The organism is Actinomadura napierensis, from assembly GCF_039529375.1.
Lineage (GTDB): Bacteria > Actinomycetota > Actinomycetes > Streptosporangiales > Streptosporangiaceae > Spirillospora > Spirillospora napierensis.
Genome location: NZ_BAAAMR010000085.1, coordinates 1 through 40,798, shown reverse-complemented (window position 1 = coordinate 40,798; position 40,798 = coordinate 1). Strand labels below are relative to the sequence as shown.

Annotated in this window: 42 protein-coding genes; 30 read left to right on the top strand and 12 right to left on the bottom strand. The window is 73.5% G+C overall.

The window, feature by feature from the left end:
- Positions 1-134 precede the first annotated feature (134 nt).
- Both ABD296_RS35710 and ABD296_RS35705 read right to left on the bottom strand, forming a co-directional pair.
- Positions 135-2,513 carry a serine/threonine-protein kinase gene (locus ABD296_RS35710; RefSeq protein ID WP_344277785.1) on the bottom strand — a complete coding sequence of 793 codons (2,379 nt, stop codon included), beginning with the start codon at positions 2,511-2,513 and terminating at the stop codon, positions 135-137.
- An 11-nt stretch (positions 2,514-2,524) separates the two neighbouring features.
- Complete coding sequence (locus tag ABD296_RS35705; RefSeq protein ID WP_344277783.1) at positions 2,525-3,013, bottom strand: DUF4282 domain-containing protein; 489 nt, start codon at positions 3,011-3,013, stop codon at positions 2,525-2,527.
- A gap of 539 nt (positions 3,014-3,552) precedes the next feature.
- Between ABD296_RS35705 and ABD296_RS35700 the strand changes: the two genes are divergently transcribed.
- From ABD296_RS35700 to ABD296_RS35610, 19 genes are all read left to right on the top strand, one after another.
- A complete protein-coding gene (locus tag ABD296_RS35700; RefSeq protein WP_344277780.1) occupies positions 3,553-4,506 on the top strand; it encodes a zinc ribbon domain-containing protein in 954 nt (317 codons plus the stop codon).
- A 58-nt stretch (positions 4,507-4,564) separates the two neighbouring features.
- On the top strand, positions 4,565-5,281 hold the full coding sequence (gene cpaB / locus ABD296_RS35695) for a Flp pilus assembly protein CpaB (RefSeq protein WP_344277777.1): 717 nt from the start codon (positions 4,565-4,567) through the stop codon (positions 5,279-5,281).
- Positions 5,278-6,843, top strand: coding sequence for an AAA family ATPase (locus ABD296_RS35690; protein ID WP_344277774.1), 1,566 nt, complete (start codon positions 5,278-5,280; stop codon positions 6,841-6,843). Before cpaB ends, ABD296_RS35690 begins: the two co-directional genes overlap by 4 nt.
- Before the next feature lie 4 nt (positions 6,844-6,847).
- Positions 6,848-7,216: a TadE/TadG family type IV pilus assembly protein gene (locus tag ABD296_RS35685; protein WP_344277771.1), complete on the top strand. Its 369-nt coding sequence runs from the start codon at positions 6,848-6,850 to the stop codon at positions 7,214-7,216.
- Positions 7,217-7,297: 81 nt separating this feature from the next.
- Positions 7,298-8,617 (top strand): CpaF family protein, encoded by a 1,320-nt coding sequence (locus tag ABD296_RS35680; protein ID WP_344277768.1) that lies wholly within the window; start codon positions 7,298-7,300, stop codon positions 8,615-8,617.
- The gene (locus tag ABD296_RS35675) at positions 8,614-9,537 is read left to right on the top strand and encodes a type II secretion system F family protein (protein ID WP_344277765.1); all 924 of its coding nucleotides are present in this window, start codon (positions 8,614-8,616) and stop codon (positions 9,535-9,537) included. Before ABD296_RS35680 ends, ABD296_RS35675 begins: the two co-directional genes overlap by 4 nt.
- Before the next feature lie 9 nt (positions 9,538-9,546).
- Complete coding sequence (locus tag ABD296_RS35670; protein WP_344277762.1) at positions 9,547-10,446, top strand: type II secretion system F family protein; 900 nt, start codon at positions 9,547-9,549, stop codon at positions 10,444-10,446.
- 115 nt (positions 10,447-10,561) lie between these two features.
- A complete protein-coding gene (locus ABD296_RS35665; RefSeq protein WP_344277788.1) occupies positions 10,562-11,704 on the top strand; it encodes a sensor histidine kinase in 1,143 nt (380 codons plus the stop codon).
- Complete coding sequence (locus ABD296_RS35660) at positions 11,705-12,370, top strand: response regulator transcription factor (RefSeq protein WP_344277759.1); 666 nt, start codon at positions 11,705-11,707, stop codon at positions 12,368-12,370.
- A gap of 187 nt (positions 12,371-12,557) precedes the next feature.
- Positions 12,558-12,782: a hypothetical protein gene (locus ABD296_RS35655; RefSeq protein ID WP_344277755.1), complete on the top strand. Its 225-nt coding sequence runs from the start codon at positions 12,558-12,560 to the stop codon at positions 12,780-12,782.
- Positions 12,783-12,833: 51 nt separating this feature from the next.
- A complete protein-coding gene (locus ABD296_RS35650) occupies positions 12,834-13,109 on the top strand; it encodes a hypothetical protein (RefSeq protein ID WP_344277752.1) in 276 nt (91 codons plus the stop codon).
- A 13-nt stretch (positions 13,110-13,122) separates the two neighbouring features.
- Positions 13,123-13,764, top strand: coding sequence for a prepilin peptidase (locus ABD296_RS35645; RefSeq protein WP_344277749.1), 642 nt, complete (start codon positions 13,123-13,125; stop codon positions 13,762-13,764).
- Complete coding sequence (locus ABD296_RS35640; protein ID WP_344277746.1) at positions 13,761-14,918, top strand: C40 family peptidase; 1,158 nt, start codon at positions 13,761-13,763, stop codon at positions 14,916-14,918. Before ABD296_RS35645 ends, ABD296_RS35640 begins: the two co-directional genes overlap by 4 nt.
- Positions 14,919-14,982: 64 nt before the next feature.
- A complete protein-coding gene (locus ABD296_RS35635) occupies positions 14,983-16,530 on the top strand; it encodes a hypothetical protein (RefSeq protein WP_344277744.1) in 1,548 nt (515 codons plus the stop codon).
- Positions 16,509-17,069, top strand: coding sequence for a hypothetical protein (locus ABD296_RS35630; RefSeq protein ID WP_344277741.1), 561 nt, complete (start codon positions 16,509-16,511; stop codon positions 17,067-17,069). Before ABD296_RS35635 ends, ABD296_RS35630 begins: the two co-directional genes overlap by 22 nt.
- Complete coding sequence (locus ABD296_RS35625; RefSeq protein WP_344277738.1) at positions 17,066-17,521, top strand: DUF3592 domain-containing protein; 456 nt, start codon at positions 17,066-17,068, stop codon at positions 17,519-17,521. The genes ABD296_RS35630 and ABD296_RS35625 overlap by 4 nt, the downstream gene beginning before the upstream one ends.
- A 9-nt stretch (positions 17,522-17,530) precedes the next feature.
- Entirely contained in the window at positions 17,531-17,947 is a 417-nt protein-coding gene (locus ABD296_RS35620; RefSeq protein WP_344277736.1) for a hypothetical protein, read from the top strand.
- 617 nt (positions 17,948-18,564) lie between these two features.
- Positions 18,565-20,196: a substrate-binding domain-containing protein gene (locus ABD296_RS35615; RefSeq protein ID WP_344277733.1), complete on the top strand. Its 1,632-nt coding sequence runs from the start codon at positions 18,565-18,567 to the stop codon at positions 20,194-20,196.
- Positions 20,197-20,322: 126 nt separating this feature from the next.
- Complete coding sequence (locus ABD296_RS35610; RefSeq protein ID WP_344277730.1) at positions 20,323-20,943, top strand: A24 family peptidase; 621 nt, start codon at positions 20,323-20,325, stop codon at positions 20,941-20,943.
- A 15-nt stretch (positions 20,944-20,958) separates the two neighbouring features.
- On the opposite strand, the gene ABD296_RS35605 is transcribed toward ABD296_RS35610, so the two are convergent.
- Positions 20,959-22,431 (bottom strand): LCP family protein, encoded by a 1,473-nt coding sequence (locus ABD296_RS35605; RefSeq protein WP_344277727.1) that lies wholly within the window; start codon positions 22,429-22,431, stop codon positions 20,959-20,961.
- Positions 22,432-22,611: 180 nt separating this feature from the next.
- On the opposite strand from ABD296_RS35605, the gene ABD296_RS35600 reads away from it, so the two are divergent.
- Positions 22,612-23,466, top strand: a complete 855-nt coding sequence (locus ABD296_RS35600; RefSeq protein WP_344277724.1) for a serine/threonine-protein kinase — start codon at positions 22,612-22,614, stop codon at positions 23,464-23,466.
- A 68-nt stretch (positions 23,467-23,534) separates the two neighbouring features.
- On the opposite strand, the gene ABD296_RS35595 is transcribed toward ABD296_RS35600, so the two are convergent.
- Positions 23,535-24,107 carry an OmpA family protein gene (locus ABD296_RS35595; protein ID WP_344277720.1) on the bottom strand — a complete coding sequence of 191 codons (573 nt, stop codon included), beginning with the start codon at positions 24,105-24,107 and terminating at the stop codon, positions 23,535-23,537.
- Complete coding sequence (locus ABD296_RS35590) at positions 24,104-24,676, bottom strand: hypothetical protein (RefSeq protein ID WP_344277717.1); 573 nt, start codon at positions 24,674-24,676, stop codon at positions 24,104-24,106. The genes ABD296_RS35595 and ABD296_RS35590 overlap by 4 nt, the downstream gene beginning before the upstream one ends.
- 127 nt (positions 24,677-24,803) lie before the next feature.
- Between ABD296_RS35590 and ABD296_RS35585 the strand changes: the two genes are divergently transcribed.
- From ABD296_RS35585 to secY, 8 genes are all read left to right on the top strand, one after another.
- Positions 24,804-25,427, top strand: coding sequence for a helix-turn-helix domain-containing protein (locus tag ABD296_RS35585; protein WP_344277714.1), 624 nt, complete (start codon positions 24,804-24,806; stop codon positions 25,425-25,427).
- Between the two features lie 340 nt (positions 25,428-25,767).
- Positions 25,768-26,598 carry a hypothetical protein gene (locus ABD296_RS35580; protein WP_344277711.1) on the top strand — a complete coding sequence of 277 codons (831 nt, stop codon included), beginning with the start codon at positions 25,768-25,770 and terminating at the stop codon, positions 26,596-26,598.
- A 12-nt stretch (positions 26,599-26,610) separates the two neighbouring features.
- Positions 26,611-28,563, top strand: coding sequence for a fumarate reductase/succinate dehydrogenase flavoprotein subunit (locus ABD296_RS35575; protein ID WP_344277708.1), 1,953 nt, complete (start codon positions 26,611-26,613; stop codon positions 28,561-28,563).
- Complete coding sequence (locus tag ABD296_RS35570; protein ID WP_344277705.1) at positions 28,560-29,330, top strand: succinate dehydrogenase/fumarate reductase iron-sulfur subunit; 771 nt, start codon at positions 28,560-28,562, stop codon at positions 29,328-29,330. The genes ABD296_RS35575 and ABD296_RS35570 overlap by 4 nt, the downstream gene beginning before the upstream one ends.
- A 292-nt stretch (positions 29,331-29,622) precedes the next feature.
- A complete protein-coding gene (locus ABD296_RS35565; protein WP_344277703.1) occupies positions 29,623-30,327 on the top strand; it encodes a Crp/Fnr family transcriptional regulator in 705 nt (234 codons plus the stop codon).
- A gap of 51 nt (positions 30,328-30,378) precedes the next feature.
- Entirely contained in the window at positions 30,379-31,365 is a 987-nt protein-coding gene (locus tag ABD296_RS35560) for a LysR family transcriptional regulator (RefSeq protein ID WP_344277700.1), read from the top strand.
- 143 nt (positions 31,366-31,508) lie between these two features.
- A complete protein-coding gene (locus ABD296_RS35555; protein ID WP_344277698.1) occupies positions 31,509-31,931 on the top strand; it encodes a hypothetical protein in 423 nt (140 codons plus the stop codon).
- 143 nt (positions 31,932-32,074) lie between these two features.
- Positions 32,075-33,361: a preprotein translocase subunit SecY gene (secY, locus tag ABD296_RS35550; protein WP_344277695.1), complete on the top strand. Its 1,287-nt coding sequence runs from the start codon at positions 32,075-32,077 to the stop codon at positions 33,359-33,361.
- A gap of 55 nt (positions 33,362-33,416) precedes the next feature.
- Here the strand turns inward: secY and trxA are convergent, their stop codons facing one another.
- Together trxA and ABD296_RS35540 are read right to left on the bottom strand one after the other, a co-directional pair.
- On the bottom strand, positions 33,417-33,731 hold the full coding sequence (gene trxA / locus ABD296_RS35545; RefSeq protein ID WP_344277692.1) for a thioredoxin: 315 nt from the start codon (positions 33,729-33,731) through the stop codon (positions 33,417-33,419).
- Complete coding sequence (locus ABD296_RS35540; protein ID WP_344277689.1) at positions 33,613-34,107, bottom strand: MerR family transcriptional regulator; 495 nt, start codon at positions 34,105-34,107, stop codon at positions 33,613-33,615. Before ABD296_RS35540 ends, trxA begins: the two co-directional genes overlap by 119 nt.
- A gap of 43 nt (positions 34,108-34,150) precedes the next feature.
- On the opposite strand from ABD296_RS35540, the gene ABD296_RS35535 reads away from it, so the two are divergent.
- Entirely contained in the window at positions 34,151-34,753 is a 603-nt protein-coding gene (locus tag ABD296_RS35535; RefSeq protein WP_344277686.1) for a zinc-binding dehydrogenase, read from the top strand.
- On the opposite strand, the gene ABD296_RS35530 is transcribed toward ABD296_RS35535, so the two are convergent.
- Positions 34,704-36,476, bottom strand: coding sequence for a cytochrome c oxidase assembly protein (locus tag ABD296_RS35530; RefSeq protein ID WP_344277684.1), 1,773 nt, complete (start codon positions 36,474-36,476; stop codon positions 34,704-34,706). The genes ABD296_RS35535 and ABD296_RS35530 overlap by 50 nt on opposite strands.
- Positions 36,477-36,612: 136 nt before the next feature.
- On the opposite strand from ABD296_RS35530, the gene ABD296_RS35525 reads away from it, so the two are divergent.
- Positions 36,613-38,043, top strand: a complete 1,431-nt coding sequence (locus ABD296_RS35525) for an SPFH domain-containing protein (protein ID WP_344277681.1) — start codon at positions 36,613-36,615, stop codon at positions 38,041-38,043.
- On the opposite strand, the gene ABD296_RS35520 is transcribed toward ABD296_RS35525, so the two are convergent.
- From ABD296_RS35520 to ABD296_RS35505, 4 genes are read right to left on the bottom strand one after another with little or no spacing between them, the layout of a single operon-like run.
- Positions 37,997-39,214 (bottom strand): cytochrome P450, encoded by a 1,218-nt coding sequence (locus ABD296_RS35520; protein WP_344277678.1) that lies wholly within the window; start codon positions 39,212-39,214, stop codon positions 37,997-37,999. The genes ABD296_RS35525 and ABD296_RS35520 overlap by 47 nt on opposite strands.
- On the bottom strand, positions 39,211-39,834 hold the full coding sequence (locus tag ABD296_RS35515; protein ID WP_344277675.1) for a GTP-binding protein: 624 nt from the start codon (positions 39,832-39,834) through the stop codon (positions 39,211-39,213). Before ABD296_RS35515 ends, ABD296_RS35520 begins: the two co-directional genes overlap by 4 nt.
- Before the next feature lie 25 nt (positions 39,835-39,859).
- On the bottom strand, positions 39,860-40,213 hold the full coding sequence (locus ABD296_RS35510) for a DUF742 domain-containing protein (RefSeq protein WP_344277673.1): 354 nt from the start codon (positions 40,211-40,213) through the stop codon (positions 39,860-39,862).
- The gene (locus tag ABD296_RS35505; RefSeq protein ID WP_344277670.1) at positions 40,210-40,644 is read right to left on the bottom strand and encodes a roadblock/LC7 domain-containing protein; all 435 of its coding nucleotides are present in this window, start codon (positions 40,642-40,644) and stop codon (positions 40,210-40,212) included. Before ABD296_RS35505 ends, ABD296_RS35510 begins: the two co-directional genes overlap by 4 nt.
- Positions 40,645-40,798 lie beyond the last annotated feature (154 nt).

Sequence of the window (40,798 nt, the reverse complement as noted above, 5' to 3'; positions counted from 1 at the left end):
GCGCCCGGCGGCGAGCGCGGCCAGCGCCTGCGCGCCGCGCCCGGCCGCCTCGCCGCCGCGCCCGAGGACCCGGCTCATGCCCAGGGTCAGCACGACCGCCGCGTCCAGCACGATGTCGGCCTCGACGCCGCTGCTCATGTGGGGGTCCCTCCCGGGTGGATCTTGCGGTCCCGCTGCCAGCGCTGCAGCCGGACGCCGGCCGCCACCGCGTGCGCGACCGCCCCGGCGACCATCACCAGCACCCACAGCACGCTCGCGATCGACGTCAGCGCCGCCGCCAGCAGGAGCAGGAGCAGCAGCGGCACCGTCGCGGCGAGGAGCAGGAACCCGCAGCCGCGCCGGTCATTGCGCCGCGCGGCGCCCGACATCGTCCGCGACGCCTTGGACAGCCCCCGGCCGCCCGCGCCCAGCACCTTCGATATCAGCGACCACGGCCCGTAGGAGAGGTAGTCGCCGCCCTGCGCGCGCGCCAGAATCACCTCGGCGCCGCATTGCACGCCCCATGCGATGAACGACAGCACGGCCAGCGCGGCGAAGGGGACGCCGCCCGACGAGGCGTGGAGGCCGACCGACGTCGTCCCGTTCTCCTTGCCCCCGCCGCCGAACAGGCTGCCGACGACCCAACTGACCGCCAGCCAGACCGCCAGGATCGGCAGCGTCCACACGACCGCCCGCGCCATCGCCGCGTTGCGTCCCGCGAGGCGTTGCCGCTCGCGCTCGGCCCACTGCGTCCGCAGGGCCTCGGAGCGCTGCGCCGCCGCGTGCCGGTCGCGCGCCCGCGCCTCCGCCTCCACGACGGCCTCCGGCAGGGCGCGGGTGACGGCGAGCAGCCGCAGCGGATCGTCGCCGGCCCCGTCCGCCATCCACGTGAACCACGGCACCGGCTCCGGGACGGCCCGCCGGGCCCGCGCCGCCCCCTCGGCGAGCGACCGGTGCGTCTCCGCCGGACGCGCCGCGAGCGCGAGCAGCGCCAGCAGGACGGCCGGCGGGTTCTCGGCCTCCGCGTCCGGCAGCCGCGCCGCCAGTCCGGCGGGCGTCGCGTCCTGCCCGCGCAGCCAGCGCGCCAGGTCGTTCCACGCCGCCACGTGCGCGCGCCACTGGGCGTCGGCCCCGGCCAGGCCCTCGCCGCCCGCGAACCCGGCGAGCACGCGCAGCAGCCCGTGCTCCCACAGGTCCCGCCCGATCCGGCAGGCCACCGGGTGATCGGGATGCCTGGGATCGGCGGCGAGCGCGGCGAGCGCGGGCAGGTCCTCGGCGGACGTCCTCCGGCCGAGATAGTGCGGGGGCAGCGCCGGATCCAGCCACAGGACGAGATGCAGCAGCTTCACGTCCGCCGGCAGGGCCGTCGCGAGGTGGCCGTCGACGAGGTCGATGCGGCTGTCGTCGGGCACGTCCGCGAGCCAGTCCCGCAGGCTCCGCCACGCCTCACCGGACTCCCCGCGCCCGAAGAAGTACTGCGCGGCGTGGTCCCAGTTCTCCACCAGCGCGCGCGCCAGCGCGTCGCGCCTGGTGTAGCGGTCACCGCGGAACGGAAGGCCGGTGCCGGTCTGCGGCGCCTCCTCCGCGACCTGCGGGGACCCGCCGTCCAGCCACGCGGAGACCTGCTCGCCGATCCACCTGCGCCGCGGGTCGCGGGTCAGCAGGCCCTGGCACAGCAGCCGCAACCGCGCGTCCGGCACGTCGTCCGCGCTCACCGGACGCGTCGCCAGGTGATCGACCACCACGGTCTCGCTCAGCCCCTGGAACGGCGCCCGGCCCGTCGCGCACTCCCGGACGATCATCCCGAGCGACCACCAGTCGCGGGCCGGCGACACCTGCCCCGACAGCGACTCCGGCGCCGCGTAGGCCAGCGTCCGCGACGACGAGGCGAACACCACGCTCGCGTCGAGCACCCTGCTCAGCCCGAAGTCCGCGATCGCCAGCCGCAGCGGCCCCCGGTCCAGGACCAGCACGTTCTCCGGCTTCAGGTCTCGGTGCACGATGCCGGCCCGGTGCAGCGCTGCCAGCCCGTCCGCCAGCTGCGCCGCGACCTCCGTCACGGTCTCCTCCGGCAGCGGGCCGTCCATCAGCGCGCGGAGGTTCCCGTCGGGGGCGTACGCCGCCACCTCGTAGTCACGGCCGTCCGCATGTCCCGTCTCCAGGATGCGGAGCACGTGCGGCGAATCGAGGGCGGGCAGCTTCTCCCACACGTCCCGGTCGGCGTGGTAGCCGCGGCGGAACACCTTCACCACGAACTGCTCGCCCTGCTCGTCCCGTACCAGGAGCAGATCCGACTCCGCCCCCTGCACGGGCAGCTCCGCGACCGCCTGGTACCGCTCCGCCAGCGCCGCCGGCAGCCGCATCAGCGGATCGCCGGGCGCCGCCTCCGCGTCGCGCCGCGTCGCCCCGGGGCCGGACCCCGCCCCCGGCGTCCGTGGACCGGGCACCCGCGGGTCCCGCCGGGTCGCCCCCGCGTCCCGCCGCGTGTCGCGGGGACCGTCGCCGCCGGATCCGGTCGCGTCGAACTCGCCCACCGCAGCCCCGTCTAGTCCTTGTCCTTGATGGCCCGCAGATACTCGACCTCTTTGAAGCGAACGACCATCGCCTCCATGAAGATCCGAGCCAGCATCGCTTGGAAGAACCAGACCACGGGCGAGGCGCAGATGATGATGAGGCCGAGCAGCCAGCCATTGCGCAGCCCCATGACCCATATGCCGATCACCACGACGATCAGGGCGGACAGGCTGACCAGCAGCAGCGACAGGATGTAGAAGCCCTTGATGAGCTTCGGCGTGACCAGGCTGTTGAAGTTCACGTCGAACAGCGCGGCGAGCAGGCCTTTCTCGCGCGGGTCGCGTGGGGGCGGCTGCCAGCTCTGCGGCTGCTCGTAGGGGCCGGTGCCGAAACCGGGGCGGGGGCCGGGGACGGGCCCGGGCCGCTGCTGCGGCGGCGGGCCGTACGGTCCGGCGGCCGGGCCGGGCTGGCCGGGCGCCGGTGGGCGCGGTGAGTGGCCGGGGTCCGATGGGTGCGTCATCGCCGTCGTCTCCAGTCTGGGGCCGCCTATGGGAAGACTCTAGAGCCTGATCCGGGCGTCCGGCCGGAACGGGAGGCGCGGCTCACCGGGCGTGCCGCGGTTCTCGCGGGCGCGCGCGCCGGGCACGCTGCGAAATAACGGCGGCACGGGTCGTGACGGTAATGCCTCGAAACGGGTCGGCAACGAGCAGGTCAGTGTATTCGAGTCCATTCGGCGAGAGCATGGGCCCGTGGGCCTATGTCGGCGTTCGGCTTTTGGGGCCAGGGGCTTAAGGGCCTCGTTCTACCTGCGGATTTCCCTTATATTTGATCATTGTACGAAAGAAGTTCACCTGGCCGGCGACCGTTCTCGGGACCGCTCCAAGCGCTTATCGGGTAACTTCTCGCGAGTCCGTCCGATTGGCTGTATTAATCCTTGATCGGGATGGATTTCGATGGTTATCGTGGCCCGCGGGCGCCGAAAATCCGTCCGTGGCGCGGCACGGTGCCGGGCCGTCCGGTGGAGGGTGTGGTGAGGCACGTGACCGACCGGGACCCCGCGTGACGCTGGTCATGCTTCTCGACGACGTCCCCAGCCTGGGCGTCATCCGCGGCGCCGTCGCCGAGCGGTCGCGGACCGGGTTCGCGCCGCTGACGGACGAGGGGCTGGAGTTCACCGGCCGCATCGAGGGCGCGCTGGCGGGGAGTCCGGCGGTGCTCGCCCTCTACCCGTCGTGGCGGCCGGACGCGGCGGGCCGGCTGCTGCGGTTCGCGCGCGCGTCGCTGGGCACCCGCCGCCTGGCGATCGTCCCGCTCGACCTTCCGCCGCTCGCGCTGTCGCTGGTGGCGGACCAGCTGGCCTTCCTGGCCCCGTACGTCGAGCCGGGGACGCTGGCCACCGTCGCGCCGCGGCTCGCCGGGCTGATGGTCGCCGGGGCCCGGGTGAACAGCGTCACCCGGCTGGAGCACGTCCGGACGGGCTTCGGCGACCACCTCGCCTCGTACCTGCCCGGCAGCGAGTTCCTGGTCACCGCCGCCCCGCACCAGGCGGTGCACCGGGTGGCGGGGGACGCCGCGCCGCCGGCCGGGTACGCGCCGCGCCCCCCGGTGGTCGTGCTGGCGGCGGAGCACGGCGGCGACGGCGCCTGGGTCCGCGACCGGCTGGGGCCGGCGCTCGGCGCGGTGTCGGTGACGGCGGTCGACGACCAGCCGCTCGGCGCCGAGTACTGGCGCGCGAAGCGGTACGTCGAGTTCGTGGCGTTCAGCGGGGACAGCGGCGTCCTGCAGTCGGTGGTGCGGGCGGCCGAGTGCGAGCCGTGCCCCTGGTGCGGGACGCCGGTCGGGTCGCCGGTCTGCCCGTTTTGCGCGATGGTCCAGCCCGTCCGGACGCCGCCGCCCGCCGCCGCACCGCCGCCGGCGCCCGGCGAGCCGGGGGCAGGGCGGGCGCTGACGTCTCCGCCGACGGACCGGAGCGCGTCCGCGCCGCAGGCGCGTCTGGTCACCGCTCCGCCGTGACTGGGGGCCCCGCCGTGCCCCTCGAATCCCCGTCCCCGTCGCGATCGAACGGAGTCCCATGAACCCCCGACAGCGCCGCGGCGTGCTGCTCATGATCCTCGCGGCGGTGGGCGCCGTGGCGGTGTTCGTGTCGGTCCTCGGCTATGTCGGCTCGGTGCGGGCGGAGGTCGGCGAGAAACGGCAGGTGCTGCGGCTGAAGGTCGCCGTCCCCGCCTACGCGCGGCTGGACCCGGGCATGGTCGAGCGCGTCGAGATGCCGGCCAAGTGGTCGCCGGACACGATGCTCACCGACCCGGCGTCCGTGGCGGGCAAGGTCGCGCCGGCCGCGCTGGTCGCGGGCGCGTACCTGCAGCGGGGCATGCTGATCGACGCGCCGCTGCTGCAGCCGGGGCAGCGCGAGATCGCCATCATGATCGACGCGGAGACGGGCGTCGCGGGCAAGGTGAAGCCCGGCATGGTCGTCGACATCTACGCGACGTTCCAGCAGCAGTCGCAGCGCGACCAGAAGTCCTGCGCGTCCCGGATCATCCGCCGCGCGCAGGTGATCCAGGTCGGCCGGACGACCCGGCAGCGCGCGGGCGCGAACGCCCAGGACGTGAACACGGTCGTCCCGATCACGTTCGCGCTGGCGGCGGACGACAGCGTGAAGCTGACCTACGCGGAGGCGTTCGCGAGCCACGTCCGGCTTGCGCTGATCGGCGGCGACCAGGCCGACGCGGCGAGCGACCCGGTGCGCAAGCTCGGCGCCACCTGCGACATGCCGGCCGCCCGGTGAACGGCCCCGTGGACGGCCGGCCCGTCAAGGTGCTGCTGGCCACCGCCGACCGGGACCTGGCGGACCTGCTGAACGCGCAGTTCCGGGAGCTCGGCGCGGTGGAGGTCGCCGGGGTGGAGACCGGCGCCGCGGACGTGGTGGGCGCGGCGGCGGGCGTCCCCGGCCTGGACGTGGTGCTGCTGCACCAGGCGCTCGGGCCGCTGCCGGCGCTCGACCTGATCCGCGAGCTGGGCGTCCGGCACCCGCACCTGCCGGTGGTGCTGATCGCGGAGGAGGCGACGGCGGAGACGTTCGGCGCGGCGATGGCGGCGGGCGCGCGCGGCGTGATCTCCACCGAGCCGACGCTGTCGGAGCTGCAGAGCCGGGTGGAGGCGGCGGCGGAGTGGGCGCGGACGATGCGCCGGCACTTCGACCCGTCCGAGCAGAGCCCGCTGCCGGGCCGCGTCGGGACGGTGCTGGCGGTCTGCGGCGCCAAGGGCGGGACGGGCGCGACGACCGTCGCGGTGCATCTGGCCGTGGCGGCGGCGACGGCGGGGCGCGGCGTGTGCCTGGTGGACCTGGACCTGCAGAAGGGCGACGCCGCCGGCTACCTGGACGTCGTGCACCGGCGCAGCATCGCCGACCTCGTCGGGGCGGCCGACGACCTGGACGGCCCGACGCTCGCCGAGGCGCTGTTCGTGCACCGCCTCGGCGTGCACCTGCTGCCCGCGCCGGCGGAGGGGGAGCGGGCCGAGGACGTCCCGGCCCGCGCCGCCCGGCAGATCCTCGCCGCGCTGCGGGCCCGCTACCAGGTGGTGATCGTCGACTGCGGCGCCCAGCTGTCGGAGGCGAGCGCGATGGCGGTGGAGCTGGCCGACCGGGTGGTGGTCGCGGCGACCCCGGACCTGCCCGCGCTGCGCGGCGCGAAGCGGCTGGTGCGGATGTGGGGGCGGCTGCGGATCCGCAAGGAGGAGGACGTCGCCGTCCTGCTGAACCGGCACGACCGCCGCAACGAGGTCCAGCCGGACCTGGCCGCGAAGATCGTCGGGGTGGAGCTGCTCCGGACGACGGTCCCGGCGGCGTACCGGGCGCTGGAGGACGCCTCGAACACCGGGGCGCCGGAGGCGGTGCGGAGCTCGGACTTCCGCAAGGCGATCAGCGGGCTGGTCCGGGAGACGGGCCTGCTGGACGAGCCGGCGGAGCCGGAGGGCGGGCGCGACCGGGGCGCGGCGTCGGTGGACTTCGCGGCGACCGTCCCGCTGGTGGGGCTGGTGCTGCTGCTCTGCTGGCAGGCGCTGCTGACCGGGCTGACCTCGATGTACGCGAGCCACGCCGCGGACGAGGCGGCGCGGGCGGTGGCCGTCGTCGGCTACGGCACGCCGGAGGCGAGGCAGGAGGTGCGGCGCCGGGCCGTGGCGCGGGTGTCGGGGCCGTGGGGCGGCGAGGACGTGCTGCACCTCGGCGTCGAGGACGGGTACGCGAAGGTGACGATCGACGTCCCGGCCGTCCTGCCGGGCTGGTCGTCGACGTTCGGCCTGACCACCCGCGCCCGCATCGTCCACGAGGACGCGGAGGGCGGGTGAGGACATGGCCGGCCACGCCGACCCCGCCGCCGACCGCGGGACCGCCTCCGTCGAGTTCGCCGCTCTGCTGCCGATCGTGCTGGCGGTCGTGCTGGTCTGCTTCGAGGCGCTGATGGCGTCCGTGACGGTCGAGCGGGTGGAGAACGCGGCGCGGACGGGCGCCCGGGTGGCGGCCATGCGCCAGGACGCGTCGGCGTGCGTCCCGGCGGCGGGCGCGGCGCTGCCGGGCTGGCTGAACGACCGGACGCTGCGCGGCGCGGACGCGGGCGGCGACGGGGTCTCCTGCACCGTCCGGGCGAGGGTGCCGCTGCTGTGGCGCGGCGTCCCGCTGGACTACACCGTGACCCGCACCGTGACGATGCCGACCGGATGAGCAGGGGCCGACCGGATGAGCCGGGGCCGACCGGATGAGCGGGGGCCGGGCGGATGAGCGAGGGGCCGAACGGGTGAGCCGATGGGACTGAGGGACCGCCTGGAGGACGGGCGGCTGAACGGCGCCGCGGTCGGCCGCGGCGGGGTGTCGCACTGGCGCCGCCGGCTGCTGGAGGAGGTGAACCTCGACGAGCTGGCGCTGCTCGGGCTGGCGCAGCGGCGCGCCCGGCTGGAGAAGGTGACCGGGCACATCGTCGGCCGCGAAGGGCCGGTGCTGTCGCCGGGGGAGCGGGCCGCGCTGATCCGCCGGGTGGTGGACGAGGCGCTCGGCCTCGGCGTGCTGGAGCCGCTGCTGGCCGACGAGACCGTCACCGAGATCATGGTGAACGGCCCGGACCACGTGTTCGTGGAGCGGGACGGCCGGGTGGAGCGCGTCGACACCGCGTTCGCCAGCGAGGACCAGCTCTACCAGACCATCGACCGGATCGTCGCGCAGGTGAACCGCCGGGTGGACGAGTCGAGCCCGATGGTGGACGCGCGGCTGCCCGCCGGCGAGCGGGTCAACGTGATCATCCCGCCGCTGTCGCTGGTGGGGCCGGTGCTGACGATCCGCCGGTTCCCCCGCTCGTACACGATCGAGGAGCTGGCGGGCCGGGCCAGCCTGGACGCCCCGACCGGGCTGCTGCTCGCGGCGTTCGTCCGGGCCCGGCTGAACCTGGTCATCTCGGGCGGCACCGGGACGGGCAAGACGACGATGCTGAACGCGCTGTCGGCGTTCATCCCCGACCACGAGCGGATCGTCACGATCGAGGACTCGGCGGAGCTGCGGCTGCGGCAGGAGCACGTGGTGCCGCTGGAGTCGCGGCCGCCGAACATCGAGGACAAGGGCCGGATCACGATCCGCGACCTGGTCCGCAACGCGCTGCGGATGCGCCCGGACCGGATCATCGTCGGCGAGGTCCGCGGCGGCGAGACCCTCGACATGCTCCAGGCGATGAACACCGGCCACGAGGGGTCGATGGTGACGGTGCACGCCAACTCCACCGAGGACGCGGTGCACCGGCTGCAGACGCTGGCGAGCATGAGCGACGTCCGGCTGCCGTTCGACACGATCCGCGACCAGATCGACGGCGCCGTCGACGCGATCGTGCACCTCGGCCGGGGCCCCGACGGCTCGCGCCGGATCGTGGAGGTCGCGGCGGTGGCGACGCGGCGCGGGGAACGGCTCCGGCTCAAGCCGATCATGACGTTCGACGCGCTGCCGATCGGGCCGGACCGGGTGGTGCGCGGAGAGTTCCGGCACCGGCCGCTGCCCGGCGTGCTGGCCACCCGGCTCTTCCACGCCGGCGAGGGCGTCCCGCCGGCGTTCGGCGTGGAGACCGCGGACGGGGAGGGGCGATGAGCCTGCCGGTCATCCTGCTGCTGATGGCGGTCACGGCGGTCCTGGCCGTGTGGGGCGTCGGGGAGCTGGCGGCGGGCCGCGAGACGCGCCGCGGCATCGCGGCCCGGTCCCGGCTGGACGGGGAGCCGCCGCCCGGCGGGCCGCTCGTCCGGCTCGACCGGCGGCTGCGCGGCACCGAGCTCGGCCGGCTGCTGGCCCGCCGGATCGCCGCGGCCGGCCTGGCGATGCGCGTCTCCACCTTCCTGCTCTCGATCGTCGCGGCCGGCCTCGCCGCGATCGCGCTGATCGGACGGCTGCTCGGGCCGGTGTTCGGCGTCGCCGCCGCCGTCGCGGTCGGGTTCGTGTTCTTCGCCTACCTGCGCAGGCGCGAGGAGCGGCGCAAGGAGGAGTTCGTCGCGCAGCTGCCCGAGCTGGCGCGGGTGCTGTCGAACGCGGCGCAGGCCGGGCTGTCGCTGCGCACCGCGATCGCGCTGGCCGCCGACGAGCTGGACGACCCCGCCCGCACCGAGCTGCGCCGCGCCGCCGACGGGCTGCGGCTCGGCGAGTCGCTGGAGGGGGTGCTCGGCGACCTGGCCGCCCGGCTGCCGTCCCGCGAGCTCGGCGTGCTGGTCAGCACGCTGCTGGTGTCGGCGCGGTCCGGCGGGTCGCTGGTCACCGCGCTGCGCAGCATCGCCGCCACGCTGGAGGACCGCAAGGAGATCCGCCGCGAGGTGCGCACGATCCTCGGCCAGGCGGTGGTGTCGAACTGGGCGGTCGGGATCCTCGGGGCGGCCGGCATCGCCATGATCAACCAGATCGAGCCGGGCGCGCTGCACGAGATGAGCACCCATCTCACCGGCCAGCTCATGCTGGCGGCCGGCGCCGGGCTGTTCGTGACCAGCCTGGTGGTCATCCGCCGGATCACCCGGATCGACGTGTGAGGTGACCAGATGATCATCCTGCTGGCGGCCGGCGCCGCGCTCAGCGTGCTGCTGGCGGCCTGGGGCCTCGTCCTGCTCACCGGCGGGGAGCGGATCTCGGGGTCGGCGCTGGCCGCGACCGCCCCGGCGCCCGCCGCGCGGTCCGGGCGGGGCGAGGTGTTCGGGCTGAACCGGCTGGCCGGACGGCTCGGACGGCCCTTCGGCCGCCCCCTGATGACCGCCCTCGCCCCCTGGCACCGCCGGATCCGCGAGCGGATCGACGCGGCGGGCCGTCCCGGCGGCATGACGGTCGAGTCGTACGCGCGGATCACCGCCGGGTACGCGGTCCTGTTCGGCTCGCTCGGGGTGCTGCTGATCAGCGCGGGGCAGGTCCCGATGGGGCTGATCTGCCTCGCCGGGATCTTCCAGAACGAGCTGCTCCTGCTCGGCCGCGCCCGCGCCCGCCGCGACGAGATGCAGCGCGGCATGCCCGACTTCCTGGACGTCCTCGCCGTGACGGTGTCGGCGGGCATGGGGTTCCGGCACTCGCTGGCCCGGGTCGTGGACAGCATGCCGGGCCCGCTGGCGGACGAGTTCACGATCGCGCTGCGGCAGATGGAGCTCGGCACGTCGCGCCGGGAGGCGTTCGAGGACCTGCGCCGCCGCAACCGGTCGGAGATGCTGAGCCAGTTCGTCACCGCCGTCCTGCAGGCGGAGGAGCTGGGCGCCCCGCTCGCCACCACCCTGATTGACATCGCCACCGACATGCGCCGCGAGTCGGCGCAGTGGGCGCGGCGCAAGGCGCAGCGGACGACCCCGCAGGTCACCGCCGTCACCACCGCGCTCACCCTGCCCGCGCTGATCCTCGTGGTGCTGGGCGCGCTCTTCTACAGCTCGGGAGCTGATCTCGGTGCCGTCCTCGGCCACTGAACCCGGCAGAGCCGGTCCGAGGGGTGGTCCCCCCTCGGGCAGTGCTGCCCCCGGCGGAGCCGGTCCGGGGGGCGCGGGCGCGCGGTCGCGGATCGGCGCGGCGTTCCGCTTGCTCATGCAGGTGCGGACGCTGATGGCGGCGATCACGTTGCTCGTCCTGGCGGTGCGCGGGCTGACGGTCGCGACGTTCGTCATGGTGGCGTGCGTCGGGCTGCTGTCGTGGCTGGTCTCCCGGCAGGTGGACCGGATCGTCCGGCGGCTGCTCGACCATCCGCTGCTCGTCGCGCTCGACCTGTGCCTCGGGTTCGCGGTGCTGGCGGTGTGCGGGCCGTCCGGGCCGTTCTTCCTGTCCACGGTGGCGACCGCGGCGGCGGCGGGGCTGCTGTACCGGTGGCCGGGCATGCTGATCGTGTCCGTCGTGCAGATCGCCGGGTACTTCGTCACGTTCGCCGTCCCGCACGCCGACGTCGGCACGTTCGAGGCGCTGGCCGGCCAGCCCGCCTACTACCCGCTCGTCGGGTTCGCGGGCGTGGCGCTGCGGCGGCTGTTCGAGGAGCAGGCGGCGGCGGAGGACGCGCGGGTCGCCGCCGAGGGCATGGCGGCCGCCGCCGAGGAGCGCGCCCGGCTGGCCAGGGAGATGCACGACTCGCTCGCCAAGACGCTGCGCGGCGTCGCGCTCGCCGCGTCGGCGCTGCCCGCGTGGATCCGGACGGCGCCCGAGCGCGCCGAGCGGGAGGCGGCCCGGCTGGCGGACGCGGCCGAGACCGCGTCCCGCGAGGCGCGCGGCCTGCTGACCGATCTGCGCGACGCCACCGCCGCGGCGCCGCTCCCCGACGCGGTGCGGGCCGCCTGCGCCGCCTGGTCCGAGCGGACGGGCGTGGACGTCCAGGCGGACGTCGCCGGCGACGCCGGGCTCCCGCAGCGCGCCCGCCACGAGGTGCTCGCCATCCTCGGCGAGGCGCTCGCCAACGTCGAGCGGCACGCGGGCGCCGCGCACGTGACCGTCCGGCTCGCACGGGCGGCGGGAGACGTCGTCCTGACGGTGCGCGACGACGGGCTCGGGTTCCGCACGGCGGCGCTGGACGACTACGCCCGCGCCGGCCGCTACGGCCTGGTCGGCCTGTACGAGCGCGCCGAGCGGGCGGGCGGCACCGCGCTCGTCCGCTCCGAACCCGGCGAGGGCACCACCCTCCTCGTCCGGGTCGCGGCGGAGCCGGCCGGACGCGGCGGCGCGGACATGCCCGCGGAGGTGAGCTGAGTGAGCGCGACACGTGTCCTCGTCGCCGACGACAACGTCGTCGTCCGGTCCGGGCTGGTATCGCTGCTGGAGGCGCACGGCATCGAGGTCGTCGGGGAGGCGGGCGACGGGCGGCGGGCCGTGGAGCTCACCGCCCGGCTGCGCCCCGACCTGGTGCTGCTGGACGTGCGGATGCCGCTCATGGACGGCGTCGCCGCGGCGGCGGAGATCAGCCCGCTCGCCCCGGTGCTCATGCTGACCTACACCGACGACCCCGGCACCGTCCGCGCCGCGCTCGGCAAGGGCGCGACCGGCTACCTCGTGCACGGCGCGTTCACCGCGGACGAGCTGATCGCCGCCGTGCACAACGCCGCCGGCGGCGCGCACCCGCTGTCGCCCGCGGCGGTGTCCGCGCTGGTGGGAGCTGTCCGGGAGGCGTCCGAGCCGGCGGCTCCCGGGTCCGGGACGCCGCCGGACGCCCCGCACGGCGGGTTCGGCCTGTCGGCGCGGGAGGCCGAGGTGATGCGGCTCATCGTGCAGGGCGCGTCCAACGGCGAGATCGCGGGGCGGCTGTTCCTGGCGGAGAAGACGGTGAAGAACCACGTCAACCGCATCTACGCCAAGCTCGGCGTCACCTCCCGCGGCGCCGCCATCGCCCGCTGGATCGGCACCGCCGGCGACCTGTGACGTCTTGTCGGCATCGGCCCTCTGGGCCCACGGGACCGGGCCCGCAATTGGGACGGCGGGCCCTGGGAATGGCGCGGCCGGCTCAATACTTTTGTGGCCGTATGACGACGAGGGTCCACATCCCGATCCCAGGGAATGCCCGCCGGAAAGGACCGCGATGATTTCGCTCGCGATGCGGAAAGAGCTCTTGGACGACCGGGGAGCCGACATCTTCGAGTGGGCCGGAATGCTCATCCTGGTGGCCGCCGTCATCGCCGGGCTCTACGGCCTCGGCATCGTCGACACCACCACCGGCGGGGTCGACAAGGCGATGAGCGGCATCTTCAAGGGCGAGGCCGATGGCGGGGGCGGCGGAGGCGGCGACCACGACTCCTGCCAGGTCGCCAAGCACGTCGACCTCTGTCCCTGGTGAGGGCGCGCCCGTGACCGCCCCTTCGGTGCCACAGAATTCAGGAGGTTCATCATGAATGCGCTGCTTCCCGTCTACGTGCGGTCGCGGTCGTCCATCCAGGCCGCCGGCGAGCGGGCCGTGCTCTTCTTCCGGGGCCGCGTCGAACGGCTCAAGAACCCCGATGACCGCGGGGCCGACATTTTCGAGTGGGCCGGGATGCTGATCCTGGTGGCCGCGATCATCGCCGGCCTCTACAGCCTCGGGATCGTCGACACGGTCACCAAGGCGGTCGAGGACGCGCTCAAGCAGATCTTCGAGGGCGACCCGGGCGGCGAGGGCGGCGACTGATGGGCGGTGCCTGATGGACGGTGCGGTCGCCGCGGGAGCGGCGGTCGCGGGGACGGCCGCCGGCTGGCTGGCCGCCCCGGCCACTGCCGCCTACCGCGGGCCGCTCGCGCCGCGTGCTCGCCTCGGGATCGCGGCGCTGACCGGTGTGGTGCTCGCGGCGCTGGCGGCCCGGCTCGGTGCCCGCGCGGATCTGGTGGCGTTCGCCTACCTCGGCGTCGCGGGCGTCCTGCTCGCGGTGATCGACGCTGCGGTGAAGCGGCTGCCGAACGCCCTCACGCTGCCGTCCTACCTGATCGGGTTCGCGCTGCTGGCGGCGGCCGTCCCGGTCACCGCGCACGGCGCCGTCCGGCTCGCGCACGCGCTGGTCGGGATGACGGTGCTGTGGGCGTTCTACTTCGTCCAGCACTTCCTGCTGCCGCACGCGATGGGCGGCGGCGACGTGAAACTGGCCGGTGTCCTCGGCCTCTACCTCGGTTGGCTCGGTGAGGCGGCATGGGTGACGGGCGTGGTCGCCGGTTTCCTCTACGGCGGCGTGTACAGCGTGACGTGGCTGCTCCTCGGCCGCGCCGGGCGCAAGGACGAACTGCCGTACGGGCCGTTCATGCTGGCCGGCGCGCTGACGGGCGTGCTGTTCGGCGGCTGGTTCGCACGGTGAGCCGGCCGCGCGTGCGGGGCGACGAGGGCGCCGCGACCACGATCCTGGTCGTCGGGATGGCCCTGTGCCTGCTCGCGGCCGTTCTGCTGTTCAGCCGCGTCGCGCAGGCCGGCGACATGCGCACCCGGGCGCAGCGCGGCGCCGACGCCGCCGCCCTCGGCGCGCTCGAACCGCTCCGGCTGCGGCTGGTGGAGATGGCGCTGTCCGGGACCCCGCCCGCGGGCCTCGGCGCCTGGCTGCTCGACGACGACGCCCCGCAGAACGCGGCCGGACGCTACGCGCGCGACAACGGGACGCGCGTCGACGGCAAGGTGCATCTCACCGGGCTGGACGGGACGTACGCGAAGGTCAAGGCCGTCACCGCCGACTGCCAGCTCAAGAAGGAGAGCGAGCTGACCGAGCAGGAGAAGGACGACCTGCGCCACGGCCGCCACCTGTGCACCGACAACAGCGGCAAGAAGGGCATCGGACGGGTCGGGAACGCGGTCGCGATCGCCCGGCTCGTCGTGCCCGACTGCGCCTACGAGTTCTCCCCGGTCCCGCCGGGCGAGACGGCGCCCGAGGAGCAGCCGACGGCCCCGGCCCGGCTGGTCTGCGACGGCGCCGTCGCCTGGCCGGGCGGCGACGCGACGGCACTGAAGAAGAAGTTCAGGCTCCGGCTCGTCGACAAGGAGAGCGACGTCGCCTACAACGGCTTCCCGTACCAGAACATCGGATTCGGGGGCGAATTCCCACCGCCGGGCCCGCTGCCCGCCGGGACGCCGGAAATGATCCGCCGCGCCATCGCCTTCGCCGAAGCGCAGCTCGGCACCTGGTACCAGTGGGGCGGAACATGCACGTCCCCGAGCCGCGCCACCGCGACGATGGGGAACTGCGACTGCTCGTCCCTCGTCCAGATGGCCTATCGCGCGGCCGGGATCTCCATTCCCCGCGTCACCTATGACCAATGGCGATTCGGGCAGGGCATTCCGGCGGGCCAGGAGAAGGCGGGCGACCTGGTGTTCTTCCGCATAGGTCCGCGCGGTCCCGAACACGTCGGGCTGGTCGTCGACCCCGCCACGCACACGATGATCGAGGCTCCGCACACCGGCGCGACGGTCCGCTACAACACCTATACCGATTACGTCGGCTTCCGCCGTCCGTACGCGGGATGAATGGGCCCGTGTTTGGGTCTCCGGACTCATTCCAAAATGGCTTGACGGTGCGAATCTTCGGGGCGTGTCCCCCTTCCAGCGCCGCCGCGGCGGTCCCGCCGACCGGGGCGCGTCCGTCCCGGAGTACGTCGGGATCCTGGCGCTCGTCGCGGCGGTCTGCGCGTCCCTGCTGGTACTCGGCGTCCCAGGCCAGACCAGTGACGCGGTCTGCCGGGCGCTGCACCGGATGCACCTCGGCGACGCCTGCGCGGGAGGCGGCGGAAACCGCGGCCGGACCGACCCCGACGAGCCCACCACCGCCTGCACGACCGGAATCGAAACGAAATACCTCGAAGAGACCGTGACGATCCCGACCCGCATCAACGTGCGGACGAACAGCCGCGGCACCGTCCAGCTCACCCGACGGGTCGGGCCGGACGGGAAATCGTCCTGGGAGGTCACCGACTTCACCTGGGGAGAGGGCGGCGTCGCCAGTCCCGACCTCGACTTCGGATTCGGCAAGTTCGGCATATGGGGCGGCGGGCAGTTCACCAACGGGACGGTCTACTCCTTCGACGACGAGAAGGACGCCAAGAAGTTCTTCGACGACCTCGTCGACCACCGCATCGGCAACACCGCGAAATTCGTCGTCCGCACCAACCCGGTCACCGGCGGGTTCTCCTGGCTCGTCGGCAAGACCCCGTGGGTCGGCAAGTACTACGACCGCTGGATCGGCGGCAGTGAACCCGACAAGGAGCCGTCCGCCGACTACCAGGAGGGCGGCCCGACCGGCGGGTTCAAGGGCGAGCTGAACCTGTGGAAGGTGAAACTGCCGTTCAAGGCGCGCGGCTGGCTGATCGACGGCACCCGCACCGACCGCAAGACCGGCGAGCGCACCACCTACTACACGGAGAAGGGCGAGGGCGAGATCGGGTTCCTCGTCGACCTCGGCGACATCTGGAAGGTGCTGCCGAAGGGCACCCGCGAGCGCGCCGCGGCCGGCGCCGCCGACGCCCTGACCCTCGCGGTGAACGAGATCGGCAAGCGCGCCGGCGCCAAGGGAATCGAGCTGACCCCGGCCGAGACCGAGAAGATCAAGGGGCAGATCCGGGTCAATCCCAACATCGGCCTGAACGTCAAGCACCGTGGCCAGACCACTTGGGCCTACACCGAGGACAAGGACGGCAACCCGCTCAGCCTCACCAAGACCTCGAACTCCCAGAACGTCATCTACTTCCGCGCCGACGGCAAGGCGACGGGGTCCCTCGAAGGCGACAAGGGGGAGCTGACCGCCGGAGCGCAGTGGATCCTCAGCTCCGAGCGCACCGTCACCGACAAGACCCTCGACTACTCCGACCCCCAGGACCGGCAGGCCATGGAGGACTACCAGCGGACCGGCGACGACGGCGCCCTCGACGACTACTTCGACGGCGGCGGCGGACGGATGTCCCGGCTGACCTACGACGTCACGGGCGACACGGGCAAGCTCGACGCCAAGGGCGAGACCGCCGGGAAGAGGAAGCTCGGCGGCCTGTTCGAGAGCTCCAGCGAACACCAGACCAACACCCTCACCGGGGCCCAGTACTACAAGCCGGGGGAGGGGTGGGTGCCGTGGAAACGCTGCCTCGGCTGACCGCCTGCGCTGCCCTGGCCCTCGCCCTCGTCGGCTGTTCCGCGCACCACGACGACGCCCCGCCCGTCCCGGCGGGTTTCAGCGAGCACCGCGCCGACGTCTACACGTTCGCCTACCCGTCCGGCTGGACGCTCCGCCCCGGCACCGAGGACGGCGGCGCGCCCACCCTCGACGTCAACGGCCCGGAACTGCCGTCCGGCGTCGACGACGGCCAGATCCACCTCGGCCGCCGCGACCGCTACACCGGCACGCTCGACGGGCAGCTCGCCCAGTTCCGCGGGCTCGCCCTGCTGAACGGCTACCACCTCACCGCCGCCCGCCGGACGGACCTCGACGGCGCCGACGCCCGCCGCGTCGAAGCCCGCTACGAGATCACCTCGGCCGACGGCACCCGCACCCCCATGCACCTGACCGGCCTCTACGTCCTCACCGGGCGGCGGACGCTGCTCGAATTCATGATCCGTTCGCCCGATCGCGGTACCGCCGCCGCCCGGGTCCCCGCGATCCTCGGATCGTTCCGGCTGAAGGAAGGACGATGAGGCGCCGCATCACCGCCGTCGCCTTGGCGTCCGTCGCCGCATGGGCGGCGCTCCGCCTCCTCGACCTCGTTCCCCCCGGCCGGGCGGTGCCGCTGGTGGCCGGGCCCGCCCTGCTCCTTCTCGCGCCGCTCACCGTCGCCGCCGACCTCTCCGCCCGCCGCCGCACGCCCGCCCGCGCGACCGGGACCGTCCTGACCTGCGAAGGCGAGGGCGTCGAGCCGTCCGGCTGGGAGTACACGCTGACCGTCCGCTTCACCTCGGCGGACGGCCGCGACCACGTCATCACCGAATCCGGCCGCCCCCGCCGCCGGCCGGCCGACCCGATGGCCGTCCGCTACAACCCCAGCGACCCCGCCCGCGCCCGCCTCGACCTCGGCACCGCGCCCGCCTGGACGGCCGCCGCCGCGCTGCTGCTCATCGGAGCCGTCGTCACCTGGTTCGCCGCCCGCTGAAGGAGACCCATGCCCGACCGCCGCCGCGTCGCCACGACGGTGCTTCTCGCCGCATCCGCGGCCCTGGCCGTGCTCGTCGCGCTCGCCGTCCTGGTGGCAGCGGTCGCCTTCGCCGCACCGGACCTCGCCTCCTCGGACACCTCCTACTGGACGTCCGCCGCCGCGGCGGTCCTCGTGCAGCTCCCCATCGGCGTCCTCGCGGCCCGCCTCACCGGCCCCCGCCTGCGCCGCGCCGGGGTGTCCGGGGCCGTCGCCCTTCCGCTTCTCACGGTCCTCGGCCCGTCCGTCCCCGCCGTCCTGGCGAACGTCCGCCCCATCGAGCACGTCAGCGCGCCGCTCGGCCTGCTCGCCGCCCTCTGCGTCCTCGCCGCCGGCGCCCTCCTCGGCCTCCGCCGGCCGGCGCGCGCGAGCACCTCGCTCTACTGAATTAGGCCCCCGATTGGGCCTCGAGACCCATGTGCCCCCACCGTCCCTCTCGTTTCAATGACGGCACCATGCCTCCTGAAGACGGTGCCGACCTCCCGCCTCTCCCGCTGGACCTCCCGGGCTTCCCCGCACCCCCGCAGAGCAGCCCTCCACCCCCGACCACCGTCGAGCCACCGCCCACCGCACCGCCCACCGCACCGCCCGACGAACCGCCCCCCGCCGCCGAGCCGAGCAAAGCAGTGCCTGATGGGACGCCCGCTGCTCCACCATCGTCGGACGCCCCGGCCCCACCGGCCGCGCCCGAGCCCGCTGCTGGGCCGACCTCGGCGAGTTCGTCTGGCGGTGAGGCGACGTCTTCGGACTCGCCGGAGGCTGTCCCGGCGGTCGCCACGGCACAGCCTGCGCCTTTCGGCGCCGCGGCGCCGGACGAGGTGCCTGCGTCCGTGCGGGTGGCCGGCGGCCCGCCCAGGCGAGTAGGGACGCTCGGCCACGGGGGCGCGCCGGCTCCTCCGGTGGTCGGGGCGCCGGTCGGCGGAGGTCCAGGGTTCGCGGGGCCACGGGTCTTCCGGCAGGCGGCGGGTCATGGCGCGGGTGGGCGGCGGTGGCGGCCTCCGTTGGTGCTCGTCGTGGGCGTCGCGGCGTTGCTCGTGGTGGCCTTGCTGGCCGGCGTGCGGGCGCTCGCCGGAGGCGGTTGCGGAGAACGGCTCGCGCTGAACGTGGCGGCCGACCCGGCGGTGGCGCCCGCGGTGACGGCGCTGGCCGGACGGTTCAACGACGCGGACCACGAGGTCGACGGGCGCTGCGTCGAGGTGACCACGAACACGCTGCCCTCGTCGGCCATGGCGCTGGCGCTGGGCGGTGACCGGTCCGCCGCGCAGGCGCGCGCGGACGCCTACGTCCTGGACTCGTCGCTGTGGCTGGAGATCGCGGGCCGGACCGCCGAGCGGACGGGCACCGCGCTGCCGAGGCCGGTCGGCTCGGTCGCGAGTTCGCCGGTGGTGTTCGCGGTGGCGAGGGACGCGGCGCCGGGCGCGCTGTCGTGGCGTGCGATGGCGCCGGGCGGGAACGCGTCCCTGCGGCTGCTCGCGCCGGAGGAGAACGCGGCCGGCATGGTCTCGCTGCTGATGGCGAAGCAGGCGGCGGGGACGGGGGACAAGGCCATCGCCGGGTTCACCGGGATCCTGCAGTCCGCGCAGAGCGTGGACGGTTCCGCGCAGGGCGAGGCGGCGGCGTTCGACGGGCTGGTCCGGTTCGGCGGCGGGAGCACGCCGGTGCTGGCGGTGCCGGAGCAGGCGGTCTGGCGGCGGGCGGCGGCGGGCGGCACGCCCGTCCGGGCGGTGCTGCCGGCGGACGGGACCATGAGCCTGGACTTTCCGCTGGTCGCCGCGCCGGGAAAGAAGGCCGACGCGGCAAGGCGGTTTCTGGAGGACGTCCGGTCGCGGGCGGGGGCGGACGCGCTGGCGAAGGCGGGCCTGCGTCCGGCGGGCGGCGGCGCGGCGAAGGGGGTGTCGGCGGTGACCGGCGTCGCGGCACTGCCGCGGACGGCGCCCGCCTCGCCGGGTGCGGTCAGCGAGGCGCTGGAGATGTGGCGGCGGATGCATCTCGGTACCCGCATGCTCACCGTGATCGACGTGTCGGGGTCGATGCTGGAGCAGGTGCAGGGGACGCAACGGTCGCGGATGGCGGTGACCACGGGCGAGGTCGAGAAGGGGATGTCCCTCCTGCCGGACTCCGCCGACATGGGGCTGTGGGCGTTCTCCACCGGAATGGACGGCTCGCGCCCGTACAAGGAGCTGGTGCCCGTCGGACGGCTCGGCGCGGCGGACGGGGGGCTCACGCATCGCGCCGCGATGCAGCAGGCGCTCGGCCGGATGCGGGCGAAGCCCGACGGGGACACCGGCCTGTACGACTCGGTGCTCGCCGCGTACCGCAACGTCAAGGCCGGCTACCGCGGCGACATGATCAATATCGTGCTGGTGTTGACCGACGGGAGGAACGACTTCGCGGGCGGCCTGTCGGAGCAGGCCCTGCTCTCGCAGCTGAAGGCGGAGTACGACGCGAGCCGGCCGGTGCAGGTCGTCGGCCTCGGCTTCGGGCCGGGCGTCGACCTCGGCGCGCTGCAGCGGATCGCGCAGGCCACCGGCGGCGCCGCCTACCAGATCCGCGACCCGCGGCAGATCCACGAGCTGTTCCAGCAGTCGGCCGCGCTGAAGATCTGCGACGACCCGCGCCAGTGCCCGGTCGGCTGACCAACGGATCGGGGTCCGCGCGCGGGCCGCCCGGATTCCATGGGCGGGCCGATCGGGGTCCGCGCGCGGGCCGGGCGGGTTATCGTGCCCGAAACTCCCTCAGAGTGCCGGAACGGGCGAGGTGCGATGGTCGCGTTGGTGCTGCTCCCGGTCGGGCTCGCCGCCGGCCTCCTGCTGGCTCCGCTGGCGGCCCCGTTCACCGGCGGCGTCCCGTGGACGCGGCGGCTGGCCATGGGGGCGGTCACCGCGGCCGTGTTCGGGGCGATCGGATGGCGGGCCGGGACGGAAGCCGTCCTCGCCGCGCTGCTGTACCTCGCGGCCGTCGGCACCTTACTGGCCTTCGTCGACGTGCGGGTCCAGCGGCTGCCGGACCGGTTCACCCTCCCGTCCTACGGCGTCGTCGCGGCGCTGCTGGCCGTCGCCGTGCCCTTCACCGGCGACGGGCTGAGCCGGTTCGGGCACGCGCTCATCGGCATGGCGGCGCTGTTCGCGCTGTTCGCCGTCCAGGCGCTCCTGGTCCCGACCGGGGTCGGGTTCGGGGACGTCAAGCTGGCGGGGGTGCTCGGGCTGTGCCTCGGGTGGTTCGGGACGCGCGCCTGCGTGACCGGCCTGCTGGTGACGTACCTGGTCGGCGGCGCCATCGCCGTCGGGGTGATGATCGTCCGCCGGACCAGCAAGGGCGAGTTCCCGTTCGGCCCCCCGATGCTCATCGGGACGCTCGTCGCGGTGCTGTGGGCCGCCGGGTGAGCCGGCGGGCGCCGGTCACGCGCAGGGGTTCTTCTGCCCGGCCTTGACGCCCCCCTTGATCTTGTTGATGGCGGCCGGGGCGACGCGGACGCCCTTCGTGCCGACGACGAGCCGGACGCCGCCGCCGGGCGCGGAGCCGTCCGCGGTGAGCAGCGCGTCGGGCACGTCACCGGCCAGCGCCGACGCCTGCGCCTCGGCGGACGGGTTGTAGACGAGGCGGCTCTCCGCGGCGGGTGCGGCCTTCTCCGTCTTCGCGGCGACCTTGAAGCCACGCTCGTGGAGCTGGCGGACGACGCGCGCGACGACCGCCTTCTTGGCGCCCGCCGCGGCCACGGTGACCTCGACCTTGCCCGGCGACGGCGGCGCCTGCTCGGAGGGGGCGGGCTTCGCCGGTTCGGCGGGCAGGTCGTTGTCGTGCTGGATGGCGTCGAACATCGGCTTGGCCTGCGCGGCGTTCCACTGGACGCGGTTGGGGTCGGGGGCGTAGCCCTCGACCGGGACCGTGACGAACCGGACCTTCCCGGCGTCCATTCCCTTGAGCCCGTCCGCGAGCTTCTTCATGGTCGCCAGGTCGAGGCCGTCGTCGGTCGTCATCGACTTGGTCGCGGCCTTGAGGAACTTGTAGGTCTTCGCCGGGTCGGTGAGCACCGAGCCGCTGGTGGCCTTGTCGACGACGGCGGCCATGAACTTCTGCTGTCGCTGGATGCGCTCGAGGTCGGAGCCGTTGCCGAGGGAGTAGCGGGCCCGCACGTAGCCGAGGGCCTGCGTCCCCTTCACGGTCTGCTTGCCGGCCTTCAGGTGCAGCTCCGCGCGCGGGTCGTCGACGGGCTTGTCGACGCAGATCTGGACGCCGCCGAGCGCGTCCACCATCCGCTTGAAGCCGGAGAAGTCGATCTGCACGAAGTGGTCGATGTGGATGCCGGTGAGCGTCTCCAGCGTCTTCCAGGTGCAGGTCGGCCCGGCCAGGGCGAACGCGGAGTTCAGCATGCCGAACTGGGCGGGGACGGTGCCGCCGCCGTCCTTCTCGCACGCGGGGATCTTCACCATCGAGTCGCGGGGGAAGCTGACGCCGACCGCCTGGTCGCGGTTGGGCGACAGGTGCAGCAGGATCGCGGTGTCCGAGCGGGCGCCGGTCACGCCGTCCGCGGCGTACTCGGCGTTGTCGCCCGCGCGCGTGTCGGAGCCGAGCAGCAGGACGTTGAGCGACTTGTTGAGCTTCTTCGGCCGGTCCGTGCCGAGCTGCCCGCCGACGTGCTTCTGGTCGATGCCGCCGACGATGTCGTGGTAGAGCCAGGCCGCGCCGGCGCCGCCGGCCACGACCACCGCCGCGGTGCCGATCGCGGTCCAGCGCAGGAACCTGCGGCGGCGCGCGTGCGCCGCGACGGCGCGGCCGGGGGCGGCGTCGTCCTCGGGGATCGGGGAGGCGCCGGTTCCGTGGGCGGCGGTGTCCCCCGCGAGATCGTCGCGGCCGGGGTCTTTGTCGCTCATTCGTCCAGTTTCGGGCGGGCCCGGTGGGGGCGCGTGGTCTGGGAGGGTTCGTCAGTCTAGGGAGAGGCGGGAGGCGCGTACATTCTCTTGTTTGATGCGCGATACGCCCGATCTGTTGACGTCGGCGGCCGGAATGTGGTCCGGATCCCTTGCGCCGGGGTTTTCCGTACGATCGGTCCTGTGGACGACGGGTGGGTGATCGGCGGCCGGTTCACCATGCTCGACCGGATCGGGGCGGGCGGGACGAGCCGGGTCTGGCGCGCCTACGACCAGGCGGAAGGGCGGTACTGCGCGGCGAAGCTCGTCCAGCGGCGGGGCCGGACGTCGGTGCTGCGGGCGGTCCGCGAGCAGGCGCTGCGGCTGGCGCATCCGCATGTCGTCACCCCGTACGCGTCGTGCATGGCCGGCGATGACGTGCTGCTGGCGATGGAGCTGGTGAGCGGCGGGTCGCTGGAGGCGCTCCTCGGCGACTACGGGCGGCTGCCGCCGGCGTACGCGGCCGAGGTGCTGGACCAGGTGCTGGCCGCGCTCGGCCGCATCCACGCGGAGGGGATCGTGCACCGGGACGTGAAGCCGGCGAACCTGCTGCTGGAGCCGAGCCCGGTCGGCGCCCCACACGTCCGGCTCGCCGACTTCGGCATCGCGCTCGGCGACGACGGCCTCCGGTTCACCACGACCGGCTTCACGGTCGGCACGCCGGGCTACCTGGCGCCCGAGGTGCTCGACTGGAACCGGCCGGGTCCCCGGCAGGACCTGTACGCGGCGGGCATGGTCGGCTGGCGGATGCTCACCGGCGCGGGCGACCCGGAGCCGCACCAGCGGATCGGCGCGGCGCCCGAGGGCGTGCCGCCGATGCTGTGGACCGTGCTGTCGCACCTGTGCGACCCCGATCCCGCGCGCCGCTTCGTGGACGCGGGCGCCGCGCGCCGGGCGCTGTCCTCCTGCGACCCGGGCCTGAGCTTCCCCGCGCTGACCCTGGACGGCGAACCGCTGCAGATCTTCGACCACCTGGGCCCGCCCCCTCCGCACCGCTGAGGCGTCACCGGATGGGGGGCGCCGGGGCGGCCGGTGCCCGTGCCGGCCTCGTCCTGCGGGGCGGGGGATCAGCTCTTCTCGAAGGTGACGTCGACGCGGCGGTTCTTGGCGCGGCCCTCCGGGTCGTCCTTGCCGCCCTTCTCGTTAGGTGCGACCGGCCTGGTCTCGCCGTACCCCTTGGCGTCGATCCGCGGGCCCGCCCCCTTCAGGACGTTCTGCAGTTCGGACTTGACCGCGTCGGCGCGCTGCTTCGACAGCGTCAGGTTGTAGCCGGCGTCGCCGATGGAGTCGGAGTGGCCGGACACCTGGACGGCGCCGTGGGCCTGCCGGAGGCGCGGGGCCAGCTGGGCGATGCGGCGCTGTGCGGCGGCGGTGAGCGTCGCCTTGCCGAAGTCGAACAGGACGTCCGCCGAGATGCTGACGGTGACCTGCCCGCCGTCGGTCTTCTCCTGCTCCAGCGGGACGACCGCCTGCTCGAGGTCGAGGCCGACGACGGAGGCGCCGGTGTCGAGGGGCAGCACGCTCGCCGTCAGGCTCGGGTTCGGCTCACCGGGTTCCGCGGCGGCCGCCGCGACAGGCGGAACGACGAGCGCCGCGCCCAGCACGCCTGCGACGACGGCGGTCCTGCGCTTGCGGCTCACCGCTGGACCGGGACGTCGTGGAAGGTCGGCCACGACCCGATCTGCACGTCGATGGCCTTCACGTTCTCCGGCGGGGCGGCGAAGGTGTAATAGAAGGGGGTGACCTGGTCGTTCGCCATGGTGGTGAAGATGTCGTCCGTGCTGAGCGACTTGCCGTCGGAGTCCTTCACGATGTTGTGGCGCTTGAGGTTCACCGGGTCGATCAGGGACGTGCCGAGGGCGTGCTCGCCGTTGAGCCGGTAGGCGTTGATGCGTTGGCCGCCCGGGACGTGCGGGGTCATCTGGGTGGTGAGCGTGGCCAGCGCGCCTTTCACACGCAGCCCCATGATGGCGATGTCGACCTTGGCGCCCTGGGCCAGCGGGCTGTCGAAGGTGCCCTTCACCAGGGGTTCGGTGGCGTTGTCGAGGTTCGCCCCGTTCACGGTGCTCTTGGGTGCCGCGCCGGACGCCGGGGCCCCGGCTCCGGCGCCCTTGCCGGAGTCGCCGTCGGAGTTGGAGCAGCCGGCGAGTGAGCCGGCGAGCAGGAGAGCGGCGGCCGTCATCGCGGCCGGGCGGGGTGACAGGCGCATGTACGGCCCTTTCCGGTTCGTCGCATATGCAAAGGATGCTTGCCGTGGCACCATGGTGTAGGCCTGATACGTCATTGCGTTCGAGAAGCTAGCGTTTGCAACTGCGAAAAGTCAAGGGGGCGGCGGAATGGGCGTGGCCGCGGAGACGGTCGTCCGGAACCGGGCGCTGCAGACCGAGTGGTACGGCGAGCCGCTGGGCGAGCGCGTCCGCCGGCTGCTGGACCGGCTCGGCCTCTCGCAGTCGGGCCTCGCCGGCGTGCTCGGGCTGTCCGCGCCGATGCTGTCCCAGCTGATGTCGGCGCAGCGCGCCAAGATCAGCAACCCGGCCGTCCTGCACCGGCTGCTGGCCGTCGAGGAGCTCGCCGCCGACCCCGGCTTCGAGGCGATGGCGGCGGGCGAGGTCAAGGAGCGCCTGCGGGAGATCGGCGCGGAACCGGCCGCGACGACCGCGGGACTGCGCGCCGCGACGTCCGGCCGGATCCCGGTCGGCGGAGCGTCCGGCGAACCGGTGGCCGACGGGGCCGCGCGGCGGGCGGCGGACGGCGCGCCGGTGCCCCCGGAGGCGGCGGCGCGGCTCGTCCAGGCGCTGCTGCGCGAGGTCGCCTCCGCCGCCGAGATCGAGGCGGCCGCCGCGCTCATCGGCGACCGGTTCCCCGAACTCGCGGACCTGCTCCGCGTGTACGGCAACGGGCGCACGAGCGAGGCCGCCGCCCACTACGCGCGGACCGCTGGAAACGCCCGCGGCTACTGAGCGCGTTCGCCGGTCGGCATCGCGCGGGCGCCGCGGCGGCGGGTGGTCATGCCGTGGCGCGCTCGTCTCCATTCCGCTGGGCCATAACGACTGGTTATAGGAAGCGGGCGGTGCGGTAGCGCCATTCGAGGGCTAAAGTCTGTGGTCAGGGTCACATGCGGGTCTGGCTGTTATGTATGTCACAGCTCCCGGCGGGTGGCGTAGGGTCGCTTCGCTGGAAGCGCACACGAGCCGTCACCGCGCGCATGCGGGACGCGCCTCAGGCCGGGCGCGACGGCCTTATGGGTGCGCTCGGAACGTGGTACGGGGACACGACGACCCGAGCTCAGGAGAGCGATCGATGAGCACTATGGAGGCGCCGGCCAAGTCGCGCGCCCAGATCAAGGAACGCACGCTCCGCAGGGACAACTGGCGCCTGTATCCGATCACGACGTTCGTGATCTTCACGGCGTGGGTGGTGTACGCGACCGTCCGGGCCTTCTGGGGCTCGGCGTTCTACGTCCCCGAGTACCACTACCTGACGCCGTTCTACTCGCCCTGCCTGAACGACATCTGCAACAACGTCACCGTCGACGGCCACACCGGCGACGCCGCGGAGTTCGGCACCTTCCTCCCGTCGGCCACCCGCGGCTGGATCCCCTTCGCGATCATCACGCTGCCGTTCCTGCTGCTGTTCCGGCTGACCTGCTATTACTACCGCAAGGCGTACTACCGCTCGTTCTGGGCGTCGCCGCAGGCCTGCGCCGTCCGCGAGCCGCACGGCAAGTACACCGGCGAGCGCCGCTTCCCCCTCATCGGCCAGAACCTGCACCGCTACTTCTGGATGGCCGCGTTCCTCATCTCCGTCGTCAACACCTGGGACGCCGTCCGCGCGTTCCACGGCAAGGACGGCGGGTTCGGCATCGGGCTCGGCACCCTCATCCTGGTCGCCAACGTGGTCCTGCTGTGGCTGTACACGCTGTCGTGCCACTCGTGCCGGCACATCGTGGGCGGGCGGCTGAAGAACTTCTCCAAGCACCCCTTCCGGTACCGCATGTGGGGCTGGGTCTCCAAGATCAACCAGAACCACGGGACCTACGCGCTCATCACGCTCGGCTCGCTGGTGGTGGCCGACGCGTACGTCGCGCTGGTGGCCGGCGGCGCCTTCTCCGACCCCCGCATCTTCAACTGAGGCCAAAGGATCATGACTGAGATCGAGAGGCACTCCTACGACGTCGTGGTGATCGGTGCCGGCGGCGCCGGGCTGCGGGCGGCGATCGAGGCCCGCCTCCAGGGCAAGAAGACCGCGATCATCTCCAAGTCGCTGTTCGGCAAGGCGCACACGGTGATGGCGGAGGGCGGCGCCGCCGCCGCGATGGGGAACGCCAACCCCAACGACAACTGGATGGTGCACTTCCGCGACACCATGCGCGGCGGCAAGTTCATGAACAGCTGGCGGATGGCCGAGCTGCACGCCAAGGAGGCGCCCGAGCGCATCTGGGAGCTGGAGCACTGGGGCGCGCTGTTCGACCGCACCAAGGAAGGCAAGATCAGCCAGCGCAACTTCGGCGGGCACGAGTACCCGCGGCTGGCGCACGTCGGCGACCGGACGGGCCTGGAGCTGATCCGCACCACGCAGCAGAAGATCGTCGCGCTGCAGCAGGAGGACCGCGCCGAGCACGGCGACTACGAGGCCCGGCTCAAGGTGTGGGCCGAGACGACCGTGACGCGGCTGCTCAAGGACGGCGACCGGATCTGCGGCGCGTTCGCCTACGTCCGCGAGACCGGCAAGTTCGTGGTGTTCGAGGCGCCCGCGGTGGTGCTGGCGACCGGCGGCATCGGCAAGGCCTTCAAGGTCACGTCAAACTCCTGGGAGTACACCGGCGACGGGCACTCGCTGGCGCTGCTGGCCGGCGCGACGCTGCTGAACATGGAGTTCGTCCAGTTCCACCCGACCGGGATGGTCTGGCCCCCGTCGGTGAAGGGCATCCTCGTCACCGAGTCGGTGCGCGGCGACCGCGGCGTCCTCAAGAACTCCGAGGGCAAGCGGTTCATGTTCGACTACGTCCCCGAGGTCTTCAAGAACCAGTACGCCACCACCGAGGAGGAGGGCGACCGCTGGTACGACGACCCCGACAACAACAAGCGGCCGCCGGAGCTGCTGCCGCGCGACGAGGTCGCGCGCGCGATCAACTCCGAGGTCAAGGCCGGACGGGGGTCGCCGCACGGCGGGGTGTTCCTCACCGTCGTCGACCGGATGCCGGGCGGCGCGGCGGAGATCGTCCGGCGGCTGCCGTCGATGCACCACCAGTTCAAGGAGCTGGCGGACGTCGACATCACCAAGGAGCCGATGGAGGTCGGGCCGACCTGCCACTACGTGATGGGCGGCGTCGAGGTCGACCCGGACACCGGTGCCGCGAAGGTGCCGGGGCTGTTCGCGGCCGGTGAGGTGTCGGGCGGCATGCACGGCTCGAACCGGCTCGGCGGCAACTCCCTGTCGGACCTGCTGGTCTTCGGCCGGCGGGCCGGGATGGGCGCGTCGGAGTACGTGGACGGGCTGCCCGCGCGTCCCGGCGTCCCCGAGGCGGAGGTCGAGGCGGCGGTCACCGAGGCGCTCGCGCCGTTCGAGCGCGAGGGCGGCGAAAACCCCTACGCCGTCCACGCCGAGCTGCAGCAGACGATGAACGACCTGGTCGGCATCATCCGCAAGGAAGGGGAGCTGCAGCAGGCGATCGAGGCCCTGGGCAAGCTCCGCGAGCGGGTCGCCAACGTCGGCGTCGAGCCGGTCGCGGTGAACGACGGGCGCGGCTACCACCCGGGCTGGCACCTGTCGCTGGACCTGCGGAACATGATGCTGGTGTCGGAGGCGGTCGCGAAGGCGGCGCTGGAGCGGCAGGAGAGCCGCGGCGGGCACACCCGCGACGACTACCCGCAGATGTCGGCGGAGTGGCGGAAGGTCAACCTGGTGTGCGGCCTGGCCGGCGACCCGTCGTCCCCGCACGTCGAGCTGAAGCGCCAGCCGATGGTGCCGATGCGCGAGGACCTGCTGCAACTGTTCGAGACCGACGAGCTGAAGAAGTACCTCACCGCCGAGGAGCTGCCGGCGGACGTGGCCGCCGCGGGCGCCGCCGAGGACGACGAGGAGGACGACCAGTGAGCTACGAGGCCAAGTTCAAGGTCTGGCGCGGCGACGACGGCGCGGGCGAGCTGACGGACTACACGGTCGAGGTGAACGAGGGCGAGGTCGTCCTCGACATCATCCACCGGCTGCAGGCCACGCAGGCACCCGACCTCGCCGTCCGGTGGAACTGCAAGGCCGGCAAGTGCGGGTCGTGCTCGGCGGAGATCAACGGCATGCCGCGGCTGCTGTGCATGACGCGGATGTCCACCTTCACCGAGGACGAGACGATCACCGTCACCCCGATCCGGACGTTCCCGGTGATCCGCGACCTCGTGACGGACGTGTCGTTCAACTACGAGAAGGCGCGGGAGATCCCCTCGTTCGACCCGGGCGACGTGAAGCCGGGCGAGCTCCGGATGCAGCAGGAGGACGTCGAGCGCTCGCAGGAGTTCCGCAAGTGCATCGAGTGCTACCTGTGCCAGAACGTCTGCCACGTGATCCGCGACCATGAGGAGAACAAGCCCGACTTCGCCGGGCCGCGCTTCCTCATGCGGATCGCCGAGCTGGAGATGCACCCGGCCGACCAGGCCGACCGGCGGGAGATCGCGGCGAAGGACCACGGCCTCGGGTTCTGCAACATCACCAAGTGCTGCACCGAGGTGTGCCCCGAGCACATCAAGATCACCGACAACGCGCTGATCCCGATGAAGGAGCGGGTCGTCGGCCGCAAGTACGACCCGGTCGTGTGGCTCGGCACGAAGCTCGGCATCGTCAGGAAGGGGCAGGACACCCCGTCGGCGTAGCGGACGGGCGGCGGGCGGCGGGGCGGCGACGGCGGGCGGCGATGCCCCCGGACCGCCGCCCGCCGTACCGCCGTTCCCCATGAACGCCGTGCTCGCCGCCGGGGGCACGGCTCCCCTGTCTCGCCGTGCCTCCGCCCGAGCCGGGCGCCGGCGACCTGCCGGTCGCACACGCCGGGGTCAACCCTGGTGCCCGCGCGCCGCGGTGAATAGGGAAGAGTGCACACAACGCGTGACAAATTCGTGATTATCCCCCTGGGACCGGTGCCGCCGGGTTCCCCTTAGCGTGGTGGGCATGAGCGCCCTCGAACCGGGTTCGTTCCTCGCCGAACTCACCCCGGCGGAACGCGGCGACCTGGAATCCCGCGGCCGCGTCCGCGACTTCGCCCGGGGGGACACGCTGTTCGTCGAGGGGGACCGGTCCAGCTGGGTGGCCGTCCTGCTGCGCGGGCGGGTGAAGGCGTTCTCCTACCGCGAGCACGGCGGCGAGGCGCTGCTCGCCGTGCGCGGCCCCGGCGCGCTGCTGGGGGAGGTCGCCGCGATCGACGGCCTGCCCCGCTCGGCCACCGTCTCCGCGCTGGAACCGGCGCAGGCGCTCGCCGTCACCGCCGACGAGTTCATGGCGTTCCTCCAGGCGCACGGGCGCGTCTCGATCATCATCATGCGGATGCTGTGCCAGCGCTGGCGCGACGCGGACCGCAAGCGCGTCGAGTTCGGCATGTTCGACGCGACCGGACGGGTGGCGCAGCGCCTCGTCGAGCTGGCGGAGCGGTTCGGGCAGCCCTACGAGGGCCGCGCGGACGCGGCGAGCCGCGCCGGCGGGCAGAGCGTCCGCATCACGCTGAATCTGTCGCAGGAGGAGCTCGCCGGCTGGGTCGGCGCGTCGCGCGAGGCCGTCAGCAAGGCGCTGCGGACACTGCGGCGGCACGGCTGGATCGAGACCGGGCGGCGCCGTCTCATCGTGCACGACCTCCAGGCCCTCCGCCGGCACGCCCGCTAACGGTCAAGGCGGTCGCGGGCGGGCCCACGGCGGGCCCGTACTCTGTGCAGGATGCAGCTACAGCAGCTCGCCTACTTCGTCGCGGTCGCGGAGGTACGCCACTTCACGCAGGCCGCGGAGCTCCTGCGTGTGGCGCAGCCGTCGCTGTCCAAGCAGATCCGCGCGCTGGAGACCGAGCTGAACGCGCCGCTGTTCAGCCGCGCCCGGGGCAACATCACCCTGACGCCCGCGGGGGAGGCGCTGCTGCCGCTGGCCAAGCGGATCCTCGCCGACGTCGACACGGCGCGCCTCGAAGTGCAGGAGCTGACCGGGCTGCGCCGGGGACGCGTCCGGCTGGGCGCCACGCCGTCGCTGTGCGCGGGACTCCTCGCGGACGTCCTGCGCCGCTTCCATGACGCCTACCCCGGCATCCAGCTGCTGGTGGAGGAGGGCGGCTCGCGCGACCTGGTCAAGGAGCTGACCCGCGGTTCGCTCGACCTCGCCCTGGTCATCCTGCCGCTGCACGGCGACCCGCCGCTGGACACCGCGCCGATACTGCGCGAGTACCTGGTGGTGGCCTCCCCGGTGGGCGGGGACGAGGGCGACCCCCGGGTGGCCATGCCGCGCCGCTCCTATCTGCGCATCGAGGACCTGCGGAACCGCCCGCTCGTCATGTTCCGCTCCGGCTACGACCTGCGCGAGGCCACCATCAGCGCGTGCCGCGCCGCCGGCTTCGAGCCGCGGTTCGCCGTCGAGGGCGGCGAGATGGACGCCGTCCTGCGGTTCGTCGAGGCGGGCCTCGGCGTCGCGGTGGTGCCCAGCATGGTCCTCGCCGGACGGCCCGGCCTGCGCGGCACGCCGCTCGTCCTGGCCGACGAGGAGGCCCGGCGCGGCCACCACGGCCCCGGCCTGCTGCGCACCATCGCGCTGGCGCACCGCAAGGACGTCGACCTGACCCACGCGGCCCGCGCCTTCCAGGACCTGCTGATGACGTTCCTCCTGGAGGCGGGCGCCGCGCAGAGCCTCCCCGCCGGTGTCGAGTCCCTCCTCCACGCCTGATCAGCACAGGTCGTCGGCGGCCTGCCGGTGGGCCTCGGCCGCGCGCGAAGAAGCCCGCCGTCCGCTGATCCGGTTCGGGGGTCGGGGCGGCGGTGGCGTTGTACGGTTGCGGGACGGACGGCGGGTGGCGAGGGGAGGCCGGTGTGAGCGACCGCACCTCCCGGCAGCGCCGTTTGGTGATGCTGCTGGCGGGCTTCTTCGGCTTCGCCATGACGGCCACCCTGTCCGTCGTCCCGAACGCGGCGGCCGTCGAGATCGTCCGGATCGGGACGGCGGCGGCGTCGAGCGGGGCGGGCTCGCGGGGGCAGGCGTCCTCGCTCGCCCGGGACCGCCGCTCCGCGCCCGCCTGGCCGCGGTTCTCCGCAGCGGACGTCCGGCTGTGGCAACGGCTCGGATTCGGCTCCGGGGAAACGCAGGGCCACCATTCCGTCCTGCCGTCGGCCATTCCGACCGCGGCACTCCGGCCGAGCCGGCTCAAGGCCGCGGCGGCGCGCGAGTGGGTGCCGGCGTCCGTTCACACCTCCGCCGTAGCGGTGCGAGGGCCTCCTTCCGGTACGGGTTTCTGACGCTCATCAGTCATCGGCCGCAGTAAGCCCTGCGGGCGCTGCGGCGTACCCGTATGGAGGCTCGTCATCTTCCGCTTCGCCACGCGGCGGGCGCGTCATGCGCTCGCCCGGTTCACGCTGCCCGCCCATCGATCGGACGCGGCGTGCTGACCGCGTTCGCCCGCGCGTTCCGGACCCCGGAACTGCGCCGGAAACTGCTGTTCACCCTGTTCGCCATCCTCGTCTTCCGGCTGGGGCAGAACCTGCCGCTGCCGAACGTGGACGTGACGGCGCTGAGGTCCGCCGCCGACGCCGCGAAGAAGAGCAACCAGCTCTATGGACTGCTCGACCTGTTCAGCGGCGGTGCGCTGCTGAAACTGTCGGTGTTCGCGCTCGGCATCTACCCCTACATCACCGCGAGCATCATCCTGCAGTTGCTGACGGTGGTCGTCCCGAAGCTGGAGGCGCTCAAGAAGGAGGGGCAGTCCGGCACCACGAAGATCACGCAGTACACCCGCTACCTCACGGTCGCGCTGGCGGTCCTGCAGGGCGCGAGCGTTGTCGCGATGACGTCCGCCGGGCAGCTGTTCCAGGGCTCGGACGGCATCCTGCACGACAGGGGCGTCTTCCCGATCGCGACGATGGTCGTGTGCATGGTCGCCGGGACGGCCGTCACGATGTGGCTGGGCGAGCTCGTCACCGAGCGGGGCGTCGGCAACGGGATGTCGGTGCTGATCCTCACGCAGGTGGTGGCGGTCTTCCCCGGCCAGTTGTGGGCCATCTACCAGGCCAAGGGCGGGTTCGTCTTCGCCCTGGTCATCATCGTCGGGCTGGCCATCATGGCCGGGGTCGTCTTCGTCGAGCAGGCGCAGCGGCGCATTCCCGTGCAGTACGCCAAGCGAATGGTCGGACGCCGCGTCTACGGCGGCACCTCGACCTACATTCCGCTGAAGGTCAACCAGGCGGGGATCATCCCCGTCATCTTCGCCTCGTCCCTGCTCTACCTACCGGTGCTGGCCACCCGGCTGTGGCCGGACGTGGAATGGCTGCAGCGGGTCCAGCCCTTTCTCGACCAGGCCGATCCGTGGCACATGGCCGCGTTCTTCGCGCTCATCGTGTTCTTCACCTACTTCTACGTGGCGATCACCTTCAATCCCACGGAGGTGGCCGGCAACATGCAGAAGTACGGCGGTTTCGTGCCCGGCATCCGGCCGGGACGCCCGACCGCCGAATACCTCGACCACGTCCTGACCCGTATCACCGCGCCCGGTGCGGTGTATCTGGGCCTCGTCGCCCTCATTCCGATGGCGGCGCTGGCGCTCCTGGACGTCGGGAACCAGTTCCCCTTCGGCGGGACGACGATCCTCATCGCCGTCGGGGTCGGCCTCGACACCGTCAAGCAGATCGAGAGCCGTCTCCAGCAGCACAACTACGAAGGGTTCCTCCGCTGAACCGGGCCCGCCGCCGGGACGCGCGGTCCCGGCGGCGGGGCGGTTCACCGCCGGCTCAGAGGTGCGGGGCGAGGGCGGCGAGCAGCTGGCGCTTGGGCTTGGCGCCGACCATCTGGTGGACGGCCTCGCCGTTCTTGTAGAGGGTCAGGGTCGGGAAGCCGAGGACGCCGTACCGGCTCGCGATGTCGGGGTTCTCGTCGCCGTTGAGGGACGCGATGGTGAGGCGGTCGCCGAGCTCGGCGTCGAGCTGCTCAAGGATCGGCGCGATCATCTTGCACGGCGGGCACCAGTCGGCCCAGAAGTCGACCAGTACCGGGCCGGGGGCGTTGAGGACCCGCTCGTCGAAGGTCGCGCTGGTCACCGTGATCATCTGTCGCCTCCTGGGGGACGGTGCAGCCCGGGCAGGCCCGGGCGAGGTGGGCGGCCACGCCGGCGCGGCGCCGGACGAGGGCGGCGATCTCGGCGTCGATCTCGGCGAGCTTGCGCCGGTACACCGCGACCGGCTCGGGGCACGCGTCGCCGGTGGCGTGGCCGGAGCGCAGGCAGTCCACGAACGGACGGGTGTCCTCCAGCGTGAAGCCCGCCGCCAGCAGCGACCGGATCTCCGTGACGAGCCGCAGGTCGGACTCGTCGTACTGGCGGTAGCCGTTGGCCGCGCGGCGCGCGGTGATCAGTCCCTGCTGCTCGTAGAAGCGCAGCGTGCGGGTGCTGACGCCGGCCCGTTCGGCCAGCTCGCCGATCAGCATCGGGATCCTCCCTCGGTGGCCGTCAACGACCGTAAGCCTTAACGTGCGCGTCAAGGTCAAGCGGCGCGTCGAGGTCGAGCGGCGCGGCAGGGTCGAGATATCAACATGGTGCCTTCTTCACAAACTGGTCCAGGTCGCCGGGGTGGGAAAGGGGCAGCGGGTGCTCGTGCACGCGGCTGCGGGCGGGGTCGGGCATCTGGCCGTGCAGATCGCCAAGGCGCGCGGCGCGCACGTGATCGGGACGGCGCGGGCCGCCAAGCACGCGTTCCTGCGCGAGCTGGGCGCCGACGAGCTGGTCGACTACACGCGCGACGACTTCGCCGAGGTCGTCCGGGACGTCGACGTCGTCCTGGATCCGATCGCGGGCGACTACGGCCCCCGGTCGCTGCGCACGCTCAAGGACGGCGGGATCCTCATCGACGTGCGGGGCACCGGACCCGACCGGACGGAGGTCCGCGCGCGGGCGGAGGAGCTCGGCCTGCGCTTCGTGCAGTTCGGGTTCACGCCGTCCGGCCTGGCGGAGATCGCGAGGAGCGGCGTGCGGGCCGTGGTGGACGAGGTGCTGCCGCTGTGGGAGGCGGCGAAGGCGCACGAGCTCAGCGAGACGGGGCGGATGACGGGGAAGATCGTGCTCGCCGTCGGATGAGCTGGAACAGCGCGGCGGGCACCGCGACGGCCGTCAGGATCGCGGCGCCCGCGCGCTGGTCGTGCAGCGGGGCGGCGCCCCAGTGCCGTCCGAGCCCCTGATACCAGCCGTCGCCGAGGACGGACCCGTCCAGAAGGAGGACGATCCCGGCGACGACGAGCAGAACCGGAAGGACGGCGGGCACGCGGGCGCTGCCGAAGAACGCGAGCCCGATCGCGAGGAAGCACGCCATCGCCAGCGAGTGGAGCGCGTGGTTGGCCAGCGAAGCGCCGAACAGCGGGGACGCGTAGTACGCGTAGAGGCTCAGGAGGAAGAGCGCCGAGGAGACGACCGGATGCCTAAGGAACCGCACGCCTCGGCTGTCCGCGACGGTGGCGAGCAGTGAACCGGCAGGCACGAGTCCCAGCGGACGCCCATACAGAAGGAGTAGGGGAGCGACCACCCCGACCAGTACGTGCTGCAAGGCGTGGGCGCTGAACAGGACCATGCTGTACCGGGCGACCCCACTGCCCATGGCGAAGAGCAGGACGCTCAGCCCGGCGGCCCACGCGAGACCACGGCGCAGCGGCCAGCGTCCCGTCCGCGCCACCCCGATCCCGTACAGGACGGCCCCGAGGAGCACGAGGACCAGGAACAGGGGGTCGAGCCACCACCTCGTCATGTACGCGACGAACCCGGCGGGACCGGGCAACGGGAAGCCGAGCCGCAGAGCCACCGCGTCGATGGTGCCCGGTGAGACCTCCGGCGGCGGGGTGCGCGCGAGGCCGGTCGCCAGCGCCATCGTCGCGGCCATTACCAGGATCTCGGCGGACGCGAGCCGGGTGAACGGCCGGGGAGTCGACGCCAGCGAAGGGATCGTGCTGCGGCGATGCCACCAGCCCATGGTGCCGAGGACGGTGAGCGCGACCGCCTTCGCCACCACCAGCGCCCCGTAGCGGGAGCCGAGGTGCAGGCCGCCGAGCCGCACCCACGCGTTGACCGCGCCGCTCACCCCGACGACGGCGAACGAGACCAGCGCGAGCCCGCTGTAGCGCTCCACGACCTGCGGCAACCGGTCGCGGATCTCGGGGGAGAGGGCGACGAGGACGACCAGCCCGCCGATCCACAGCGCCGCTCCCGCGATGTGCGCGGCGAGGCTGTAGACGGCGAGGGCGTGGTGGGAACCGGTCGCGGCATGGCCGGTGAACAGCGGAGGCAGCAGCCCGGCGAGCGCGCCGAGCAGCAGGTAACCGGCGATGCCGTCGGCGGCGCGCAGCCGGGCCGCCCAGCAGAGCGCGACGGCGGCGCCGAACACCAGGACCAGGGCACGCCCCTGCGGCAGGTCGAACAGGAACGTCCGCAGCATGGCGCCGGTGATGCCGGCGACTCCGGCGCCGAACAGGTCGGACACGGTGAACGCCGTCAAGGCGAGCGTGCACAGGGCCCACGCCATCGCGCTCAGCGAGGCCGCCGCCATGCATCGGCGCGCGACACCGGTCCCCGGGACGAGGACGGCCGCGGCCAGCAGCCACCCGGCCGTCACCGTGGACGCGACGTTCACGCCGAGCTTGGCGACCGAGAGGCCGGTCTTGGTCAGCGCCCCGGCCTCGGACAGGCCGGGCGCGGCGGTGGCGCCGAGCGACCCGCCGAGCCGCACCACCAGCGCCAGGACCAGCAGAGCCGTCGCGAGCGCCGCCGTCACGAGGACGGGCCGGTCGATTCCGGGCGCCTGCCGCGATCGCATTGCCACGGCGGGAGATACGCGTACACCCGGGCGGAAGGTTCAGCGATCACTAAAGTGTCCGCCATGCCCCCACCTGGGGGAGGTCGGGGCGGTATCCGCCGACCGGCGACGCCCGCGGACGTCCGGAGAGGTGGCCATGAGCGCCAACGACGGTGGCAACACCTACCTGGAGAAGGTCGTCGCCCAGCAGGCCGTCCTGGAGGACGACCTGCGGTCGCGGCGCTCGTCCCCGCCGCCGCCCGGGGCCGTGCCGCCGCCGGGGCCGCTGGCCAAGCGGGACCGCGCGCTCGGCGGCGGGCCCGCCGGGCCGGCCGAGCCGGGCCCGGTCGAGGTGCGGATCAAGGGGTTCTGGCGGTGGAAGAACGTGCTGGTCCCGCCGAACGCCTTCGTCGTGCACACCCGGCGCGGGCGCGCGGAGCCGCTGCACATCGGGCTCGGGGTGTCGTTCCGGTTCAACCCGTCCACCGACTCGTTCCTGGTGGTGCCGGGCGCGACGCAGACGATCCTGATCAACGCGTACTGCATCTGCAGCGAGCTGCAGGGCGTGCTCGTCCAGGGCTACGTCCAGTGGATCGTCCAGGACTTCGCGACCGCCTACCGCAAGCTCGACTTCGGCGACGCGCAGGACCCGATGCGGGTGGTGAACCTCCAGTTGCGCGAGCAGGCGGAGGCGGCGATCAAGGACAAGGTCTCCAGCATGGGCGTGCGGGACGTGCTGAGCGACAAGCAGCCGATCATCGAGGAGCTGACCGCGCGGCTGCGCGCGGTCGCCGAGGGCGAGGACCACAGCGACCGGGGGCTCGGGCTGCGGATCGTCACGGTGCAGATCAAGGAGGCCGTGGTCAGCTCGTCGCGGCTGTGGGAGAACCTGCAGAAGCCGTACCGGGCCGAGCAGGGCCGGATCGCGCGGCTCGCCGAGCTGGAGGCGGAGGAGGCCGTCGCGCAGCGGGAGATGGCGGCGCAGCGGGTGAAGGAGACGCAGCGGCTGGAGCACGAGCGGGAGCTGGCGGAGCTGCGGTCGCGCAACGAGGCGGAGCGGTTCGACACCGAGACGTCCGAGAAGCTGCGCCGCACCCGCCGCGAGCACGACGACGCCCGCGAGGTCGCCGAGCTGGAGACCGAGACGACCCGGCACGCGCTGCGGATGGAGCGGGAGCGGCACGCGGAGGAGGCCGAGACCGGGCGGCTGCGGATCGAGCGCGACCACGAGCTGAACCGGCTGCGCGTCGAGGGCGAGCTGGCGCTCCAGGAGACGCGGGCGCGGTCCCACCACGAGACGGCGCTGCTGGGCCTGGAGCGCGACCGGGCCCGCGCCGCGATGGACAACGAGCAGGCGCCCGCGGCGATCCAGGCGCGCCTGATCACCCGGCTGCCCGACATCCTGGAGCGGCTGCCGAAGCCGGACGAGGTCCGCACCGTGACCGTCAACGGCGCCGACCAGACGAGCCTCGCGGGGCTGCTGACCCAGCTCACCGCGGTGATCGGCGCGCTGCGCGCCGCCACCGCGGAGAGCCCGTCCGTCACGGGCGGGGCGCCTCCGGAGGGAAACGGACGGGCAGCGCGGTGAGCGCCCGGTGGAACGGGCCGGGACGCCATTCCAGCTCGTCCGCCGGGACGGCCAGCTCCATGTCGGGCAGCCGGTCGAGCAGCGTCTCGATCGCGGCGGACGCGATGAGCCGCGCGTGCCCCTTGGCCGGGCAGGTGTGCGGCCCGGCGGCGAACGCCAGGTGCGCGCGGTTGCCGGTGCGCTGGTGCGGGGTGCGCGACGGGTCGGTGTTCGCGGCGGCGTAGGAGATGACGACGGGCTGGTCGGCGGGCAGCAGGTGGCCGTGGAAGTCGACGTCCTGGCGGGGGAACGTCGCGCCGAAGTTGGCCATCGGCGGGTCGGTCCACAGGATCTCGTCGAGGGCGTCCTCGACGGGGAGGCTGCCGCCCGACAGGTCGCCGCCGAACCGGTCGTCCGACAGCAGCAGCCGCAGCCCGTTGGCGATGAGGTTCTGCTCCGGCTCGGTGCCCGCGCCGAGCAGCAGCGCCATCTGCTCGGCCATCTCGTCGTCGTCCAGCTCCGCCGGATGCCCGGTCATCCACGACGTCACGTCGGCGCCGGGTTCGGCGCGCTTGTGCGCCACCAGGTCCCGGGTCGCCTGGTTCAGGACCGCGTTGGCCTCCTCGGCGGACGTGCCGTCGAAGATGCCGCTCATCCCCTCGACGAGCCGGTCGCCGATCTCGGGCGGGCAGCCGAACAGCTCGTTGAACACCAGCAGCGGCAGGACCCGCGCGTACTGGCCGATGAGGTCGGCCTCGCCGTCGGCGGCGAAGGCGTCGACGAGCCGGTCCGCGCCGGTCTCGACGTGGCCGCGCAGCGCGCCGGTGTCGACCCGGTCCAGGCTGTCGGTGATCACCGAGCGGAGGCGGGCGTGCACGGCGCCGTTGGCCGACAGCGTGTTCGGCCGGTACATCAGCATCGGCAGGACGGGGCAGTCGGCGGGGACGCCCTGCTGCCAGCGGCTGCCGTCGCGCGGGAACCGGCCCGGGTCGCGCATGACCTCCAGCGCCGCGTCGTAGCCGATGACGAGCGTCGCCGGGACGCCGGGCGCCAGCTCGACGGGCGCGACGCCGCCGTGCGCGCGCAGCGCGGCGTACACGCGGCCGGGATCGGCGGCGAACTCCGGCCCGTAGAGCCGGCCGGGCTCGTCCGTTCCCTCCTCGCGGGCGGGACGGGTCTGGTCGATGGTCACGGGGTCTCCTGGCCGGATGCGAGCAGGTGGTCGACGAGGGCGATCAGCGCGTGCGTCGAGGACGCCCGGTCGCGCGCGTCGCAGCTGACCAGCGGCGTCGACGGCGCGAGGTCGAGGGCCTCGCGGACCTCGGCGTCGGGGAACTCCGGCGACCCGTCGAACCGGTTGACCGCCACCGCGTACGGCAGTCCCTGCCGCTCCACGATGTCCATGACGGCGAACGACTCCGCCAGCCGCGCGGTGTCCACCAGGATCAGCGCGCCGAGCGCGCCGCGCGCCAGGTCGTTCCAGAGCCGGGTGAAGCGCTGCTGGCCGGGCGCGCCGAACAGGTACAGCACGAGGTCGTCGCTCAGCGTCAGCCGGCCGAAGTCCATCGCGACGGTGGTGGTCGTCTTGTCGCGGATGCCGGCCAGGTCGTCGACGGCGGCGCCGGCCTGCGTCATCCGCTCCTCGGTGCGCAGCGGCCGGATCTCCGACAGCGTCCCGACGTAGGTCGTCTTGCCGACCGCGAAATGCCCCACGATGAGGATCTTGACGGCGGTCCGGACCGTCTCGCGCAGGTAGGGCCCGCTTCCCGCAGCGACGGCCTCGGTGCCTCCCGAGGGGGGACGGCCCCCCACGACCCCCGCGCCGGCTCCGCCGGCTTCAGAGACTGGCGCGGAGTCCATCGAGCACCTCCTGCAGGAGCCGGGTCCGGGACGGCTGGGCGGCGGGCGCCGGCGCCCGCGTGGTGAGGTGCCCGGCGTCGACCAGGTCGGACAGCAGCACCTTCGTCACCCCGACGGGCAGCGACAGGTGCCCGGCGATCTCCACGACCGACAGCGCGCCGCCCCGGCACAGCTCCACGATCCGCGCCTTCTCCGGAGTGAGCCCGGCGCGCGGCAGGTCGCCGGTGGAGATCACCAGGGTGACCAGGTCGAAGACGTTGCGGGACGGGTGCGCCCGGCCGCCGGTGACGACGTGCGGGCGGACCAGCGCCCGCTGGTTGCGGCGGCTCATGCGGGGCTGCCCGCGCTCGGGCGCGGCGGGCTGCTCAGCTCCTTGCCCAGCCGCTGCACCAGCTCCTGGAGCCGGAACGACACCGTCTCCATGTCCACGTGCTGCGTCGCCGACACCGCCAGGTACGCGCCCGGCCCCGCCGCGACGAGGAACACGTACCCGCCGTCGAACTCGCTGACGGTCTGCCGCCAGGTCGTGCCGGCGTCGCCGCAGAACTCGGCGGTGCTGCGGGCCAGCGACTGCAGCCCCGACATGCCGGCCGCCTGCCGCTCGGCGTCGTCCCGGCCGATCCGCTCCGAATGGGCGATCAGCAGCCCGTCGGCCGACAGGAGGATCGCGTACCGCGTCTCGGGCATCCGCAGGGCGTCGTCGAGCATCCACCCGAGCCGGTTCGTGCCGTCGTCCATCGCGCCGTTCCACCCCTCGTTCATGGCCGCAGGTCCTTTCCTTCAACGCCCGGCGGCGGCGCCGGAGTGCCACCGGGCGGCGTGCCCGTGCGGCCGGACCGGGTGCCGCGCTGCCAGGCGCCGAGCCCGGCGGCGGTCTCGCGCGGCGGCCGCACCGGATCCCGCCACGAGGCCGGCG

Coding starts and splice junctions, on each gene's coding strand:
- ABD296_RS35705 (WP_344277783.1), bottom strand. CDS start 3,013: ATGACGCACCCATCGGACCCCGGCCACTCACCGCGCCCACCGGCGCCC.
- cpaB (WP_344277777.1), top strand. CDS start 4,565: ATGAACCCCCGACAGCGCCGCGGCGTGCTGCTCATGATCCTCGCGGCG.
- ABD296_RS35685 (WP_344277771.1), top strand. CDS start 6,848: ATGGCCGGCCACGCCGACCCCGCCGCCGACCGCGGGACCGCCTCCGTC.
- ABD296_RS35680 (WP_344277768.1), top strand. CDS start 7,298: ATGGGACTGAGGGACCGCCTGGAGGACGGGCGGCTGAACGGCGCCGCG.
- ABD296_RS35675 (WP_344277765.1), top strand. CDS start 8,614: ATGAGCCTGCCGGTCATCCTGCTGCTGATGGCGGTCACGGCGGTCCTG.
- ABD296_RS35670 (WP_344277762.1), top strand. CDS start 9,547: ATGATCATCCTGCTGGCGGCCGGCGCCGCGCTCAGCGTGCTGCTGGCG.
- ABD296_RS35665 (WP_344277788.1), top strand. CDS start 10,562: ATGCAGGTGCGGACGCTGATGGCGGCGATCACGTTGCTCGTCCTGGCG.
- ABD296_RS35650 (WP_344277752.1), top strand. CDS start 12,834: ATGAATGCGCTGCTTCCCGTCTACGTGCGGTCGCGGTCGTCCATCCAG.
- ABD296_RS35645 (WP_344277749.1), top strand. CDS start 13,123: ATGGACGGTGCGGTCGCCGCGGGAGCGGCGGTCGCGGGGACGGCCGCC.
- ABD296_RS35625 (WP_344277738.1), top strand. CDS start 17,066: ATGAGGCGCCGCATCACCGCCGTCGCCTTGGCGTCCGTCGCCGCATGG.
- ABD296_RS35620 (WP_344277736.1), top strand. CDS start 17,531: ATGCCCGACCGCCGCCGCGTCGCCACGACGGTGCTTCTCGCCGCATCC.
- ABD296_RS35610 (WP_344277730.1), top strand. CDS start 20,323: ATGGTCGCGTTGGTGCTGCTCCCGGTCGGGCTCGCCGCCGGCCTCCTG.
- ABD296_RS35605 (WP_344277727.1), bottom strand. CDS start 22,431: ATGAGCGACAAAGACCCCGGCCGCGACGATCTCGCGGGGGACACCGCC.
- ABD296_RS35590 (WP_344277717.1), bottom strand. CDS start 24,676: ATGCGCCTGTCACCCCGCCCGGCCGCGATGACGGCCGCCGCTCTCCTG.
- ABD296_RS35585 (WP_344277714.1), top strand. CDS start 24,804: ATGGGCGTGGCCGCGGAGACGGTCGTCCGGAACCGGGCGCTGCAGACC.
- ABD296_RS35580 (WP_344277711.1), top strand. CDS start 25,768: ATGAGCACTATGGAGGCGCCGGCCAAGTCGCGCGCCCAGATCAAGGAA.
- ABD296_RS35575 (WP_344277708.1), top strand. CDS start 26,611: ATGACTGAGATCGAGAGGCACTCCTACGACGTCGTGGTGATCGGTGCC.
- ABD296_RS35565 (WP_344277703.1), top strand. CDS start 29,623: ATGAGCGCCCTCGAACCGGGTTCGTTCCTCGCCGAACTCACCCCGGCG.
- ABD296_RS35560 (WP_344277700.1), top strand. CDS start 30,379: ATGCAGCTACAGCAGCTCGCCTACTTCGTCGCGGTCGCGGAGGTACGC.
- trxA (WP_344277692.1), bottom strand. CDS start 33,731: ATGATCACGGTGACCAGCGCGACCTTCGACGAGCGGGTCCTCAACGCC.
- ABD296_RS35540 (WP_344277689.1), bottom strand. CDS start 34,107: ATGCTGATCGGCGAGCTGGCCGAACGGGCCGGCGTCAGCACCCGCACG.
- ABD296_RS35530 (WP_344277684.1), bottom strand. CDS start 36,476: ATGCGATCGCGGCAGGCGCCCGGAATCGACCGGCCCGTCCTCGTGACG.
- ABD296_RS35525 (WP_344277681.1), top strand. CDS start 36,613: ATGAGCGCCAACGACGGTGGCAACACCTACCTGGAGAAGGTCGTCGCC.
- ABD296_RS35510 (WP_344277673.1), bottom strand. CDS start 40,213: ATGAGCCGCCGCAACCAGCGGGCGCTGGTCCGCCCGCACGTCGTCACC.
- ABD296_RS35505 (WP_344277670.1), bottom strand. CDS start 40,644: ATGAACGAGGGGTGGAACGGCGCGATGGACGACGGCACGAACCGGCTC.